The organism is Streptomyces sp. NPDC034103 (genome assembly GCF_055575395.1).
Genome location: NZ_JBVISS010000003.1, coordinates 113,039 through 168,454, shown reverse-complemented (window position 1 = coordinate 168,454; position 55,416 = coordinate 113,039). Strand labels below are relative to the sequence as shown.

Below are 55,416 nucleotides of genomic sequence, written 5' to 3'. Positions count from 1 at the left end.
GACGGTCAAGCCAGCAAGATGATGTTCCTCGGACGCGTACCTGTCCCAGAACTCCTGCGCACTTATATCCGCGGGAAGAGCAGTAGCCAGGAGAAGAGCTCGAAGGAGAGCTGGCGGTCGACGAGCCCACCATCGGTGAGCAGCGTAAGCTGGGTCACGTACGCGCCGGTCCTTAGCAATCAGTTGCGAGAGCTCCCTAGCTGGGAACCACTTCTCAATCAGGGAAGTCCGTGATGCAGGAAGGGCCGAGAGGTCTGTGAAATAGTCTGGGTCCGGGATCCGTAGCTGTGTGCCCGCCGCGACATCGAGAGTCATTGTTCTCCATGGTGTAGTACTGGCTGATGGAGACTCCAGGTGCCGTCAGGGTCTTCCGGGTCGCACAGCATCGTCATGATATAGGCTAGCTGGTCTTGATCTACTCTTGGAAGTGATCTGCAGGACTCGCCGCTCGGTTGGAATGGAGCGTCGATGATGCGAGCGCTTGATGGATCCCGGCGTGATCGTTGCCAGCGGACGCTGCGTCTGGTCCCGCCTGTTCGTTCGCCGGACGAACGAGTGCCGCGGCTGATACATCGCCTGGGATGCCAAGGGGCGGGGCGCCATGCCTGACCTGAGGTCTCTGGGCCTGATCAGCGGGTACGCGGCGGGGGAGGTGCCCTAGTGAGCCAAGGAGATGAGGGGGGGCGCAAGATGCTCCCGGCAAGTACAAGACGAGATGTTGAGGCTATAGAACTGCCGGGGCGGACATTGAGTGCCTGACCAGGTTAAGGCGCGCACTCGGTCGGCGGAGCGACTTTGGCCGGGAGCTGCTTTGGCGCGAGTGATCATGGCCCCGTAAGCTCATGGCGAGTCGGGCAGTCTGTGGACCTGCCCGTTAAAGCACGACGTTGGGGCCATGATCTTCGAGGCTCGCGCCAAAGTGGCTGGCTAAAGTCGTGGAGCCGACCGCCCCAGCCACGGGGCAACGGCCACGGTAGCGAGGTAGCCCGCGGGGAACCGTCGCCGCGATCCGGCCTTTTCGGTAACACAAAGCGTCTTTGGCCTGCTGTGCGGCAATCCCCTGTACCTCATGGCACGGTGCTTGGTTCTTGGCCGCTGAGGGCGGCGACGGACGGACGGCGACGCGCAGCCGGTGACGGAGGCATGGAGGCAGCGGGGCGGCGGCCGGCCGCCGCCGCCCCGTGTGTGCGGCCCTCGGTACTTGGATCGATCCCGACTTCGTTGGGCTGCCCGGGTCTAATGGTCTTGATGGGGTGTCTCGTGTCCGTGCGCTGTGCAGCCCTACGGATGCTGAAGAGTTCTCCCCTCCCAGGCCGGATCGCGGCGGCGGTTCCCCGCGGGCGTACCCGCGTCACCGGGTCCAGGGCCCAAGGCAGGGGCGGTCGGCGTCCGCAGCTGAGGATGGCCGGCCGCGAGCGCAGCGAGCCTTGATGAAGTAGGGAAAGTTCTACCGCACCGCGATCAGCGCTAGTGCGCGCGGCTGAGCACGTTCAGGTGGTCAAGGTAGTCCCGCCCTGTGGTCGCGTTGGAGAAGTCACGGTTCACGATCGACGCCAACTCCCGGCTGACCAGGAGAAGCGACGGTAGGGACTTCCGTTCTCCTTTGAGGGCCCACTCCCCATAGTTCACAGCCTGTTCGAGGTCACCTTGCCGTGCGGCGACCACTCCCAGCGTGACCCTCGCCTCCGCCATACGCATGGGTGCCTTCTCCCCACCATCGAAGTCGGTCCCCACCCGAATCACTTCGTTGGCCAGCGTCTCGGCAAGCGCGTCTTCGCCAAGCAGCCGGTAGCAGTCCATCGCGTAGAAGTCGAACTTGGCTGGGTCCACCACAAAGTGGTGATCAAGGTTGTCCGGGTAGGGCATACCCTCCAACAGCTTGCGCCCGCGATCTAGAGCTACCTCAGTCTTACGGCGATCTCCGAGACGTGCCCAGCCCTTGGCTTCGTGCGCCGCAAGCTGAACGGCGACGCCATGGCTCGGAGCGATCTCGGTCCCGGCCTGCGAGGCAGCGATGATCCCGTGGTAGTCCCCTGTGGTGAGGGCAAACCATGCGCGCATCTCGTGAGCCCAGCCGGCTACTTCGGTGTTCTCGGCCTCGTTCGCGAGTGACAGAACGGCGCGGCGTGTGCTCTCCGCTGCCGCACGATCGCCCATGTCGTACTCGACGCACCCGACGAGCAGCGCGAGCCACGCTGAGATCGCCAACACCTCTCGGTGCTGGGCCAGCGTGAGGCGCTGGGACTGAAGGCCGGCTACGCGCCTGAGCCACTCGCGCCCTTCCAGGACGAGCTGATCGCTAGGAAGGTACGGGTACTCCGAGCACAGGCGATCAGCCGTGATCCGTAGAGCGTCCAATGTGGCGTTGTCGACGTCGGAAGCCTGCATGCGGCTGATGATGTCGAGAGTTGCCATGCCAGTTGCCGTCGCGATCTCGGCGTCTCCATCACGACGTCCGGCAACGGGGAAGATCGCGTGCGTCACGGTGCCGAAGGCAGACGCGATGATCGGCTTGTAGAAGTCGCTTGGAGTGACCTCGCCAGCCTCCCATCGCTTCCACTGTCGGATCATGCTCGCCCCTGCTGGGAGCTCTTGGGGAGCATGCGCTCGAAGAACCGCAACAGCCTCGGTTTGTGACCAGCCCCGCGCTACCCGCTCGGCCGCAATGCGTCGCGCCCATGCGGGTCGTTCGTCGCTCATGTGCTGCCCTCCCGTCGGGATGTCTCCTTCGAGTCTGGCACCTCAGAAGCGGGTGACACGGCGGGTGACAGGCGGGTGACACCAAAGCTGTCCCCTCGTGACACCGCCGCTGTCACTAGCTGGGTCCTCACTCTGCGCGCACGGTGGAACACACATCAGGAGCTGCCCGCGCTGTCTGATTGCTTCTCCAACTCGGCTACGCGGGCGGCAAGTTGCCGAAGCTCGGAGTGGATAGCGTTGATCTCTTTTCGGCTCACAGGGTCAGCTTTTTCGTCTTCGTCGTTACCGACCGTTGACGACTGGACGAAGTACCCGCGCGTGGGAACTGCCTTGATCAGTCCCTCATCGATGAGGATCTGCAGCGCGCTGTTAACGGTGACGCTCGTGACGTCGAACCGGCTGGCCATCTCTCGGAGAGATGCCAGCCGGTGTCCGCTCGGGAGCGTCGAGATCTCCCGGCGCAGCTTGTCAGCGATCTGGACCTTCTTCGGGCGCGGGTCGTGGTCGGCAACGGTCATGCGCCAAGCGTATCCACTAGGGCGAAATAGTGCGTCCTATTGCGCACGCCCCTTGCGCTCTAGTTTGTACTAGAGCAAGCTATGTCACGTGGCTGGTTGGCCACACAGCTTGGAGGGCGGCCCTTCTACCGCCAAGCAGACTGCCGCCCTCCTCGTCCCCGAAGGGAAGTTCAATCATGCGTCAGATTCCCGTCGACACGTCCGCGATGACGGTCATGCTGATCCAGGTTCCGGAGAAGAAGGTCAAGAACCGGGAGACCGGCGAGATCGCCGTGGACAAGCAGTCGGGCAAGGTGCTCTACAACGTCAACGTCGCTGTGATCGTGGACGGCCGTCCGGACGCGGTGACGATCGTGGTGACCGAGGACGGCATCCAGACCGACCTCATGCCGGGTATGCCGGTTGAGCTGCCGGGACTGGTGGCCCGCCCGTGGGAGAACGACTTCGGGCACGGCATCTCCTACCGTGCGATCGCGGTCGCCGCGAAGACGCTCACCCCAGCCGGCTCGAACGGCAAGGGCTGATCGCCGTGACCAAGCTGCTGATCGCGTTAGCGGTCCTGGTCGCGCTGGCGCTGGTGCTGAAGTGGCGTCGCCCGGTCTGGTACTGGCTGAGCTTCGGCATTGTCCTCGCCGTGGTGCGGGTGCGCTGGCGGTACGCCTCGGTCATGGAGGCCTGCCATCTGACCATGCCCGCCTCGCGGATGCGTCGGGCGCTGGCTCGCTGGATGAAGAAGCCGGTTCCGCCGCAGCGGGTGCCGCGGCTGCTGTGGATCCGCCCGACCCGCACCGGTCTGCGGCTACGGATCAGGCTGTGGCCCGGTCAGGATGCGTTCGAGTTCGCCGCCGCCTCCGACCGTCTGCGGCACTCCTTCGGCGTCCATCAGGTCAGCTCCCGTGAGATCAAGCCGGGTGTCATCGAGGTCACGCTGACCGGCTATGACGTCCTCAAGCGGGTGCAGATGCCCGCGACGACTGAGCGTGGTCTGTTGAAGATCCCGCTTGCGCTGGTCGAGGACGGCAGCGTGCACTACCGCGACTACCGCCAAGTGCCGCACTCGATCACGGTCGGTGCGATCGGCACCGGCAAGTCCGTCACCCAACGCACCCTGATCAAGGAACTCGCCCCGCAACCGGTCGCGTTGGTCGGTATCGACTGCAAGAAGGGTGTCGAACTGGGCCCGCTCGCACGCCGGTTCTCCGCTCTCGTCGATAACCCCGACGATGCCGCCGATCTCCTCGAGGCTCTCATCGCCCGGATGGAAGTCATCTACGACGTCATCCGCCGCGAGCAGCGCATCAGCGCGGACACCCCGGATGCGGACATCGCCGCGAACATCTGGGACCTGCCCGAAGACCTGCGGCCGGTGCCGATCGTGGTCACCATCGACGAGATCGCCGAACTCGCGCTGAGCACGAAGAAGAACGACCCGCGCCGCGACCGCATCGTCAAGGCCCTGGTCCGCCTCGCCCAACTGGGCCGTGCGGCCGGCATCTTCCTCGACATCTACGGTCAGCGCTTCGGCTCCGAGCTCGGCGACGGCATCACCATGCTCCGTGCCCAGCTCACCGGCCGGATGGTGCACCGCGTCAACGACGAGTCCACCGCCAAGATGGCGTTCGGGGACATCTCCCCGCACGCCGTGTTCGCTGCGATCCAGATCCCCAACGAACGCCGGGGTATGGCCGTGGTCGGCTACTCGACCGGCGAGTGGGTGCGCATCCGTACCCCGCACACGACCATGCGGCAAGCCGTGTCTGCCTGCAACAAGTACGCGCATCTGGTCCCGGATCTGCCGGAGTTGGCCCGCTTCCGCCCGCTGCTCGACCTCGCGCCCGTCGAGGCGCCCGCGGTGGCCGAAGCCGCCTGACACCCCTCTGTTCCACGGTCGGCGCGACCGCCCTCGCGCCAGATCCCTACCCGAGCCATGCCTGAAGGAGGGAGAGCCTGCCATGTGCCCTCGCTGCGATGACTTCGCCCGCACCGTGCGGATGCTCGGCTCCCTGGCCCTGTACGCCGACGCCGGCGGCGACCTGCTGTTCGTGGAACTCGTCGGCCCGTCGCTGGCCGCGTCCCTGCCGGAGCCGCCGCCCGGCTTCCTGCCGCCCGGATATGACCCGAACGAGGGCCCCGAGTACCCCGGCGAGGGGTGGAGGCCGTGACCGCCGCGAAGAAGACGCCCACCCGCCGCAAGACCACCGCCCGGAAGCCGGACCCCGCCCCGTGCGGGACCTGCAAGGGCACCGGAGAGGTCTCCCGCACGGTCCGCGTGGGGCGAAAGCAACGCCTGGTTGGCAAGCAGACCGGCCTGTGCCTGGCCTGCCTCGGCTCCGGCGAAGCCGCCACCGACTGAACCCGCCAGGACGGGGCGGCCGGACCTGATCCCCGCCCCGCCTTGGCCCAACTCCTTGAAGGAGGTGAAGACCATGACTCGCTCGATCCGCCCGGACGCTGTGCTCGTACAGGCCGTGATCGCCGGTGCCTTGTCCTTCGCTCACCTGCACGACCTCGCCGCCGCTGCCGGCCAGACCGGCTGGAAAGCCTGGGCCTACCCCGTCTCCGTCGACCTGCTCTTGGTGGCTGCATGGCGGCGGCTGCGTGCGGACGGCCCGTCCCGGCTGGCCTGGTGCTGGTTCCTGATCGCCCTCATCGCCTCGCTCGGCGCCAACGTCGCCACCGCCGGCTTCCTCGACCTTGCCCACCCGCCCGCCTGGCTGCGCTTCGGCGTCGCCGGCTGGCCCGCCCTCGCCTTCCTCGGCGGCACCCTCCTCGCCCACGCCCCCGACCGCACCACCACCGACACGACCAACACCACTTCGCCTGCCGCCCCAGAGGTCCTCGACATCGAGCGCGAACCCATCCCTGCTCCGGCCCCGACAACGGTGCCGGTGACCGAGGAACCTCCGGCTCTGCCCGCCGCCGACTCGGCACCCGCTACCGCCATGCCGGTTCCGGCCGCTCTGGTCGACCACGCCCGCAAGGTCGCCGCCGACCACGCGGCCCGCACCGGTGCCCCGATCGACACCGACACCCTGCGCGCCCGCCTCGGCGTCCCCGCCCCCATGGCCGACGCCATCGCCGCCCAACTCATCTGAGAAGAAAGGAAGTTCACCCATGGGCTTGTACCAGATCTGGAACGAGCTGCACCGGGTCGGCACCACCCACATCGGCGGCGGACCCGACCGACGCACCGGCGAGATGAAGTACGTCGCCGCCTGCGAGTCCGAGGACTGCGGCTGGTCCTCCGCCTACGACTCCTTCGAGGCCGCCTCCGTCGCCGCGCGCGGCCACGTCTGCCCCGTCCGCTGAAAGGAGATCGCGCGATGTCCGTGCCGCTGTGGTTCTTCCTCTTCTGCCTGGGCGTGGTCGGCGTCAAGCTCATCCGCCCGCCCTGGTGGCTCGTCCTGGTCCTGCTGCTCGGCGGCTACCTCCTCGCCGACAGCTTCCTCGCCCCCGCCATCGACACCGCAACCAAGTAGGGAGACCCCGCCATGATCCGACCCAAGGTCCCGGTCAACCCGACCCCGACCGGGCTGAGTACGCCGCCCGCCGTCATCCAGCCGACCAGCATCACCCCCGGCACCCCGACCCCGACGCCCGTCCCGGCGGCTCCGGTCCCCTCGCGACCCACGGTCCAGCTCACCCCCGGCGCCGTCGTCGCCGTGGCCGGAGCCGGTACCGCCGTCGTGCTCGTCGTCGGCGCCGTGCTGGTCTCGATGCTGCTCGCGGTCGCCATCACCGGCGCCTCGCTCGCCATCTGCGCCCTGGTCATCCGCTCGATCCTCGCGAGCGACACCCGACGCTGACCGGCCCCCGGAGCGGCCTCAACCGCCAAGTCTCGTCCGCTCCGGGCGCCGTCCCTGTCCGATCTCTCAACCGGAAGGAACCTCCATCATGCCCGGTCCCAACCCGATCACGCGCGTGCGGATCTGCCCGGACTGCGACGGCTTCGCCACCGCCGCCATACCCTCCGGCATCCGCCACCGCGACGGCTCCCGCGTCCTGCTCCACGTCGACTGCGGCACCTGCCACGGCAGCGGCACCGTGCCCCTGCGCCCCCGGCTCACCGCTGCGGATGTGGAGGTGGCGGCATGAAGACTGTCACCACCTCGGCCCACATCGAGCCGGACACCCGCTGCCGCGTCACCCCCTTTGCGGACCGCACGAACCCCTTCGTCAGCCTTCGCATCGAGGGTGACTCCGTCGAGATCGCACTGATCGCCCGCCCCGGCACCTCCGAGGCCCTGCGCAGGCTGGCTGCGGCAGCGACCGAAGCCGCCGGATCCCTGGACTCCCTGGCGGGTGCGCGATGACCCGGCTGTCCGCGACTTCCCGCCCGACGTCTATCCATCTGTTCTGCGGAGCCGGGGGAGACTCCGACGGCTTCCGCCGGGCCGGCTTCGACGTGGTTCTGGGCGCCAACCACTGGAACCGCGCGGTGGAGACCCACGCCGCGAACTTCCCCGAGGCCGAACACCTCTGCGTGGATCTCGACCACTACGACATGCGGCGCCTGCCCAAAGCCCGCGTCCTGGTCGGCTCCCCGATCTGCACCGAAGGAAGCCCCGCCGACGGGGTGTCCCGTCCCAAGCCCGCCCCAACCGCGGGGCAGTTGGACCTGTTCGAAGAGGGGCCGATCGCCGATGCGGCCTGGGAGCGTACTCGAGCAACGGCGTACGACATCCTCCGCGCGGCTGAGGTGCACCACTTCGACGCGGTGGTGTGTGAGAACGTGCCCCGCTTCGCCACCGCCTGGCCGCTGTTCTCCTGGTGGCTGCACGGCATGGAGATCCTCGGCTTCCGCCACCAGATCGTCTCCGTCACCGCCGCTCACATCGGCGACGACGGCAACGACCATGCTCCGCAGTGGCGGGACCGCATCTTCATCGTCTTCACCCGCCGCGAGATGCGCGCCCCCAACCTCGACGTACGGCCGCCGGCCTGGTGCCCGAGCTGCGAGGCCGATGTCTTAGCCGTGCAGTCCTGGCGGATCAACCGCAAGACCAAGCGCCCGCACACGATCGGCAAGTACCGCCAGCAGTACGACTTCCGCTGCCCCAACCAGGCCTGCCGCCACCAGGTCATCGAACCGTACGTCCGCCCCGCCGCGACCGCGATCAACTGGGCCGACCCCGGCACCCGCATCGGCGACCGCGACACCCTCGGCATGCGCCCGCTCGCCGCGTCCACGCTGCGGAAGATCCGTCTCGGGCTGGCCAAGCACCGGGTTCCGACCATGGTCACGGTCAACCACTCCGACCAGCACGACGGCCGCGCCTACCCCGCCCATGCCTCCCCGCTCCCGACTCGTACGGTCCGCATCGGTGACGGGCTTGCGGTACCTCCCATGCTCGTTCCGGTGGGCGGGAGCTGGAACACGACAGCGGCCACTGTCACTGCACCGATGCGTACCCGCACGACGCGCGAGAGCGAAGCACTGTTGGTGCCCGGCCCGTTCATCACCGAACATCGCGGCGGCGGCTCCACCACCCGCGCCATCCACGACCCCCTGGCCTCGATCACCGCCGGGGGCAACCACCACGGCCTGGTGATCCCCTACCGCAAGGGCGGACCGACCACCACCGTCGCGCCGCTGCACACCATCGCCACCCGCGAATCCGCCGGACTCGTCCTCGGCACCGACATCATCCCGTCGGAACTCGCGGTCGAGGACTGCTACTTCCGGATGCTCTCCCCGCGCGAACACCTGCGCGCCCAACGCTTCACCGACGACTACACCGTCCTCGGCCACGGGGGCGAGCAGACCAAACAGGCAGGCAACGCCGTGCCCGCGAACGTCGCCCAGTGGATCGCCTCCGCCCTCCTGGAGGTGCTGTGACGACCACCACCCCTGAGCGTCCCGAGGTACGGGCTCTGACCCTGTGGCAGCCATGGGCGTCCTGCATCGCGTACGGCACCAAGCGGATCGAAAACCGCCGCTGGGCCACCGACTACCGGGGCTGGATCCTCCTCCACGCCGGCACCACCACCGACCCCGCCGCCAAGTACGCGGTCATGGCCCGCCCCTTCCTCAACCGCCCGCAACCCATCGGCGCCGTCCTGGGCTGGGCCCGCCTGGACGACTGCCATGCCGACGACGGCATGTGCACTCTGTGGTCCGCGCCCGGACAGTGGCACTGGCACCTCGCCGACGTCCACCGCCTGACCCGCCCGGTCTCCTGGCCCGGCGCGCGCGGCCTGTGGACCCCCGCCCCCGCCCTGCTCGACCTGGTGCGGGAGGCCGCCCGTGCCTGACTTCCAGATGGACCCGGTCACCCTCAATGATCTGTTGCGGGTGGCCTCGGCCCCCGACTTCGAGCGCTGGCAACACCAGATTCAGCGCACTGGTGGCTGTGCCGACCCCATCCACCTACAGGGCTGGACCACCCACACCGACAAGCACACCGGTCAGGTCCTGCACCACTACAGCACCGCCACAGAGCCCGGGAAGCGGCTGCGCGTCGCCTGCGGCAACCGGCGTGCCTCCCGCTGTCCCTCGTGCGCCTGGACCTACGCCGGCGACACCTACCACCTCATCCGCGCCGGACTCGCCGGAGCACCCGACCGCAACATCCCCAGCACCGTCCGCGACCACCCCCGGGTCTTCGCCACCCTCACCGCCCCCTCGTTCGGGCCCGTCCACAATCAGCCCGATCACGCGCGCTGCCGCTGCGGACGCCACCACCACGACGACGATCCCGCCCTCGGTACCCCGCTGGATCCGGACCGCTACGACTACGCGGGCGCCGTGCTGTTCAACAATCACGCGGGCGAGTTGTGGCAGCGCTTCACCAACCGGCTGCGCCGCGAGATCGCCGCCCGCGCCGGCCTCTCCCAGCGCGAACTCAAAGAGGCCTGCCGCCTCTCCTACGGCAAGGTCGCAGAGTTCCAGAAACGCGGCGCGATCCACTTCCACGCGGTGATCCGCCTCGACGGACCCGACGGCCCCGAAGACACCTCGCCCTCCTGGGCGAGCGTGGACCTGCTGACCGATGCCATCCGCGCCGCCGCCCGGCACTCCTACACGGCCGTCAGCCTCCCCTCGGCCGGTGACCAACCCGCCCGCGCCTTCCAGTGGGGCCGACAGCTCGATATCCGCCCAGTCAAGGCCTTCGGTGACGACTCCGAGCTGACCGAACAGGCCGTCGCCTCCTACGTCGCCAAGTACGCCACCAAAGCCGCCGAAAACACCGGCACCCTCGACCGCCGCATTGGCGAACTCGCCGAACTCGACCGCCACCACGTGCCCGACCACGCCCGCCGCCTGATCACCGCCTGCCGCGACCTCGACAAGCTGTATCCCGACCGCCGACTCTGGGCCTGGGCCCACATGCTCGGCTTCCGCGGCCACTTCAGCTCCAAATCCCGCCGCTACTCCACCACCCTCGGCGCACTGCGCCAGACCCGAGCCGACTACCGCGCCACCCAAGAACGCGCCGCCCTCGGCCTCGACGAGATCGAGCCGGACACCGTCCTCGTCCTCGCCGACTGGCACTACGCCGGCCACGGCCACACCCCCGGCGAATCCGCCCTCGCCGCCACCATCGCCCACGACCTCGCACTCAACCGCGAAACCGCCCGTGAAGCTCTCCGAGATCACTTCGTATTGGAAGGAGCCGCAGCATGACCACAGCAAGTGCCGTACTACTGACCGTTCCTGAGGTCATGGCGCGGCTCAAGCTCAGCCGGACCAAGGTCTACGACCTCATCCGTACGAGGCGCCTGGTCTCAATCACGGAGGGGCGTGCACGGCGCATCCCAGAGAGCGCGGTCCAGGACTACATCCGTGCGCGGATTGCGGAAGCGGCCTGATGACGAAGCGCCGTAGCCGCGGTGACGGCGGTCTGCACTGGGATGAGAAGAGACAGCGTTGGATCGCCACGGCGAACCTCGGCTTCGACCCCAGCGGCAAGCGAATCGTGAAGCGGGGGAGTGGCAAGACCAAGACGGAAGCGAAGAACAAGCTCAAGGAGGTGTTGCGGGACCACGAAGACGGTCTCGCCATCGCGCCCACCAACTACACGGTCAAGGACGCGGTGACGGACTGGCTCACGTACGGCCTGGCCGGCCTCGACCCCAGCACCGTCGAGACCGCAACCCTTATGAGCCAGAAGCACGTCCTCCCCGCGCTCGGCGCTCGCAAGCTCCGTGACCTAAGTGCGGAGGGCGTAGACCGCTGGCTGGCCACCAAGGCAAAGAGCCTGAGCACGCGCACACTCCAGGGCCTCCACTCCTGCCTGAACCGCTCGGTCAAGCGGGCCATGGCGCGAGACAAGGTGAAGCGCAACGTCGTCGAGCTCTGCTCGGTACCCCAGGGGCAGGCTGGGCGCCCGTCCAAGGCGCTCACCTTCGCCCAGGCGGAGGCAGTCCTCAAAGGGGCCGAAGGAACCTCGATGTACTCGTACATCGTCGTCGCGCTGTTGACTGGGGCCCGTACCGAAGAACTGCGTGCCCTCACCTGGGATCACGTGTTCCTGAAGGGCCGTCCCGAGTTCGACCCGCCCCAGCCTCCGCACATCGCCGTCTGGCGGTCTGTCAGGCGGAGCGGGGACACCAAGACCCGCAAATCCCGGCGCACGCTCGCCCTGCCGGCGCGCTGCGTCGAAGCTCTGGCAGCAGTTCGAAGACCAGGGATGGGATCGGCTCGCCGCCGGTGACGACTGGGAGCAACACGGCCTCGTCTTCTCCTCGGCCGTCGGCAAGCCGCTCGACGCCGCCAACGTCCGCCGCGCCTTCCGTCAGGCGCTCAAGGATGTCGACGGGGTCGACGCTTCCGAGTGGACGCCTCGGGAGCTCCGGCACAGCTTCGTGTCGCTGCTGTCCGACCGGGGCGTCCCGCTGGAGGAGATCTCCCGGCTCGTCGGACACTCCGGGACGGCGGTCACTGAGGAGGTCTACCGGAAGCAGATCCGGCCCGTGATCCAGACAGGCGCGGTGGTCATGGACGGCATCTTCAACCGGGGCCCAAAGGGATAGTCACGCAGATATACACGCACGCAGAAACAGGTGAGGCACCTACGGAAATCCGTAGGTGCCTCACCTGCTGTTTTGGCTGTCGGGGTGGCGGGATTTGAACCCACGACCTCTTCGTCCCGAACGAAGCGCGCTGCCAAGCTGCGCTACACCCCGATGTCGCTGCTTGTCCTGCTTGTCGCGGCGACGACGTTTACTTTAGCCCACTGGTGGCTGGAGACGAAATCCGGTTTTGGGGAGGTGGTGGGCGCGGTGGCGGATCGGGTTGGGGCGGGCGTGGTCGAGGGCGACGAGGAGGACGGCGAGGGCGTAGAAGGCGAGGCCGAGGAGGAGGGCGTTGCCGAGGATGGTCTTGTAGCCGTGCAGGTCCACGTCCAGGAAGGGGTAGAGATAGCGGCCCGGAGTCCCGGGCAGGAGCAGTTCGCCTCGGGTGAAGGAGAAGGCCAGGTAGGCCATGGGGTACAGGAGCCAGGTCGCCGCCTGGCGGAGGTGGAGGCGGCCGGGGGCGGTCAGGAGCAGCCAGTCCACGACCGCCGCGATGGGGACCGCCGTGTGCAGGACGTGGTTCGCCAGGGACTGCCAGCCCGTGGGGGCCGTCGCGCCGCCTGTCATCGAGAACGGGTTCGCCGCGTCGGCCAGCAGCAGGTGGTACACCGAGCCGGTGATCAGGACGTACAGCAGCGTCGCGCCCGTCAGCGCCGCCGGCAGCGGGCGGCGTGCCGACCACGCCCGTTTCGCCGACGCGACGAAGACCAGCGCCAGCAGGACGGTGCTCTGGATCGTGAAGTAGCTCAGCACTCGGGTCGGGCTGCCGAGGATCAGGTCGATCGTCACGGCCGCAGCGGCCACGAGGGCGACCAGCAGGCGGTACGTCGCCGTCAGGGGGCGGCGCACCGGGGCCACCACCGCCGTGGCGGGGACGGGGGAGGGCAGCAGTGCGGGCATGCCCGGGATCGCGGGAAGGTCCGGGATGTCCCTGGGTATCGGGGCGGTCATGCCCTCACGCTAAGCAGATCGGGCAAATAGGGCGATACGGGCGAGCCGTGCGGGTTAACCCACCCGCCGAAGTCCACAGTGCCCATCAACACCCACGGCGCCCGCCGACATCCTCAACGCTCCGCCGACGCCACCCGGAGCCTCGCCCGACGTCCCGGCAGCCGCCCCGACACCGCCACCCGGAGCCTCGCCCGACGCCCCGGCAGCCGCCCCGACACCGCCACCCGAAGCCGCGCCCGACGTCCCGGCAGCCGTCCCGACACCGCCATCCCTACTACTCCCGCCCCACCAGCGTCAGCAGCGTCGCCTCCGGCGGGCAAGCGAACCGTACCGGTGTGTACCGGTTCGTCCCGCACCCCGCCGACACATGCAGGTACGACGTCCGGCCCTCCGCCGTGTGCGTGGACAGCCCCTTCACCCGCTCCGTGTCCAGGTCGCAGTTGGTGACCAGCGCCCCGTAGAAGGGGATGCACAGCTGCCCGCCGTGCGTGTGGCCGGCGAGGAGAAGCGGGTAGCCGTCGGCCGTGTAGGAGTCGAGGACGCGCAGGTACGGCGCGTGCACCACGCCCATCGAGAAGTCCACCGCGGACGACGGCCCGCCGGCCACCTCCACGTACCGGTCCCGCTTGATGTGCGGGTCGTCCAGGCCGGTCAGCTCGACCGACACACCCTCGACCTTCAACACCCCGCGGGTGTTGGTCAGGTTGAGCCAGCCCGCCGCGTCGAAACCGTCCCGCAGGTCCTCCCACGGGTTGTGGACCACGCCCACGGCGGGCGGGTTGCCGTTCAGTCCGTGGCGGCCGCTCATCTTCTCCAGCAGATAGCGCGCAGGGTTGCGCAGCCTCGGTCCGTAGTAGTCGTTCGAGCCGAAGACGTACGCCCCCGGGAACTCCATCAGCGGGCCCAGCGCGTCCAGGACCTCCGGCACGCCCTCCGGGTCGGACAGGTTGTCGCCGGTGTTGATCACGAAGTCGGGGCGCAGGCCCGCCAGCGAGCGCAGCCAGCGCTGCTTCTTGCGCTGCCCGCCGACCATGTGGATGTCGGAGACCTGAAGGACGCGCAACGGTCGCATCCCGGTGGGCAGGACGGGGACCGTCACCCGCCGGAGGCGGAAGGAGCGGGCCTCGAAGCCCGCCGCGTACACCAGACCGGCGGCGCCAGCCGCCGCGACCGACAGAGGTACTCCGTATCGCGCGCGCATGGGTCCCATCGTGTCAGATCCGGCAAGTACCCCGTCGCCCGCCGTCCCTTGAAGCACCTTGAAGCAGGCCCCCTGAAATCGACGGGCGTCCGGCCTCGCGCACCTGCGAGAATCAGTCACATGACCACCACGCTCAAGTCGAAGCTCCAGGAAGACCTCAGCGCCGCGATCAAGGAGCGCGATGAGCTCCGCTCCTCGACGCTGCGCATGACGCTGGCCGCGATCACCAAGGAGGAGGTCGCCGGCAAGGAGAAGCGCGAGCTCTCCGACGACGAGGTCCTCAAGGTGATCACCAAGGAGGCGAAGAAGCGCCGGGAGGCCGCGGACGCCTTCGCGCAGGGTGGTCGGGCCGAGAGCGCCGAGCGGGAGAAGGCCGAGGGCGAGGTGCTCGCCGAGTACCTGCCCAAGCAGCTGTCCGACGACGAGCTGAACGACATCGTCGCCCAGGCCGTCGAGGAGGCCAAGGCCGCCGGCGCGGAGGGCCCGCGGGCCATGGGTGCCGTCATGAAGATCGTGAACCCGAAGGTCGCCGGCCTCGCCGAGGGCGGCCGTGTCGCCGCCGTGGTGAAGAAGCGGCTGGCCGGCTGACCCACCGCGCCCCGCCCCAATACGGCACGGCCACAGCACAGCAAACGGCCCCTTCACCCCCGTACAGAGTCATCCGTACGTCGGTGAAGGGGCCGTCGCCATGAGAGATCAGCCTCTCCAGAGCTCAGCCTCTCCAGAGATCCGCCACTACGCGCTCCGCTCAAGCTCAGCCATTCCGGCCGCCATTCCCGTTGTTCCCCTGGAACAGCCCCTCCGGGATCGAGAAGGTCGGGTCCGGGAAGGCTCCGCCGTCCGTGCCGCCGCTGTCCGAGCCGCCGCCGCCGTCGTGGTCGCCGTTGTCCCCGTCCCCGTCTCCGTTCCCGTTCCCGTTGCCGTTTCCGTTGCCGTCCCCGTCCTCGTTCCCGTCCCCGTTGCCGTCACCGTTCCCGTCGCCGCGGTCCGGGTTGTCGTTGGGGAGCTGGACGAAGTTGAACTGCGGGGAGTCCTTGCCCGCGAGGGCGCCGGTCATGGCGTCCTTCCAGATCGGGCCCGGGACCCTGCCGCCGTAGACGAGGTCGTTGTACTCGCCGCCGATGTAGATGTTCTTCATCTCCACCTTCTGGGAGGCGCTGCCCACCCAGACGGCGCCCGACAGGTTCGGCGTGTAGCCGACGAACCAGGCGTTCTTGCGGGAGTCCGTCGTACCCGTCTTACCGGCGTTGTCGCGGTCGGAGAGGCCCGCCGCCGTGCCGGTACCGGAGTCGACCACGCCCTTGAGAAGCTGGTTGATGGTGTCCGCCGTCGTCTCGGACATGGCGCGCGAGCAGGTCGACTTGGGCACCTCCATCGACTTCTCCTGCTGGCCGACCTTCTGCGTGATCGACTCGATGGCGACCGGCGTGCAGTACATGCCGCGGGCGGCGAAGGCGGCGTACGCGGTCGCCATCGTCAGCGGGGAGATGCCCTTGGAGCCCAGCGCGATCGCGGGCACCTCGGGCAGCTTGTCACCGTTGCCCTGCACGACCTGGAGCTTGTTGGTCATGTTGACCACGGGGCACAGGCCGATGTCGGAGATCATCTGCACGAAGTAGGTGTTGACCGACAGCTCCATCGCCTTGCGCAGGCGGTAGGGGCCCTTCTCCGACTCCGACTCGTTCTCCAGCTTCTCGCCGTTGGTGTTGACCCACGGCTTGCTCTCACAGGTCTGGACGGGGCTCGGGTACTCCATCTGGTACGGCGACGAGTACTCCTGGTTGGCCGGGCGGCCCTCCTCCAGCGCGGCCGCCGCGACGAACGGCTTGAACGTCGAACCGGTCGGGAAGCCGTAGTTGGAGCCGCCCATGCCGTAGCCGACCGAGTAGTTGATCACCGTCTCGTGCTGCTCGGCGTTGGTGCCGTACGGCTTCGACTGGCCCATCGCCACGATCTTGCCGGTGCCGGGCTCGACGAGGGTGGCCGCGGCGGCGACCTTGTCGTTCTTGTAGACGTGGTCCTTCAGCGACTGCTTGACGGAATCCTGGGCCTGCGGGTCGAGCGTCGTGCGGACGGTCAGGCCGCCCTGGTTCCAGACCTTGGCCCGGGCCTCCTTGGTCTTGCCGAAGACCGGGTCGCTCAGGAAGACGTTGCGCACGTAGTCACAGAAGAAGCCGGCGTTGTCGACCGCGGTGATGCAGCCGTTCTTGGGCCGGCTGACCTTCAGGTCGAGCTTCTCCTCCTGGGCCTTGGCGGCCTCCGCGCGGGAGATGTCGCCGACCTCGGCCATGCGCTGGAGCACGGTGTTGCGCCGCTTGGTGGCCTCGGCCTCGTCGTTGATCGGGTCGTAGCGGCTCGGCGACTGGACGATGCCGGCGAGCAGCGCGGACTGGGCGAGGGTGAGGTCCTTGGCGGACTTGGAGAAGTAGCGCTGGGCGGCGGCCTCGACGCCGTAGGCCTGCTGGCCGAAGAACGTGATGTTCAGGTAGTTCTCGAGGATCTTCTTCTTGCCGAGCTCCTCCTCGACCTGGATCGCGTACTTCAGCTCCTTGATCTTGCGGCCGAGGGTCTGCTGGGTGGCCTGCGCGACCTTCGTCGGGTCGTCGCCCGCCTCCTCGACGAAGACGTTCTTCACGTACTGCTGGGTGAGGGTGGAGGCGCCCTCGGCGACTCCGCCGCTCTGCGCGTTCTTGTTGAGCGCGCGCAGCACGCCCTTGAGGTCCACCGCGCCGTGCTGATAGAAGCGCGAGTCCTCGATCGCGACGATCGCCTTCTGCATGTACGGCGAGATGTCCTTGAGCGCGACCACTGTACGGTCGCGCGAGTACACCGTGGCGATGGTGCCGCCCTTGGCGTCCAGGATCGTGGTGCGCTGGCTCAGCGGCGGCGTCTTGAGGTTGGCCGGGAGCTCGTCGAAGCTCTCCACCGATCCCTTGGCGGCGAGTCCGAGCGCACCGAAGGCCGGCAGCGCGATGCCTGCCAGCACCGCACCCGCGAGCACGCTGACACCGAGGAACTTGGCGGCCTGCTGGGTGGGGGACAGGCCTCCACCGGAGCGCTTCTTCGACATGGGGGCAGCCTAATCCGTACTCATGAACGTTCGACGGGTCCCGGGGCCGTTTCGAGCGCATGGCGAAGTGAGCGCCTACCTTCTCATTCGCCGGACACGCGCGCAGGCCTTGGCCTAAGCTGCTCTCAACTGTCACAGCAGTGCGGCTACGTATCAATACGTCCGGCGACCCCGAATCGTTCCGGAGCTTCCCCGATTTTCTGGTGGGGGCGTGCCCGAATCCGCCTTGTGTGTCACCAGGTGCCCGTTGTGACTCAACTGAACTGTCCCGCTTTGCCGGGATGATCACGTATGTCGCGGGCTCACTCCCCCGGGTGATCTGCCGCTTACGCATAGTCCGTTCGGGCCATTCAAGATTGGGCCCGAAGGGGGTGTTGCGCTGTGCCCACCTTCCGTAACGTCCTCAACTGGCGGCGGTGAATATGCCGCTGCCGCCGTGGGGGAGCCTCGATTCGGGAGAGGACGGCGCCGGTATGGGCTGGGTAGTCGACTGGAGTGCGCAGGCGGCCTGCCGCACTACCGATCCGGATGAACTGTTCGTTCAAGGAGCAGCGCAGAACAGGGCCAAGGCGGTGTGCACCGGATGCCCGGTGCGCACGGAGTGCCTCGCCGACGCGCTCGACAACCGCGTCGAGTTCGGCGTGTGGGGAGGAATGACCGAGCGGGAGCGCCGCGCACTGCTCCGCAGGCGGCCCACCGTGACATCCTGGCGCCGGCTTTTGGAGACCGCGCGTACGGAGTACGAGCGAGGGGTCGGCATCCTGCCTCTCGACGATGACGAGGTGTACGAGAACTACGCGGCGGTGAGCTGAGGGCGAGGCCCCTCCGGGCCCCTCCCTCTCGGCTCGACCACCACGGGCTTCAGCGCGATCGCGGTCGAGGCGCCCTTCTGGCGCCCCGGTCTCGGCGTTCGTAGTCGCGGGTGTGCGTAGTGTCAGGCGCCAGTGGTGCCAGGCGCCCGTGGTGTCAGGCTGGCGCAGCGTCACGCGTCCGCAGTGTCAGGCGCTCGGTGCCAGGTGGGCGCACTGTCACGCGTCCGCAGTCTCACGCGCCCGCAGTGTCACGCGTCCGTGGTCTCGGGCAGCTCCGGGCGGCCGGCTGCGAGCCGGGTTCCGATGTCCCGCAGCCCCGCGAGGTCGTGGACGTCGCCGGGCAGCGCGGCCACCTCTGCCACCGCCACCTCGGGGTGGAGCGCGGTGAAGCGGTCACGCGTGCGCTGCTCGCGGGAGAGCAGCCGCATACGCTCGGCATGCAGCCTCAGCAGGCCTGCGGTGAGTTGTTCGACGGTCGGGTCCGAAGCGGAGGCTGCGACGGCGGGGGAGCCTGCGGCGGAAGCCGGATCGGACGAGGGGGGACCTGAACTGCCGTCTGGATCGGGAGAGTTACGAACTCCAGCTTTCCCGCCCTCCTGATCGACAATGCGGGGCTCCTCAAGATTTTCCGCGGCGGCGAGGGCCCGCTCGGCCGACAACCGGGCGGCGCCGCTGCCGTGGACCCGGTTGAGCACCAGCCCCGCGAGCGGCATCTCCTCCGCGGCCAGCCGCTTCACGAAGTACGCGGCCTCCCGCAGCGCGTCCCGCTCCGGCGCCGCGACCACCAGGAACGCTGTGCCGGGCGCCTGGAGCAGCTTGTACGTCGCGTCCGCGCGGGTGCGGAAACCGCCGAACATCGAGTCCATGGCCGACACGAACGTCTGGACGTCCTTCAGGAGCTGACCGCCGAGCAGCTTGCCGAGCGTGCCCGTCATCATCGACATCCCGACGTTCAGGAACTTCATCCCCGCGCGCCCGCCGAGCTTGGCCGGGGCGGTGAGCAGCCGGATCAACTTGCCGTCGAGGAAGGACCCCAGCCGCTTGGGCGCGTCCAGGAAGTCCAGCGCCGACCGGGACGGCGGGGTGTCGACGACGATGAGGTCCCACTCGTCGCGGGCCCGCAGCTGGCCCAGCTTCTCCATCGCCATGTACTCCTGCGTGCCCGCGAAGCCCGCCGAAAGCGACTGGTAGAAGGGGTTGTTGAGGATCGCGGAGGCCCGCTCGGGGTCCGCGTGCGCCTCGACGATCTCGTCGAAGGTGCGCTTCATGTCGAGCATCATCGCGTGCAGCTCGCCGTCGCCCTCGACGCCCTTCACCCGGCGCGGGGTGTTGTCCAGGGAGTCGATGCCCATGGACTGGGCGAGCCGGCGGGCCGGGTCGATGGTGAGCACGACCACCTTGCGGCCGCGCTCCGCCGCCCTGAGTCCCAGCGCCGCCGCGGTCGTGGTCTTGCCGACGCCGCCCGAGCCGCAGCACACCACGATGCGGGTCGCCGGATCGTCGAGCAGCGGATCGAGTTCGAGCACGCGCGCGGGGGAGAGGCGGTGGGGCGGCCGTTCCTGGTCCGCGCTCATGAGACTCCCTGCTTCCGCAGTTCCGTGGCCAGTTCGTACAGACCCGCCAGGTCCATGCCCTCGGCGAGCAGCGGCAGTTCGTGCAGCGGCAGGTCCAGCTCGCCGAGGACCGCGCGCTGTTCGTGCTCCAGCTCGAACCGCTCGGCGTACTCCTCGGCCTGCGCCAGGAGCGGGTCCACCAGCCGCTCGGCATGCCCCCCACGCCGCGCCCCGCCGAGCCCGGCGGCCGACAGCGCCTGCGCGAAGGAGGAACGTGTGGTGCCCCGTACGAGTTCCAGCTCGGCCGCGTCCAACACCTCCGGGCGCACCATGTTCACGATGACCCGCCCCACCGGCAGCTTCGCCGCCCGCAGCTCGGCGATGCCGTCCGCGGTCTCCTGGACGGGCATCTCCTCCAGCAGGGTCACCAGGTGCACGGCCGTCTCCGACGACTTCAGCACCCGCATGACGGCCTGCGCCTGATTGTGTATCGGCCCGATCTTCGCCAGGCCCGCCACCTCGTCGTTGACGTTCAGGAAGCGGGTGATGCGTCCGGTGGGGGGTGCGTCCATCACGACGTAGTCGTAGGCGAACCGCCCCGACTTCTCCTTGCGGCGCACCGCCTCGCACGCCTTGCCGGTCAGCAGGACGTCCCGGAGACCCGGCGCGATGGTGGTGGCGAAGTCGATGGCGCCGAGCTTCTTCAGGGCGCGGCCGGCTCCACCGAGTTTGTAGAACATCTGGAGGTAGTCCAGAAGGGCCAGTTCGGGGTCGATGGCGAGGGCGTACACCTCCCCGCCGCCGGGAGCGACCGCGATCTTGCGTTCCTCATAGGGCAATGCCTCCGTCTCGAAGAGCTGTGCGATGCCCTGGCGGCCCTCGACCTCGACGAGAAGCGCGCGCTTCCCCTCGGTGGCCAGAGCCAGCGCGAGGGCCGCGGCCACCGTCGTCTTACCGGTTCCGCCCTTGCCACTGACGACCTGGAGCCTGCTCACGTATTCGAGCGTAACCAGTCGGTGCGTCCCGCAAGCGTCAGGCTGTGGATAACGCGCTTTTCCCAACGGGGTGGCCCCCGGACCCCCAGGGGCGGGGCCGGGGCGCGGCCAGCGGCTAAAGTCGGCCGCATGACCAAGTGGGAATACGCAACCGTGCCGCTGCTCGTCCATGCCACGAAGCAGATTCTGGACACCTGGGGCGAGGACGGCTGGGAGCTCGTCCAGGTCGTGCCCGGGCCGAACAACCCCGAGCAGCTGGTGGCCTACCTCAAGCGGGAGAAGGCGTGAGCGCGGTCGAGGCGAAGCTCGCCGAGCTCGGTCTGACGCTGCCGGAGGTCGTGCCGCCGCTGGCCGCGTACCAGCCGGCCGTGCGGTCGGGCGTGTACGTGTACACCTCCGGCCAGCTGCCGATGGTCGAGGGCAAGCTCCCGGTCACCGGCAAGGTGGGCGCGGAGGTCACCCCGGAGGAGGCCAAGGAGCTGGCACGCACGTGTGCCCTGAACGCGCTGGCGGCCGTCAAGTCGGTCGCCGGTGACCTGGACCGCGTCAAGCGCGTGGTGAAGGTCGTGGGCTTCGTGGCGTCGGCGTCGGACTTCACCGGCCAGCCGGGTGTCATCAACGGCGCGAGTGAGCTGCTCGGCGAGGTCCTCGGCGACAAGGGCGTCCACGCGCGCAGCGCGGTCGGCGTGGCGGTGCTGCCGCTGGACGCGCCGGTGGAGGTCGAGGTCCAGGTGGAGCTGACCGGCGAGTAGCCGATGGGTGGCCCCACCACCGGTCACCTCTCGAACATTCGCGCACCACGGGATAGCCTCCGCCCATGGCGAATGGGCAGTGGTTTCCGCAGGACTGGCCGGAACGCATCCGGGCGCTCGCCGACGGCACGCTCACCCCGGTCGTCCCCAAGCGCGCGGCGACCGTGATGCTCCTGAAGGACACCGACGCCGGTCCCGTCGTGCACATGCTGCGCAGACGCGCCTCCATGGCCTTCGCCGGAGGCGCGTACGCGTACCCGGGCGGCGGGGTGGACCCCCGTGACGACGACCACCAGATCCGCTGGGCGGGACCCACGCGCGCGTGGTGGGCCGAGCGGCTCGGCGTCGACGAGGCGGCGGCCCAGGCGATCGTCTGCGCGGCCGTACGCGAGACGTACGAGGAGGCGGGCGTGCTGCTCGCCGGGCCCACCCCCGACTCGGTGGTCGGCGACACCACGGGCGCGGAGTGGGAGGCGGACCGCGAGGCCCTGGTGGCCCGGGAGCTGTCCTTCGCCGAGTTCCTGGACCGCCGCGGTCTGGTCCTGCGCTCGGACCTGCTCGGCGCCTGGACCCGCTGGATCACCCCCGAGTTCGAGTCCCGCCGTTACGACACCTGGTTCTTCGTCGCCGCCCTCCCCGAGGGCCAGCGCACCCGCAACGCCTCCACGGAGGCCGACCGCACGGTGTGGATCCGACCGGCGGACGCGGCGTCCTCGTACGACAAGGGTGAGCTGCTGATGATGCCGCCCACCATCGCGACCCTGCGCCAGCTGACGACGTACGGCACGGCCGGCGCCGCGCTCACCGCGGCCCCCGACCGCGACCTCACCCCCGTGCTGGCCCGGGCCCATCTCGACGGGGACCGGATCGAGCTGTCCTGGCCGGGGCACGACGAGTTCACCAAGCACATCCCGACCGGTGGAGCCCCCGCATGACGGCCCGGTCGACGCTGGAAGGAATCCCCGCATGACCGACGCAGCGGCCCTTCCCGGCCGGCCACGCGGCGAGGTCGTCTCGGGCCCCGCCACCGCGCGGGCCGTCAACGTCCTCGCGCCCAACGCGTCCGCGATGACCCTGGACGGCACCAACACCTGGATCCTCGCCGAGCCCGACTCCGAGCTGGCCGTCGTGGTCGACCCGGGGCCCCTGGACGAGGGGCACCTGCGCACCGTGGTCGACACCGCCGAGCGGGCGGGCCGGCGGGTCGCCCTGACGCTGCTGACGCACGGTCACCCGGACCACGCCGAGGGCGCCGCCCGCTTCGCCGAGCTGACCGGCACGAAGGTGCGGGCCCTGGACCCGGCGCTGCGGCTCGGCGACGAGGGGCTGGCCGCCGGGGACGTGATCCGGGTGGGCGGCCTGGAGCTGAGGGTCGTGCCGACGCCCGGGCACACCTCGGACTCCCTGTGCTTCCATCTCCCGGCCGATCAGGCGGTCCTGACGGGCGACACGGTCCTGGGGCGGGGTACGACGGTCGTGGCGCACCCCGACGGCCGCCTGGGCGACTATCTGGACTCCCTGCGGCGTCTGCGGTCCCTCTCGGTCGACGACGGCGTCCACACGGTCCTGCCGGGCCACGGGCCGGTCCTGGAGGACGCCCAGGGGGTGGTGGAGTTCTACCTCGCCCACCGCGCGCACCGGCTGGCCCAGGTGGAGACGGCCGTGGAGGACGGCTTCCGGACGCCGGGCGAGGTCGTCGCCCACGTGTACGCGGACGTGGACCGTTCTCTGTGGCCGGCGGCGGAACTGTCGGTACGGGCCCAGCTGGAGTACCTGGAGGAGCACGGGCTGATCTAGGCCCTGTCCTGACCTTCCCGCCGGGCACGCGTGTCTGGGAGGGCGGGCTGCCTTGATGCCGGCCAAGGGTGTCCGCGCGGGCGGGATGCCCCGATGCCGTGCACGCGCGCCTGTGCGCGGCGGGGCGCTTGTGCGACCACGCGCACAGGGCCCCCTCTCGGGGAGAGGGGGCCCTGAATGTCGTGCGGACGGGATCGGGCGTCAGCGGGACCGCTTGGCCAGCCGCTCCACGTCCAGCAGGATCACCGCACGCGCCTCCAGGCGGAGCCAGCCGCGCTGGGCGAAGTCGGCGAGGGCCTTGTTGACCGTCTCGCGGGAGGCGCCGACCAGCTGGGCCAGCTCCTCCTGCGTGAGGTCGTGGACGACGTGGATGCCCTCCTCGGACTGCACGCCGAAGCGGCGGGAGAGGTCGAGCAGCGCGCGGGCGACACGGCCGGGGACGTCCGAGAAGACGAGGTCGGACATCTGGTCGTTGGTCTTGCGCAGCCGGCGCGCGACGGCGCGCAGCAGGGCGCCGGCGACCTCGGGGCGGACGTTCAGCCAGGGCTGGAGGTCGCCGTGGCCGAGGCCGAGCAGCTTGACCTCGGTCAGCGCGGTGGCGGTCGCCGTGCGCGGGCCCGGGTCGAACAGGGACAGCTCGCCGATGAGTTCCCCGGGGCCGACGACGGCGAGCATGTTCTCGCGGCCGTCGGGGGAGGTGCGGTGGAGCTTGACCTTGCCCTCGGTGACGACGTAGAGCCGGTCGCCGGGGTCGCCCTCGTGGAAGAGGGAGTCGCCACGCGCGAGGGTCACCTCACTCATGGAGGCGCGCAGCTCCGCGGCCTGCTCGTCGTCGAGAGCCGCGAAGAGCGGGTTGCGCCGGAGGACGTCGTCCACGAGTTCTCTCCTTGTCGACCTGCTCAGGGGATCTTGTTCCCCCTTGGTACCAGGGGACCGTGTTCCCCGTTTTGCCGGACGGTCCAAACAGTGTGATCTGTCACAAGGATGCCGCACACCTGTCCCGGGGTAAGCGGCAGGGGTCCAATCGGGGGCCGATCTTCGGGGCCCGGGGCGATTGTCGGTGCCGGGCTCTAGGCTGGCCGGGTGTCCAAATCGCCGGTGAGAGCACAGGCCGAGGGGGCTGGGCGGGTGGTTGTACGTCGCGATTCCGCTGTGGGCGAACAGGACCCCGGTGGCGGAAAGAAAACGGCAAAAGTGACAAAGAAGGCTGCGGTGAAAAAGGCTCCTGCGGTGGTGAAGCGGGCTGCCGAGAAGAAGGTCCCCGTGAAAAAGACGGTGGCGAGAAAGGGCCCGGCCGAGAACGCCGACGCCGCGAAACCTGTGAAGGCCGTGCAGCCCGCGAAGGCCCGGACGCCTGAGAAGCCCGTGAAGGCCGAGTCGCCCACCGCTCTGGTCCGGCGTGCCCGACGAATCAACCGTGAGCTCGCGGAGGTGTATCCGTACGCCCACCCCGAGCTGGACTTCGACAACCCCTTCCAACTCGTGGTCGCCACGGTGCTGTCCGCCCAGACCACCGACCTGAGGGTCAATCAGACGACCCCCCAGCTCTTCGCCAGGTACCCGACCCCCGAGGACCTGGCCGCGGCCAACCCGGAGGAGGTCGAGGAGATCCTGCGCCCGACCGGGTTCTTCCGGGCCAAGACCAAGTCGGTCATAGGGCTGTCGAAGGCTTTGGTGGAGGAGTTCGGCGGCGAGGTCCCCGGCCGGCTCGAAGACCTCGTGAAGCTGCCCGGCGTCGGCCGCAAGACCGCGTTCGTCGTCCTCGGCAACGCCTTCGGGCGGCCCGGCATCACCGTGGACACGCACTTCCAGCGGCTGGTGCGCCGCTGGCGGTGGACCGCCGAGACCGACCCCGACAAGATCGAGGCCGCGATCGGCGCGCTGTTCCCGAAGAGCGACTGGACGGACCTCTCGCACCACGTCATCTTCCACGGCCGCCGCATCTGCCACGCCCGCAAGCCCGCCTGCGGCGCCTGTCCCATCGCCCCGCTCTGCCCGGCGTACGGCGAGGGCGAGACGGATCCGGAGAAGGCGGCGAAGCTCCTCAAGTACGAGAAGGGCGGTTTCCCGGGGCAGCGGCTCAACCCGCCGCAGGCGTATCTGGACGCGGGCGGGAAACCCGCGCCGCCGCTGGGGGCCGCATGACACGCCGTGGGGCAGGGGCCCAGGAACGATCTCGGGGCCGCGGGGCGTTGGACTCGCGAGGACGGGGGTGGCGATGACGCGCGCGAGCGACACGCAGGGCGTGGACTTGAGCACAGAGGGCCTGCCGCAGTGGCTGGACCCGGTGGTGCGGGCCGTCGAGACGGTCGAGCCGGTGCAGTTGAGCAGGTTCCTGCCGCCGGCGGACGGGGCGGGGCGGAAGTCGGCCGTGCTGATCCTGTTCGGCGAGGGCGAGCGGGGCCCCGAGTTGCTGCTCATGGAGCGGGCCAGCTCGCTGCGGTCCCACGCCGGGCAGCCCTCCTTCCCCGGCGGTGCCCTCGACCCGGAGGACGGCGACCCCGAGGGTGACGGGCCGCTCAGGGCCGCCCTGCGGGAGGCCGAGGAGGAGACCGGCCTCGACCCGGCGGGCGTCCAGCTCTTCGGGGTGCTGCCCAAGCTGTACATCCCGGTCAGCGGCTTCGTCGTGACCTCGGTCCTCGGCTGGTGGCGGGAGCCGAGCCCGGTCGGGGTGGTCGACCCCAACGAGACGGCGAGGGTCTTCACGGTCCCCGTGGTGGATCTCACGAATCCCGACAACCGGGCCACCGCCGTGCACCCCAGCGGTCACCGAGGTCCGGCATTCCTGGTCGAATCGGCCCTGGTCTGGGGTTTCACGGCCGGCATCATCGACCGTCTGCTGCACTACTCGGGCTGGGAGCGCCCCTGGGACCGGGAGAAGCAGGTCCCGCTCGACTGGCGGTCATGACAGGGTGTCTGCCGTGTTGTGTCGTGTGATGAGGCGAGGCCTGAACCGGTGAACGTGCTGGACATCCTGTTGCTGGTCGCCGCCGTGTGGTTCGCGATCGTCGGCTACCGCCAGGGCTTCGTCGTCGGCATCCTGTCGGTGATCGGCTTCATGGGGGGCGGCCTGGTCGCGGTCTACCTGCTGCCCGTCGCCTGGGACCTGCTGACCGACAACGCGGAGGTCAGCACGACCGCCGCGGTCGTCGCGGTCGTCGTCGTCATCGTCTGCGCCTCCGTCGGCCAGGCCCTGACCACCCATCTCGGCAACAAGCTCCGCCGGTACATCACCTGGTCCCCGGCCCGCGCCCTGGACGCCACCGGCGGCGCCCTCGTCAACGTCGTCGCGATGCTCCTGGTGGCATGGCTGATCGGCTCCGCCCTCGCCGGCACCACCCTGCCCACGGTGGGCAAGGAGGTCCGTAGCTCCAAGGTGCTCCTCGGCGTCGCGCGGGCCCTGCCCGAGCAGGCGAACACCTGGTTCGCGGACTTCTCCTCGATCCTCGCGCAGAACGGCTTCCCGCAGGTCTTCAGCCCGTTCTCCAACGAGCCGATCAACGAGGTCCAGCCGCCCGACCCGGCCCTGGCGAACAGCCCGGTCGCCGGCCGCGCCAAGCGATCCATCGTCAAGGTCATGGGCACCGCCCAGAGTTGCGGCAAGGTCCTCGAAGGCACCGGCTTCGTCTTCGGCGAGCGCCGCGTCATGACCAACGCGCATGTCGTGGGCGGCGTCGACGAACCCACCGTCCAGATCGGCGGCGAGGGCCGGAAGTACGACGCGACGGTCGTCCTGTACGACTGGCAGCGCGACATCGCCGTCCTCGACGTCCCCGACCTGGACGCGCCGGCGCTCAAGTTCACGCCCACGGACGCCAGGAGCGGCGACGGCGCGATCATCGCGGGGTTCCCGGAGAACGGCGCGTACGACGTCCGGGCCGCGCGTGTGCGCAGCCGCATCCCGGCCAACGGCCCGGACATCTACCACCGCGGCACCGTGCACCGTGATGTGTACTCCCTCTACGCGACCGTCCGCCAGGGCAACTCCGGCGGCCCGCTGCTCACCCCCGAGGGGAAGGTGTACGGCGTGGTCTTCGCGAAGTCCCTGGACAACGCCGAGACCGGGTACGCGCTGACCGCGGACGAGATCCAGGAGGACATCGACAAGGGCCGTACCGCGAACCAGCAGGTGGACAGCGACAGCTGCGCGCTGTGAGGGCGCGAGGGGCGTCAGCCTCGGGGGTGACGCAGGCGCACCGAGACCCAGCGGGCCCGACGACGCAGGATGTGCGGGATGCCCACTCGGAGGACCGTCCCCGGCTGGTGCGGGGCCCCTCCTCGCAGGTGGGGGCTCAGGCCGTTGCCCGAGCGGCGGTTGCGTACCACGTCACTGTAGTCGTGCGTCCAGCCCATACCCGGACGTGTGCCCCTGCCCCAAGGTCGATAATCGCCCCCAGGGCCCCCAATTGGCCTATGCGCCGGGCAATTGGCTGTTCGTAGGACAGGTGTTCAGTCCGGGGGTGCCGGGCGCGCCCGCGCGGTCACCGATCGGGTTCGGGGTCCTTCAGCCAGTTGATGAGTTCGGTGCTGAAAGCGACCGGATCCTCTTCATGGGGGAAGTGCCCGAGCCCGTCGAACAGCCGCCAGCGGTACGGCGCTTCGACGTACTCGCCGGAGCCGGCCGCGCTCCGCGTGCGCAACACCGGGTCGAGCGAGCCGTGCAGATGCAGCGTCGGCACCCGCACCGGCCGCTTCATGCGCCGGTTGAACTGGATGCCGTCCGGGCGGGCCAGCGAGCGCACCATCCACCGGTACGGCTCGATCGAACAGTGCGCGGTCGACGGGATGCACATCGCGCGGCGGTACGTCTCCACCGCGTCGTCGTCCGGCAGCACCGGGCCGGACCAGTCCCGCATCAGCCGGGCGACCAGCGCGCCGTCGTCTGCGGTGAGCTGCCGCTCCGGGACCCAGGGGCGCTGGAACCCCCAGATGTAGGAACCGGCGCGCGTCTGCTTGACGTCGGAGAGCATCGCCGAGCGCCAGCGCCGAGGATGGGGCATCGACGCCACCGCGAGCCGTCGTACGAGCTTCGGGCGCATCGCGGCCGCCGTCCACGCCAGGTATCCGCCCAGGTCGTGGCCGACCAGCGCGGCGTCCGGCTCGCCGAGCGAGCGGATCACGCCGGTGACGTCGAGGGCGAGGTTGGCCGGGTCGTAGCCGCGCGGGGTCCGGTCGCTGCCGCCGACGCCCCTGAGGTCCATGGCGACGGCCCGGAACCCGGCGTCGGAGAGCGCGGGCAGCTGGTGCCGCCACGTCCACCAGAACTGCGGAAAGCCGTGCAGCAGCAGGACCAGCGGCCCGTCGCCCATCTCGGCGATGTGGAAGCGCGCGCCGTTGGCGGCCACCTCGCGATGGGTCCAGGGCCCGTCCGGTCGTACTACTGAGGCGGGCGTGGCGGGGTCGGTCATGACGATGAGCGTGCCACAGCCTCGATGGCCTCCGGCACACGGTTCTGGGCCAGCTCGGGCCGCGGGTGCGGCTTGGCGTTCTGCAGGACGCCCGCCGTCTTCTTCATCGACGCGGCCGTCTTCTGCGCACCGCCACCCTTCTTCGCCTTCTTCGCGAAGACCACGCCGATCAGCGCGAGCACGCCCGCGACGAGGACGTTGGCGGCGAAGGACAGCAGGAAGCAGACCGCGAGGTTCCAGTCGCTCCAGGTCCGGATGGCGTACGCGAGGGCGAAGTTCAGCATCGGCAGCGAGAACACCAGCACGGCGCCGGCCACCATGAACGCGCCGCCGCTCGTGGCGCCGCGCTTCACGTCCCGCTTGAGCTGGGCTTTCGCCAGCGCGATCTCGTCGTGCACCAGCGCGGACATCTCGGTCGTCGCCGAGGCGAACAGCTGGCCGATGCTGCGTTCGGCGCCGACCGGGCTGCCGTCGGGTGCGCTCATCGCGTTCTCCCTGAATCTGCCGTGTGCCTGACTGGGGTTCTCCGGGTACGGAGAAGACTTTTGTACCGTCCCGTCAGATCATGCCCGACGGTCGTCCTCCTCGCCTGCCCCGCCCGTCACTTCGGCAAGCCGTGCCCGCTCGGCGGCCTTCAGTTCGGCGATCCGGCGGTGCTCGGCGGCCTTGTTCTCGTGGATCTCGGCCATCCGGAGGTGGTACGCCGGGTCGTCCTCCTCGTAGATGTCCGGGATGCCGTCGCGGTCCTCGTCGCGCTCCTCGTACTCGACCATCCGCCGGTACTTGGCGTTGCGGACCTTCAGCAGCACGGTCGCGAGGGTCGCGGCGATGAGCGAGCCCAGCAGGACGGCCGCCTTGGCGTCGTCGGTGAGGGCCGTGTCGCCGTCGAAGGCCAGCTCGCCGATGAGCAGGGACACGGTGAACCCGATGCCGGCGAGGGTCGCCACGGCGAAGACGTCCGCCCATGCGAGGTCGTCGCTGAGCGAGGCGCGGGTGAAGCGGGCGGTCAGCCAGGTCCCGCCGAAGATGCCGAGCGTCTTGCCGACGACCAGACCGAGGACCACGCCGAGCGTCTCGGGCTGGGTGAAGACCTCGCCGAGCGCGCCCCCGGAGACCGGGACACCGGCGCTGAACAGGGCGAACAGCGGGACGGCCAGCCCCGCCGAGAGGGGACGTACGAGATGCTCGACGCGCCCGCCCGGAGAGTGCTTCTCGCCCTCCCGGGTGGTGCAGCGCAGCATCAGGCCCATCGCGACGCCCGCGATGGTGGCGTGGACGCCGCTGTTGTACATCAGGCCCCAGACGACGAGCGCGAGCGGCACGTACACGTACCAGCCGCGTACGCCCGTGCGCAGCAGCAGCCAGAAGACGGCCAGGCCGACCACCGCGCCCCCGAGGGCGACGAAGTCGATCTCGGCCGTGAAGAAGACGGCGATGATCAGGATCGCGAAGAGGTCGTCGACCACCGCGAGGGTGAGCAGGAAGGCGCGCAGGGCGCTCGGCAGGGAGGTGCCGATGACGGCGAGCACGGCCAGCGCGAAGGCGATGTCGGTGGCCGTGGGGACCGCCCAGCCGGCGAGCGAGCCGCCGCCGGTGAGGTTGGTGAGGGTGTAGACGAGGGCCGGTACGGCCATCCCGCACAGGGCCGCGACCACGGGCAGCGCGGCCGCCCTGGGGTCCTTCAGGTCACCGGCGACCAGTTCGCGCTTGAGTTCGACGCCGGCGACGAAGAAGAAGATCGCGAGGAGGCCGTCGGCCGCCCAGTGGGCGAGGGAGAGGTTCAGGCCGAGGGATCCGGGGCCGAGGTGGAAGTGGCTGACGCTCTCGTAACTGTCGCGCAGCGGGGGCACGTTCGCCCAGATCAGCGCCGCGATCGCGGCCACGAGGAGCAGCACGCCGCCCACGGTCTCCGTGCGCAGGGCGTCCGTGACGAAGGTCCGCTCGGGCAGGGAGAGCCGACCGAAGGCCTTGCGGGGGAGGGGAGTGCGGGGCGCGGCCATCGGGGGGACCTCCGGTCGGGGGTAGGGCGGAGCTGCTCGCCGACCAGACTTCCCGGCACACCTATGGGGTCACGCTAGTTTTCCTTAGTTTACCTAATTTCCATGGTGCGCCCAAAAGAGGCGCCCGGCGCTGTGTCGCGCCGGGCGCCCCCTTGCTGCCTAGTCCTCGCTGGGCGCGGCCGGGAGCTTCGCCTGGATGAGGTCCATGACCGTGGAGTCGGTCAGGGTGGTGACATCACCCAGCTGGCGGTTCTCGGCGACGTCCCGCAGCAGGCGGCGCATGATCTTGCCGGAGCGGGTCTTCGGCAGCTCGGCCACCGGCAGGATCCGCTGGGGCTTGGCGATCGGGCCGAGGGTGGTGCCGACGTGGTTGCGCAGGTCGGCGACGAGGCCCTCGTCCTCGGCGTTCGCCGTGCCGCGCAGGATCACGAAGGCGACGATCGCCTGCCCGGTGGTCGCGTCCGCGGCGCCGACGACGGCCGCCTCGGCGACGGAGGGGTGCGAGACGAGCGCGGACTCGACCTCGGTGGTGGAGATGTTGTGGCCGGAGACGAGCATGACGTCGTCCACCCGCCCGAGGAGCCAGATGTCGCCGTCGTCGTCCTTCTTCGCGCCGTCGCCGGCGAAGTACCTGCCCTCGAAGCGCGACCAGTACGTGTCGAGGAACCGCTGGTCGTCACCCCAGATGGTGCGCAGCATCGACGGCCACGGCTTGGTGAGGACCAGGTAGCCGCCACCGCCGTCGGGAACCTCGTTGGCCTCGTCGTCGACGACCGTCGCGGAGATGCCGGGCAGCGCGGTCTGGGCCGAGCCCGGCTTGGTCTCGGTGACGCCCGGCAGCGGGGAGATCATCATCGCGCCGGTCTCGGTCTGCCACCAGGTGTCCACGATCGGGGTGCGGTCGGCGCCGATGTGCTTGCGGTACCAGATCCAGGCCTCGGGGTTGATCGGCTCGCCCACGGACCCCAGCACGCGCAGGCTGCTGAGGTCGAACTTCGCGGGGATGTCGTCGCCCCACTTCATGAACGTCCGGATGGCGGTGGGTGCCGTGTAGAGGATCGTCACCCCGTACTTCTGGACGATCTCCCAGAAGCGGCCCTGGTGCGGGGTGTCCGGCGTGCCCTCGTACATGACCTGGGTGGCGCCGTTGGCGAGCGGCCCGTAGACGATGTACGAGTGCCCGGTGACCCAGCCGACGTCGGCCGTGCACCAGTAGACGTCGGTCTCCGGCTTGAGGTCGAAGACGGCGTGGTGGGTGTAGGCGGCCTGGGTGAGGTAGCCGCCGGAGGTGTGGAGGATGCCCTTGGGCTTCCCCGTGGTCCCCGAGGTGTAGAGGATGAAGAGCGGCTGCTCGGCCTCGAAGGCCTCGGGGGTGTGCTCGGCCGACTGCCGGTCGACGATCTCGTGCCACCAGACGTCGTGGCTGTCGTCCCAGGCGACCTCCTGGCCGGTCCGGCGGACGACGAGCACGTGCTGGACGTTGTCGACCTTGGTGAGGGCCTCGTCGACGGCCGGCTTGAGCGCGGACGGCTTGCCGCGCCGGTAGCCGCCGTCGGAGGTGATGACGACCTTGGCGTCGGCGTCCTGGATGCGGGTGGCGAGCGCGTCCGCGGAGAAGCCGCCGAAGACCACCGAGTGCGCGGCGCCGATGCGGGCGCAGGCCAGCATCGCGATCGCCGTCTCGGGGATCATCGGCATGTAGACGGCGACCCGGTCGCCGTTCCGGACACCCAGTTCCAGCAGTGCGTTCGCGGCCTTGGAGACCTCGTCCTTGAGCTCGGCGTAGGTGATCGCGCGGCTGTCGCCGGGCTCCCCCTCGAAGTGGATGGCGACCCGGTCGCCGTTGCCCGCCTCGACATGCCGGTCGACGCAGTTGTACGCGACGTTCAGCTCGCCGTCCGCGAACCACTTGGCGAACGGCGGATTCGACCAGTCCAGCGTCTCGGTCGGCTCCTTGGCCCAGGTCAGCCGACGGGCCTGCGTGGCCCAGAAGCCGAGCCTGTCAGCCTTGGCCTCCTCGTACGCCTCGGCCGTGACGTTGGCGTTCGCGGCCAGGTCAGCGGGCGGCGCGAAGCGTCGCTCCTCCTTCAAGAGGTTGGCCAGGCTTTCGTTGCTCACGACATCTCCCTTTACGGTGCTTTGCCGGGGCGACCGTTGTGTCCCAGGCCACAGCTCATCAGACCGGGGGGTGCGCTGACAAGGGCGGTTCGAAAATTGGTTTAGACCTGTGAGGGTCTGTTTCTTCGTCGAGGTCAGACGCCGAGGTCGACGGCCGGGCCCACTCGTACCCACGTACGCCGACCAGGCACAGTTCACCCCTCGTCACGTCTTTCGCGCCCGCGATCCCCGAGCACGGTCACGGAAGTGGTGGGCGGGAGGCTGGGCGGCCTCGTGAGCCGGGCCGCCCACCCCCCTCTCCTCACGCCGGCACGTCCGCCGCCTCCACGTGGTCGAACACGCCGTCCCCGCTCGTCCCGGTGAGCAGATACGCCTGCGCCTCGCCCACGTGGAAGTACATCCCGTGCAGCTCCAGCTCCTCTTCCCGCAGCGCCCGGGCGACCGACTCGTGCGCCCGCAGGTGCTCCAACTGCTGGACCACGTTGGTCAGACAGAGCTGCTCGATGGCGTCGGCGGGTGCCCGTCCGGCGAGCCGGGCCCAGGGCCTGTTGTCGTCGGCCATCCGCTCCAGGCTCGGCTGCCCGTGCCGCAGCCACCGCTTGAGGGGCGTCCGGGCGACCCCCGGCTCGGAGGTGAGCAGCGCCTGCATGGCCCCGCACCCGGAGTGCCCGCACACCGTGATGGACCGCACCTTCAGCACGTCCACCGCGTACTCGATCGCGGCCGCCACCGAGTCGTCGCCGCTCTCCTCGCCGGGCGGCGGGACGAGGTTGCCCACATTGCGCACCACGAACAGATCGCCCGGACCACTGGAGGTGATCATCGAGGTGACCAGCCGTGAGTCGGCACAGGTGAGGAAGAGCTGCGCCGGCCGCTGCCCTTCCCGGGCCAGCCGGGCCAGCTCGCCCCGGATCAGGGGAGCGGTGTTGCGCTGGAACGCGCTGATGCCGCGCGTCAGTTCGTGCCTGCTGGGACCGATGGGACCGGACCCGTCGCGACCTGCCTCGAGCGGTCCGTCGGACGGCCCGGGGTCCCGGCCGGACGTCGGCGTGGACCGTGGGTCCTCGCACTGGTGGTTCCGCCAGGGCGTCCAGGGGCGACAGCGGCAACCGGCGGCCGCACCACGGTTGGTGGAGCCGGGCGCGAGCATGCTCCCGGTCTCCGTCCCCTCGGTGGTGGCGTAGGCGACCTCACCGGGCTCCGCGATCCGGACCCCGTTCCGGCGGCCGGTCAGTTCGACGGTGCCGCCCTGCGCGGTGTGCGTGTTCTGCCAGTCCTGAAGTGCCTCGTACGCCGCGTGGTCCATGAAGGAGCCGTCCAACTCCACGACGACCGACGTGCCCTGGGGCACCAGATGCAGGATCCGGCTGAGCCGGGGCACCGCGAGGAAGGTCAACTGCCCCCGTACGTGTACGTGATGGACTCCGTTGCGTTCGTCGTGGGTGATGCGGGTGCGGGTGAGGCGGTGCAGGGCGACGCCGACGGCCACGGCGATGCCGAGCGTGACGCCCTCCAGGACGCCGAAGACCACCACGCCGAGGGTGGTGACGGCGTAGACCAGGACCTCTCGGTGGCGGGTCACCGTGCGGATGTGGTGCAGGGACACCATCTGGATGCCGACGGCCATCACCAGGGCGGCGAGCGAGCCGAGCGGGATGAGCTCGAGCACCGGGGCCATCAGCAGCGCGGCGATCACTACGAGAACGCCGTGCAGCATCGTGGAGTTCCGGCTCAGGGCACCCGCGTGCACATTCGCGGTGCTGCGCACGGCGACCCCGGCGACGGGGAGTCCGCCGAGCGAGCCGGAGACGATGTTGGCGGCGCCCTGGCCGAGCAGCTCGCGGTCCAGGTCCGAGCGCCGGACACGGCCGGCCGGTCCGGGCCGCCCGGCCGCCATCTTGTCGACGGCGACCGCGCCGAGCAGCGACTGCACGCTGCACACCAGCGTGGTCGTCAGCACGGCGGCGACCAGGCCGAGCACCGGACCCTCGGGGAGCCCGGCCAGGGCGTGGCTGCTCCAGGAGGGCAGGTCGACCATGGGCAGCGTCAGCCCGGCGAGCGCGGCAGCGGCGCTGGCCCCGGTGACCGCGACGAGTGCGGCCGGGATCTTCCGCAGCAGGGCGCCCGCCCGGCCGGGGATGCGCGGCCAGAGCAGCAGCAGGGCCAGGGTCAGGGCGCTCACCGACACGGCGGCGGGACGCACCTCGGCCAACTGCGCGGGCAGCGCCCGGAGGTTGGCCAGCACGGAGCTCTGTGGGGTGCCGCCGAGGACGATGTGCACCTGGGCGACCGCGATGGTGACGCCGATGCCGGCGAGCATGCCGTGCACGATGGCGGGGCTGACGGCGAGCGCGCTGCGCGCCACGCGCAGGCAGCCCAGGCCCAGTTGGGCGAGGCCGGCCAGGACCGTGATGGCACAGGTCGTGCGCCAGCCGTAGCGGTGGATCAGGTCGGCGGTGACGACCGTGAGGCCGGCCGCGGGGCCGCTGACCTGGAGCGGGGAACCGCCGAGCCGGCCGGCCACGATTCCTCCGACGGCGGCGGCGACCAGGCCGGCCTGGAGGGGCGCGCCGGTGGCGAGGGCGATGCCCAGGGACAGGGGCAGGGCGATCAGGAAGACCGCGATCGAGGCCGACACGTCGGCGCCCGCGACACGGAAGCGGCGGGGCCCGGACGGCGGTGGGCTGTGGGGTCGGTGAGTGCGCTGGGTCCGACTCGGGTCGGCGGTGCGGGTGGGGACACATGCGGACATAGTTCCCGTCTCCTCCGGGGCGGCGCGGTCGCGGAACAGGTGGTCCCCCGGCGGTGCCGGGGGGTCGGGTCGCGGCCGTGGGTCACGGCGTGCAGCGGCGGGATGCATCTACGCTCGGTAAACGAATCGTAATTCAGAGTAAAGGACAGGCATAGACTTTCCTGGCAAATGGGTTAATAACCCACTCATCCGAGTGAGGCGCATATGTGATCGGCTTGTCGTACAAACTCCTTCCGGGTCCCGTGCGAGCTTGGCGGCGCTGTCGTTGGCCCCGAGAGAAGGAAGTAGGTGGGCGGAACATGGCCGCCACCCAGAGGATCGCCGCCGGCGCCGTGGTCGCCGCGGTCTGTGCCGCATCGCTCGCCGGTTGCGCGTTCGGCACCGACGGTGCCGATGAAGGGGCCCCGGGCCCGCAGAAGGCGAAGCCCGTCCAGGCGCCGCCCAAGAGCGCGGTCCGCCTGATCGGCGACGGCTCCACCGCGTACACCGGGGCGCAGCCCCACCTGCCGAGGCCGCAGCGGATGAAGCCCGGTCAGAAGCCCCCGCAGTTCGTGGTGTTCTCCTGGGACGGCGCGGGCGAGGACGGCCAGAAGCTGTTCTCCCACTTCCGCAAGGTCGCCAAGGCGAACAACGCGACGATGACGTACTTCCTCAGCGGCGTGTACATGCTCCCCGAGGAGCAGCGCGACCTCTACAAGCCCCCGCAGCACTCCCCGGGCCGCTCCGACATCGGCTTCAACGACAAGAAGGGCATCGCCGAGACCGTGAAACAGCTGCGCGGCGCGTGGCTGGAGGGCAGCGAGATCGGCACCCACTTCAACGGCCACTTCTGCGGCAGCGGCGGCGGCGTCGGCCAATGGTCGGTCGAGGAGTGGAAGGACGAGATCGCCCAGGCCAAGCAGTTCGTGAAGTCCTGGAAGACCACCACCGGCATGCGGAACGCGGCGCCCCTGCCCTTCGACTACGACAAGGAGCTCGTCGGCGCCCGCACCCCCTGCCTGGAGGGCCAGAAGAACTTCATGAAGGCCGCCCGCGAGCTGGGCTTCCGCTACGACACCAGCGGCGTCAACAACCAGGTCTGGCCGGAGAAGAAGGAAGGCCTGTGGGACCTGTCGATGCAGCTCGTGCCGTTCGTCGGGCACTCCTTCGAGCAGCTCACCATGGACTACAACTTCGCCGTGAACCAGTCGGGCACGATGTACGGCGACCCGAGCAGGCACGCGTTCTGGGGCGACCAGATGCGTGACAGCCTGCTCAAGGGCTTCCAGCGGGCCTACGACGGCAACCGCGCGCCCCTGATCATCGGCAACCACTTCGAGTCCTGGAACGGCGGCACGTACATGCGAGCCGTCGAGGAGACCATCGAGGCCGTCTGCAACAAGCCCGACGTGCGCTGTGTCTCCTTCCGGCAGCTCGCCGACTGGCTGGACGCCCAGGACCCGAAGGCCCTGGAGAAGCTGCGGGCCCTCGGCGTCGGCCAGGCCCCGAAGGAGGGCTGGGCGTCCTTCCTCTCGGGCCGCCCGGCCCCGGCCCCGAAGGGGGTGCCGGGGGCGCCGGCGGCCAAGCGGTGAGCCACCGGCACCGAGCCGGTGGGCACCGCGCCGTCACGCGTTGAGGGCGACGCTCTCGCTCAGCACGAACCCGGGGTCGACCTGCGCCGCCAGGTCGGCCCCGGTGCGCTCGTTGCCCCAGGACCGGGCGTTCTTCAGGTGGAAGTGGACCATCTGGCGCGTGTAGCGCTCCCAGTCACGCAGGTCGTACGCCGCGTCGACGGCGGTCCGCAGCTGGTGCAGGGCGCGGCGGTTGACGTCCTCCAGGAGCTCGAACCGGGGCGGCCGGCCCTTCTCCATGGCGCGCACCCAGTCCGAGTGCCCGACCGTCACCAGCAGGTCGTCCCCGACCTCGGAGCGCAGGAAGTCGAGGTCGTCCTGGCCCTGCACCTTGTTGCCGACGACCTTCAGGGCGACGCCGAAGTCGTGGGCGTACTCCTTGTACTGGCGATAGACGGAGACCCCCTTCCGGGTCGGCTCGGCGACGAGGAACGTGATGTCGAAGCGGGTGAACATCCCGGAGGCGAAGGAGTCCGAGCCGGCGGTCATGTCCACCACGACGTACTCGTCCCGCCCGTCCACCAGGTGGTTCAGGCACAGCTCCACCGCTCCCGTCTTGGAGTGGTAGCAGGCGACCCCCAGGTCGGCTTCCGTGAAGGGGCCGGTGACCATCAAACGGACGCTGCCGCCGTCGAGTTCCACCGGCCGGGCGCAGGCGTCGTAGACCGGATTGTCCTCGTGCACCCGCAGCAGCCGGGAGCCCTCGCCCGGCGGGGTCGTCTTGATCATGGTCTCGGCGGAGGCGATACGCGGGTTGCCGCCGCGCAGATAGTCCTTGATCAACGGCAGTCGCTCGCCCATCGCCGGCAGCGCCGCCGCCTCCGCGTCGTCGAGGCCGAGCGCGGCGCCCAGGTGCTGGTTGATGTCGGCGTCGACGGCCACGACCGGCGCGCCGGTGGTGGCGAGATGGCGGATGAACAGGGAGGACAGCGTGGTCTTGCCGCTGCCGCCCTTCCCGACGAAAGCAATTTTCATGTTCACGAAGCGTAGTGGGGTGATCGCTGTGCGTGGCAGATGTGCGTGAAGAAGACCACTCCTTCGTGGGGTGCGGGCCTGGGGTGCGTAATGTCGTACTCATGAGTACGACAGGCGCGACCGCCGATCCGCTCGCGGCCCTGGGCTCGCTGCCCGGTGTGGCCGACTCCGTGGAGTCCGTGCGCAAGGCCGTGGACCGGGTCTACGGGCACCGGATCATGCGGCGCCGCAGCACCGCGGTCACCTCCGAGGCGGCCCTGCGCGGCGCCCGTGGCTCGGCGGCGCTGGCCGGCGCCGACTGGGCGCTCGAAGAGGTGCGCCGCCGCTCGGACTTCAGCGGCGACGACGAGGCTCGCGTGGTGGGCGCGGCCCTGCGGCTGACCGCCGAGGCGGGTCAACTGCTGTCCATCTGGCGTCAGTCGCCCCTGCGTGTCCTGGCCCGGCTGCACCTGGTGGCGGCCGCGACCAACGGTGACGAGGTGGGGCGCCCGCGGCAGGCGGGTGAGCCGGTCGAGGAGCCGCTGATCGAGCTCGCGCTGCCCGACAGCGCGGAGGTGCACGGTCGGCTGGACGGCCTGTCCGAGCTGATCATCGCGGGCAGCTCCGCCCCCGCCCTGGTGACGGCGGCCGTGGTGCACGGCGAGATCCTCGCCCTGCGGCCCTTCACCTCCCACAACGGCCTCGTCGCCCGCACGGCCGAACGCATCGTCCTGATCGGCAGCGGCCTCGACCCGAAGTCCATCTGTCCCGCCGAGGTCGGCCACGCCGAGCTGGGCCGGGCGGCCTATCTGGCGGCGCTCGACGGCTACGCGTCCGGGACCCCGGAGGGCATGGCCGCCTGGATCGCGCACTGCGGCAAGGCGGTCGAACTCGGGGTGCGCGAATCGACGGCGGTGTGCGAGGCGCTTCAGCGCGGGGCGGCGTAACTGTGGTTACAGAGTCGCGTAACCGTAGGTGCGGGGCGGTGTCATCGCGGTTCGGGGCGGTGTAACCGTGGTTCGTCGTGGTGTAACCGTGCTTACGGAAAAGGCCCTCCCGTAGGAGGGCCTGAACAGGGTTGCGGCGGTACGAGGACTCGTACCGCCGCTGGCATGTTCACCGAGTTACCAAGCGTCCTCGATATGTTGCCCATCAGGTCGGGAACTTTGCCCGTCACCTGGTGCGGCTGGCCCGTAATCGACGGGTCGACGTCGCGTGGGTGCCCGATGCTCATGCGCGGTCCGTGGGGCCAGATGCGTTCTTAAGGTGATCCTCTCGGATGTCCTTGGTCTCGCGGGCCGTTGAGTCCTTTGTACTCCAGGACCCGGGCAAGCGGAACCCCTGCCAGCAGTTCTTTACTTTTACTCGCAAACAACCATCAAACGGGCGCGTGAGCGTCAGATCGCCGTCGCCCGGCGCCGGCTGGTGTACCAGACGAGCCCCGCGGTGGCGGCCGCCGCTCCTATGGCCGCCGCCGCGACGAGCGCCGGACGGGACGGCGCGGAGAACGCGGGCAGCCGCTGCTTGAGCCGCACGGGCCGGTGGAAATCGAGAATCGGCCAGCCGCGCGCGATCGCCTCACGGCGCAGTGCCCGGTCGGGGTTCACGGCGTGGGGGTGGCCGACCTCCTGGAGCATCGGCAGGTCGGTCGCCGAGTCGCTGTAGGCGTAGCAGCGTTCCAGGTCGTACCCCTCGGACTCGGCCAGCTCCTTGATCGCCTCGGCCTTCGTCGGGCCGTAGGCGTAGTACTCGACCTCGCCCGTGTAGCAACCGTCCTCGCCCACGACCATCCGGGTCGCCACCACCCGGTCCGCGCCCAGCAGTTCACCGATCGGCTCGACCACCTCGGAGCCCGACGTGGACACGATCACGACGTCACGTCCCGCGATGTGGTGCTCCTCGATCAGGGAGGCCGCCTCGTCGTAGATGATCGGGTCGATCAGGTCGTGCAGGGTCTCGGCCACGATCTCCTTGACGTACTGGACGTTCCAGCCGCGCACGAGTGCCGAGAGGTACTCACGGGTCCGTTCCATCTGGTCGTGGTCCATACCGCCCACGAGGAAGACGAACTGGGCATACGCGGTCCGCAAGGCGGCCCTGCGGTTGATCAGTCCGCCTTGGTAGAACGACTTGCTGAAGGTGAGCGTGCTCGACTTCGCAATGACCGTCTTGTCCAGGTCAAAGAAGGCCGCTGTGCGGGGCAGGGGGTGGTTTTCCACGCCCCCGAGCATAGGGGCAGCCCATTCGGCGTAAGGTGGGGCGCGTGGGTTTGCCTGAGAGGGCTCTCGGGTACACCATGGAAGTCACGGATCGTTCGCGACCGTGCTAACCCGGCCCGGCTCCTCCCCCCCCCCCGAGTCGGCCGTGGAGACGACCCCCACTCTCCCCCCCGGTGGGGGTCGTCGCATGTCCGGGTGGGTTTTTCCTCTTCTGAGCGCGGCTCTGCGGCCGTGTCGAGGCGGCTGCGGCCGCCTCTTTCGCATGCCCCTGATCCGTCACTGTGCGTAACTGTCGCACTGCTCTGCGGAACTCGCACAGGTACCGGTGCCGGGTGCGCCTGTAGGTCCGCGCATAGGTGCGCCCATAGGTGCGCCCATAGGTGCACCTGTGTGGGTGACGGCGATATTCACAACAGCCGAGTTGTCCACAGTTTTTGATCAAGATCCACTTGATTTCCCGCATCGCTGCACGGTGATTCCAGCGCGGCCCGCCGACGCCGACTTGATGGCCGGCTCCGGTTAGCCGGCCGTGTTTGGCCGGTTCCAATCGGGCCGCCATTGGGGCCGCTCGCCGGTTCTTCACACGTTTGGGAATCGCGGGGCCCCAGAGGCCCGCGCGAGAAGCAGCGAAGGGGGATGGAAATCGTGACCGCAGCCGTCACACACGATCCGCCGCACGGCGCCCACGGGCGCCAGGGCGAGCCGCTGATCGTCACCGACGACCCGTTGATCCTGGACGACCTGCTGCGCCTGTGCGCCGCGGCCGGTGCCACACCGGAGGTCCATCCGGGGATGCCGGAACCGCGGGGCCGCTGGGAGGCCGCGCCGCTCGTCCTGGTCGGCGACGACGCCGCGCGGCGCGTGCGCGGAGCCACCCGCCGAGGCGGGGTGGTGCTCGTCGGACGGGACCAGGACGACTCCGGGGTCTGGCGCCGGGCCGTCGAGATCGGTGCCGACCACGTCCTGATGCTGCCCGACGGGGAGCAGTGGCTGGTCGACCGGATCGCCGACGTCGCCGAAGGCGTCGGCCGGCCCGCCCTCACCGTCGGTGTCATCGGCGGCCGGGGCGGAGCCGGAGCGTCCACGCTCGCGTGCGCCCTCGCCGTCACCTCGGCGCGGGAGGGACTGCGCACCCTGCTCGTGGACGCCGATCCGCTGGGCGGCGGACTCGACGTACTGCTCGGCGGTGAGACCGCCGAAGGACTGCGCTGGCCCGCCTTCGCCGCCTCGCGCGGCCGGGTCGGGGGCGGCGCCCTGGAGGAGTCGCTGCCGGAACTGCACTCCCTGCGCGTGCTGAGCTGGGACCGCGGTGACTGCGTCGCCGTTCCGCCGCAGGCCGTCCGCGCGGTCCTCGCCGCGGCCCGCCGCCGGGGCGGCACGGTCGTCGTCGACCTGCCGCGCCGCATCGACGACGGCGTCGCCGAGACCCTCGCCCAGCTCGACCTCGGCATCCTCGTGGTCCCCGCCGAACTCAGAGCCGTCGCGGCGGCCGGGCGGATCGCCTCCGCGGTCGGGATGGTCGTACGCGACCTGCGGGTGGCCGTGCGCGGGCCGCGCGCGCCCGGGCTCGACGACCGTGAGGTGGCACGGCTGCTCGGCCTGCCGCTGGTCGGCGAGGTGCCCCTGGAGACGGGGCTGCTGCGGCCGCACGACAGCAGGACCCCACCGGGCGCCGGACGGGGACCGCTGGCCCGGTTCTGCAAGCAGTTCTGGGAGCGAGCCCTGGCGGAGACGGCATGAGCGCGTACTCCGGGACGGGGCGAGCGGGCGGTGTGGCGGCCGGGGTGCCTGGGGGGTCGCCGGCGGCTGGGGTGCCTGAGGGGTCGGTGGCGGCCGGGTTCCCGGGTGCGGCTTCCTCAGGGTGGAGGTCGGAGCGTGCCGCGCGGGTTGCGGGGCGGGTGGACGGCGTGGGGGCCGGGGCGCCCGAGGGGCCGGTTGCGGCCGGGCTTCCCGGGGCGGCTTCCCCGGGGTGGAGGTCGGAGCGTGCCGCGCGGGTGGTGGGGCGGGCGGGCGACGTGGCTTCTGCGGCGGGATGGGCCGGCGGGATGCCTGTTGCGGCGGGGTGGGCCGCTGGCATGGCTGGTGGGGCCGGTGGCCTGGCTGGTGGGGTCGGGCGGGTCGGTGGGGTGGATCTGTCGGCGGGGTTGCTTGACGGTGTGCGGCAGTGGCTGGCCGAGAGCGGGGCCGAGCCGACGCCCGCGCGGGTGGCGCAGGCGCTGCGGGAGCAGGGGCGGGTGCTGGGGGACGCCGAGGTCCTCGGGGCGGCCGAGCGGTTGCGGTCCGAGCTGGTCGGCAGCGGGCCGTTGGAGCCGCTGCTCGCCGATCCGTCCGTGACCGACGTACTGGTGTCGGCTCCGGACCGGGTCTGGGTGGACCGGGGCGGTGGGCTCGAGCTCACCACGGTCGCCTTTCCCGACGCCGCCGCCGTACGACGACTCGCGCAGCGCCTGGCCGCGGTGGCGGGACGCCGGCTCGACGACGCGCGGCCCTGGGTGGACGCCCGACTGCCCGACGGGACCCGGTTGCACGCCGTGCTGCCGCCGGTGGCCGTCGACTGCACCTGTCTGGCGCTGCGGGTCGTCCGGCCCCGCGCGTTCACGCTCGACGAGCTGATGGCGGCGGGAACAGTGCCGCCGGGCGGGGACCGGGTGCTCCGGGCGCTGGTCGAGGCACGGCTGTCCTTCCTCATCAGCGGCGGTACGGGCAGCGGCAAGACGACGTTGCTGAGTGCGCTGCTGGGGCTTGTCGGACCTGGCGAGCGGATCGTGCTGGCCGAGGACTCCGCGGAGCTGCGACCGGACCATCCGCACGTCGTACGGCTGGAGAGCAGACCCGCCAACCAGGAGGGCGCGGGACTGGTCACGCTCCAGGACCTGGTGCGGCAGGCGCTGCGGATGCGGCCGGACCGGCTGGTGGTGGGGGAGGTGCGCGGACCCGAAGTGGTGCATCTGCTGGCGGCGTTGAACACGGGCCACGAGGGCGGCTGCGGAACGGTCCACGCGAACGCCGCCGCGGACGTACCGGCACGGCTGGAGGCGCTCGGCACGGCCGCCGGGCTGGACCGGGCCGCGCTGCACAGCCAGGTGGCGGCGGCGTTGGCGGTGGTGTTGCACCTCGCCCGCGACCGGAACGGACGGCGGCGGATCGCCGAGGTGCATGTGCTGGAGCGGGATCCGTCGGGGCTGGTGAGGACCGTGCCGGCGCTGCGATGGGGCGCGGAGGCGTTCGTGTACGAGCGCGGATGGGAGCGGCTGCGGGGGCTGCTCGGCACCGCGGAGGCGGCAGGAGACGAGCGGACATGACTGGCCGAGGTGACGAAGAACGGGGGACGGGACGGTGAGCGGTGTGATTGCGGTACCGGCGGGGGCGGCCCTGGTCTGTGCCGGGGCGGCGGTCTGGATCTCGGCCGGGCGGCGGTCCGGGGCGCGGCGGGCGGAGTTGCTGCTCGCGGGCGCCGGCGGGGTGGTCGGGCAGGGGGCGCCGCCGCCCGTCTGGCGCCGACTGACCGGTGGGCAACGGCGGTTGGGGAGCGAGTGGTGGGCGGTGGCGGCCGGACTGGTGGTGGCCGTGCTGGGCGCCTCGGTGCTGCCGCTCGTCGTGGGGGCGGCCGGAGTGCCGCTGCTGCGGAGGCTGCGACTGGCCCGGGAGGCGCGGCAGGACCAGGAGCGCCGAGGGAACGCGGTCATCGCGTTGTGCGGGGCGCTCGCCGGGGAGGTCCGGGCCGGACGGCAACCGGGTGAGGCACTGCTGCGTGCCGCGCGGGACGGTGACGGGCTCGGGGAGGCGCAGACGGCCGTACTGGCGGCGGCGCGGTTCGGCGGCGACGTACCGGATGCGCTCGCCGGGGCCGCACGGCAACCGGGCGCCGCCGGGCTGCTGGGGCTCGCGGCGTGCTGGCGGGTCGCTGTGGACCGGGGCGCCGGGCTGGCCGCCGGACTGGACCGGCTCGAGGCGGCGTTGCGCGCGGAGCGGGACCAACGTGCCGATCTGCGCGCCCAGTTGGCCGGCGCGCGGTCCACGACCGTGATGCTCGCCGGACTGCCGGCCCTCGGACTGCTCCTCGGCACGGCCCTCGGCTCCGACCCTCTCCACGTCCTGCTGCACACCGCACCCGGCCTGGGCTGTCTGGTGATCGGAGGCCTGCTGGAGGGGCTGGGGATGTGGTGGGCGACGCGGATCGTGCGCGGGGCGGAGGCGGTGTGAGGGCGGGACGGGCATGGGGTGCGGCGGAGAAGAGGGTGGCGTGAGGACGTGGGTGTGGGGCTGGGCGAGGAGGGTGCGATGAGTGCGGAAGTTGTCCACAGGCTGGGGGTGATCCTGGGGGCCGGGCTGGTCCTCGGGTGGCTGGTCCGGTGGGTGGCGGGGACGCGGCGGGAGCGGCGGCTTCGGCGACGGCTGGCCCGGCTGGCGGCCCAGGAGGCGGTGTCCGCCGGCTCGTGGGGTGAGGCGCGGAAGTCCGTGCGGCGATGGCTGCCGTCGGTGGGTGTGGTGTCCGGCGGGTGGGCGCTGGTCGGTGGCGTGAGCGGCCTCGTGGTGGGGCTGGTCGTCGCCGCCGGACTGTGGTGGTGGCACAGGAAGCGGGCCACCGTGGACCCGGCGGAGGCGTACGACACCGCGGAGGCGGCACGCCAACTCCCGCTCGCCGCCGATCTGCTGGCCGCCTGTATCGCGGCCGGCGCGGGTCCGGTGATCGCGGCACGCGCGGTGGGCGAGGCGCTGGGCGGCCCGGTCGGGGACGCGCTCGCGAGGGGAGCCGCGGAGGTACGGCTGGGCGGACCGCCCGGCGAGGCGTGGCGGCGGCTGGCCGCGCTGCCGGGCGCCGGTCCGCTGGCGCGGCTGCTGGAACGGGCCGACGAGTCCGGCCTGCCCGCGGCGGCACCGGTGGCACGACTCGCCGTGGAGGCCCGCGCCGACTGGGGGCGTGCCGCGACGGCACGGGCCCGGCGGGCGGCGGTGACGGTGACCGCGCCGGTAGGGCTGTGCTTCCTGCCCGCGTTCATCACGGTCGGCGTGCTGCCCGTGGTGATCGGGCTGGCGCACGGGGCCCTGGGCGGGGGTGGTGGATGACCGCGGGGTGCGCGGGAGGGCGGCCGGTGCTCGAGGAGCAGCGGATGACCGGTCCTCGGGAAGCGGTGGAAGCCGGTGGTGGCGAAGAGGTGAAGACCAGTGACCCAGACGTAGCAGACGACCAGTGATGGCGAAGCGGCAGAAGAGCAGTCACCGAGACGCAGCAGAAGAGCAGTGACCGAGACGTAGCAGTCGACCGGTGATCGAGACATGGCGGTCGACACGACTGACCTTTACGGGGGTTGAGATGGGCAAGGCGGTATGGGCACGGGTGCGTGTCCTGATGTGGCGGGCGCGTGCGGCGCGGCGGGACGTGGGGATGGTCACCTCGGAGTACGCGATGGGGATCATCGCGGCGGTGGCGTTCGCGGCCGTTCTCTACAAGGTGGTGACCAGTGGAGCCGTCAGCGCGGAGCTCCAGGGCATCGTGAAGCAGGCGCTCGATGCGCGGATGTGAGCGGGGAGCGGACCGGGGGTTCGTGACGGCGGAGTCGGCCGTGGTGCTGCCGGTGCTGGTGATGTTCGCGACGGCGCTGGTGTGGGGGCTGCTGGTGGTGGCCGCGCAGATCCAGTGCGTGGACGCGGCGCGTACCGGGGCCCGGGCGGCGGCTCGGCAGGACGCGGCCGACACGGTCGTCGAGGTGGCCCGGGCGGCGGCACCGCGGGATGCGCGGATCACGGTCAGCCGGGAGGGGGACCAGGTCCGAGTGGCGGTCGTGGCGAGGCCACCGGTCCTGCACGGGCTCCCCTTCGACGTACGGGAAGAGGCGGTGGCGTCGGTGGAGGGGGTGGGGCCATGAGAAGCGGGTCTCTGGGGCGCCGGGGTGCGGATTCACGCTGGGGCGCCGGGAAGGAGGGCAGCACGCGGCGCCCGGCTCGCGGCGCCGACCGCGGTTCCGCCACCGTCTGGAGCCTCGGTGCCATCGCCGTGCTGTGTGTGGTGTTCGGCGTCGTGCTCGCGATGGGGCACGCCGTCGTCACCCGGCACCGCGCGGCGGGCGGAGCGGACCTGGCCGCCCTCGCGGCGGCGGACCACTGGGCGGAGGGCGCCGCGGGAGCCTGTGGCCGGGCCGAACGGGTGGCCCGGGCCCAGGGGACCCGGCTCGTGCGGTGCGCGCTGGCGGGCGAGGTCTCGGACGTGACGGCGACGGCGGGACGGGGTCCGTTCGCGGCGGAGGTCAGGGCACGGGCGGGGCCGGCGGAGTTGCCTGTTCCGGCACCGGCGGGGGCGGCGGGGGCACGGCTTCCGGCGTCGACGGAGGCGGCGGAGGCGCGGCTTCCGGTACCGGCGGGGGCGGCGGGGGCACGGCTTCGGGTACCGGCGGGGATGACGGAGGCGTGGCTTCCGGTACCGGCGGGGATGACGGAGGCGTGGCTTCCGGTACCGGCGGGGATGACGGAGGCGTGGCTTCCGGTACCGGCGGGGATGACGGAGGCACGGCTTCCCGTACCGATGGCGGCGACGGAACCGACGGACCCGACCGCACCGGCGGAGCAGGCGGACTTGCCGCCTCCGCCCCAGGCTCCCCTCCCACCGGCCTTCCCTCAGCGGGCTCTCCCTGAGCCGGCTCCTCCTCAGTCGGCCCTCCCTCAGCCGGCTCCCCCTCCGAACCGCCCTCCTCCTCCGGCGCCCCCCTCAACAGCACCGTGAGCAACCGCACCGCCCCCCGCTTGTGCAACGGGTCGTTGCCGTTGCCGCACTTGGGGGACTGGATGCAGGACGGGCAGCCGGCGTCGCACTCGCAGGCGGAGATGGCCTGGCGGGTGGCAGTGAGCCAGGCGCGGGCGGTGTGGAAGGCGCGCTCGGCGAAGCCCGCGCCGCCGGGGTGTCCGTCGTAGACGAAGACCGTGGGGAGCAGGGTGTCGGGGTGCAGGGGGATCGACACCCCGCCGATGTCCCAGCGGTCGCAGGTCGCGAACAGGGGCAGCATGCCGATCGAGGCGTGTTCCGCCGCGTGCAGGGCGCCGCCGAGGATCTCCGGATTGATGCGGGCCTCGTCCAGCTGGTCCTCGGTGACCGTCCACCAGACCGCGCGGGTGCGGAGGGTACGCGGGGGGAGGTCGAGCTTGGTCTCGCCGAGGACCTCGCCGGTGATGAGGCGGCGGCGCAGGAAGGAGACGACCTGGTTGGTGACCTCGACGGAGCCGTAGCACAACCGGCCCTCACCCCAGGGGACTTCGACGTCCGTCTCCAGGACGGTGACGGAGGTCGTGTCGCGGGCCACCGTCGAGTACGGCGGGTTCGCCTCCTCGACCAGGGCCACCGAGTCCTCCAGGTCCAGGGACCGGACGACGTAGGTGCGCCCCTGGTGGAGGTGGACCGCGCCCTCGTGGACGGTCGTGTGGGCGGCCCCCGCGTCGACCGTGCCCAGGAGACGGCCCGTGCCGGACTCGACGATCTGCACCGGGGTGCCGCCCCCGCCGCGGATGTCGGTGAGGTCGGCGGCGCGTTCCCGGCGGGTCCAGTGCCAGGCCTTCGTCCGGCGGCGCAGCAGCTTCGCGGCCTCCAGCTGCGGCAGCAGGGCCTCGGTCTCCGGGCCGAACAGCGCCAGGTCCTCCTCGGTCAGCGGCAGTTCCGCCGCGGCCGCGCACAGGTGCGGGGCGAGGACGTACGGGTTGTCGGGGTCCAGGACCGTCGACTCCACCGGTCGGTCGAAGAGGGCCTCGGGGTGGTGGACGAGGAAGGTGTCCAGGGGGTCGTCGCGGGCGACCAGGATCGCCAGGGCGCCCTGGCCGGCGCGGCCCGCGCGGCCCGCCTGCTGCCACAGGGACGCGCGCGTGCCGGGGTAGCCGGCGATCACCACGGCGTCCAACCCCGAGACGTCGATGCCGAGTTCCAGGGCCGTCGTCGCGGCGAGGCCCAGCAACTCGCCCGAGTGGAGGGCTTGTTCCAGGGCGCGGCGTTCCTCGGGGAGGTAGCCGCCGCGATACGCCGCCACTCGGCGGGCCAGCGAGCGGTCGACCTCGGCCAGGCGCTCCTGGGCGATGACCGCGATGAGCTCGGCGCCTCGCCGGGAGCGGACGAAGGCGACCGAGCGGACACCCTGCACGGTGAGGTCGGTCAGGAGGTCCGCGGTCTCGGCCGTCGCCGTTCGGCGGACCGGGGCGCCCTTCTCGCCCTGCATCTCGGTGAGCGGAGGCTCCCAGAGGGCGAACACCAGTTCACCGCGGGGTGAGGCGTCGTCGGCCACCTCGACCACCGGGAGGCCGGTGAGGCGGCGGGCGGCGACCGCGGGCTCGGCGGCGGTCGCGGAGGCCAGCAGGAAGACCGGGGAGGCGCCGTACCGGGCGCACAGGCGGCGCAGCCGGCGCAGGACCTGGGCGACATGGGAGCCGAACACGCCGCGGTAGGTGTGGACCTCGTCGATGACGACGTACTTGAGCGCCTTCAGGAAGGAGGACCAGCGGGGGTGGGAGGGGAGTATGCCCCGGTGGAGCATGTCCGGGTTGGTCAGCACGTAGTTGGCGTACTGGCGGATCCACTCGCGTTCCTCGAAGGGGGTGTCGCCGTCGTAGACCGCGGGTCGAACAGAATTGCCCAGCGGTTGTGAAAGTTTCTTCACAGATCGGCACTGATCTGCCGCGAGCGCCTTCGTGGGGGCGAGGTAGAGAGCCGTGGCGCCACGGCCGTTCGGAGCCTCGGAGCCGTCCAGGAGGGCCGACAGGACGGGCGTGAGGTACGCCAGGGACTTCCCGGAGGCCGTGCCGGTGGCGACGACCACCGAGTCGCCGTCGAGGGCGTGCTCGGCAGCCTGGGCCTGATGGGCCCAGGGGTGCTCCACGCCCGTCGCCCGCACGGCCGCGAGGACCTCTGAGCGAATCCGGTCAGGCCAGACGGCATGGCGGCCCGCACGTGGGGGCAAGTGCTCCGTATGAGTGATGCGCGCAGCCCGGCTCGGGCCCGAGGCGAGCCGGTCCAGGACCGCGCCCGGTCCCGGCCGGGAGACGGGGTCCGCCGAGGGTCGATCGGTTCGGTGATTCTTGGCCATCGGCACCGAGTGTGTCACTGGCGTGACGGACAATGGGACCAAGGCGTCGTGCACGCCTGCCGTAAGTGATTGAATGCCATCGCGGCTGGCGAACCGTCCTGGGGGCTTCAAGCCGAGGTGTCCCGCGGGACGACCGCTCGAGTAGCAAGGTGCTGGAGGATCCGTGGACCTGTCCCTGTCGACCCGTACCGTCGGCGATCGCACGGTCGTCGAGGTCGGTGGCGAAATCGACGTATATACCGCGCCCAAGCTGCGCGAGCAGCTGGTCGAGCTGGTGAACGACGGGAGTTTCCACCTCGTCGTCGACATGGAGGGCGTGGACTTCCTCGACTCCACCGGGCTCGGCGTACTGGTCGGCGGACTGAAGCGGGTGCGTGCCCATGAGGGCTCGCTGCGCCTGGTCTGCAACCAGGAGCGCATTCTGAAGATCTTCCGCATCACCGGTCTGACCAAGGTGTTCCCGATCCACACCTCGGTCGACGAAGCGGTGGCGGCCACCGACTGACCGATCCGCCCTGGGCGCGGAACAAGGTCCGAACCCGGGGCGGCCGTTGTACAGGGGGGTCCGGGCTTCGGCAGCCCCGGTCCCCCGACAGCACGCCCGTAGTTCCGAGGGGGATGCATGGCCACCGTTGACCTCCGCTTCAGCGCGCTGCCCGAGCACGTCCGGACCGCCCGTCTGGTGGCGGCAGCGGTGGCGCGCAGGGCCGGAGTGGACGAGGCCGTTCTCGACGAGGTCAGGCTCGCTGTCGGCGAGGCCTGCTCCCGTGCCGTCGGACTGCACCAGAACAGTGGCATCACCGCACCCGTGAAGGTGCTGCTGATCGAGGAGGAGAAGCAGTTCTCCATCGAGGTCGGCGACGAGGCGCCGCGCTCGGCCCCGGGTGACCGGGCGCCCGGCGGGGCCGCCGAGAGCCCGGACGTGGAGACCGACGAGGACGAGATGGGCCTCGCGGTCATCAGCGGCCTGGTCGACGACGTGGAGGTCACCGCAGGGGAGCAGGGCGGGTCGATCCGTATGACCTGGCCGACCACTCCGCTGGCCGCGGCGCTGCCCTGACCGACACCCCGTTCTGCCCCGAAGGGCCCTACCGAGTAGGGCCCTTCGGCATGTCCGGGGGCATCCGCGCGCCCGTGGAATGATCGCGCCCGGGAATTCGTGAAAGAATTCACGATCAATCACGCGATAATTCGATCAAGCGTCAATGCTTTTGAGGCGTTACCTCTTTCGGGTCTCCTGGCGTGACCTCGATCTTTTGCTGTAGAGCATGTGAAGGCTAATTCCGTTTACCGCGCACTGTTTTGATCAGGTTCCGCTACCTACAATCCGTCCACATCTTGAGCTCAGCCCAAGCGTCAAGGAGGACGAATGGCGGGGCTTTCTACCCCTCATCAGTTGGACCATCCCACTTCCCTCGCGGCCGCGGTCCTGACCGACGACAACCGGATCATCATCTGGGTGATCGCCGCTGTCGCACTGGCCGCGCTCGTGGTCGCGGGCGTCCTGGTACGCCAGGTGCTCGCGGCCGGCGAGGGAACCGACAGCATGAAAGAGATCGCGGCGGCGGTGCAGGAAGGCGCGAACGCCTATCTGGCCCGGCAGCTGCGCACGCTCGGCGTATTCGCCGTGGTCGTGTTCTTCCTGCTCATGCTGCTGCCCGCGGACGACTGGAATCAGCGCGCCGGTCGATCCGTCTTCTTCTTGATCGGCGCGGCGTTCTCGGCGGCCACCGGCTATATCGGCATGTGGCTCGCCGTGCGCAGCAATGTGCGCGTTGCCGCGGCGGCACGGGAAGCGACACCTGCGGAAGGTGAGCCGGAAAAGGATCTCACCGCCGTCTCGCACAAAGCAATGAAGATCGCTTTCCGCACGGGCGGCGTCGTCGGCATGTTCACGGTGGGGCTCGGTCTGCTGGGCGCCTCCTGCGTGGTGCTGGTGTACGCGGCCGACGCGCCGAAGGTGCTCGAGGGCTTCGGCCTCGGGGCCGCCCTGATCGCCATGTTCATGCGTGTCGGCGGCGGCATCTTCACCAAGGCCGCCGACGTCGGCGCCGACCTGGTCGGCAAGGTCGAGCAGGGCATCCCGGAGGACGACCCGCGCAATGCCGCGACCATCGCCGACAACGTGGGCGACAACGTCGGTGACTGCGCGGGCATGGCGGCCGACCTCTTCGAGTCGTACGCCGTGACGCTGGTCGCCGCGCTGATCCTCGGCATGGCCGCCTTCGGCGACGCCGGACTCGCCTTCCCGCTGCTCGTCCCGGCGATCGGTGTGCTCACGGCCATGATCGGCATCTTCGCGGTGGCACCGCGGCGGTCCGACCGCAGCGGCATGACGGCGATCAACCGCGGGTTCTTCATCTCCGCGGTGATCTCGCTCGTGCTGGTCGCGATCGCCGTGTTCCTGTACCTGCCCTCGTCGTACGCCGACCTCGACGGCGTCACCGACTCGGCCATCGCGGCCAAGAACGGCGACCCGCGGATCCTCGCGCTCGTCGCGGTGGGCATCGGCATCCTGCTGGCCGCCGTCATCCAGCAGCTGACCGGCTACTTCACCGAGACCAACCGCCGCCCCGTCCGGGACATCGGGAAGTCCTCGCTCACCGGTCCGGCCACCGTCGTCCTCGCCGGCATCTCCGTCGGTCTGGAGTCGGCCGTCTACACCGCGCTGTTGATCGCCCTCAGCGTCTACGGGGCGTTCCTGCTCGGCGGTACGTCGATCATGCTCGCGCTGTTCGCGGTGGCGCTGGCCGGCACCGGTCTGCTCACGACGGTCGGTGTGATCGTCGCGATGGACACCTTCGGGCCGGTCTCCGACAACGCGCAGGGCATCGCCGAGATGTCCGGCGACGTCGAGGGCGCGGGCGCACAGGTGCTCACCAACCTGGACGCGGTCGGCAACACCACCAAGGCCATCACCAAGGGCATCGCCATCGCCACCGCCGTCCTGGCCGCGTCGGCGCTCTTCGGGTCGTACCGCGACGCCATCTTCACGGGCGCGCGGGACGTCGGCGAGAAGCTGTCCGGCGAGGGGGCGCCGATGAGCCTGATGATGGACATCTCGCAGCCCAACAACCTCGTCGGTCTCATCGCGGGCGCGGCGGTCGTCTTCCTCTTCTCCGGACTCGCCATCAACGCCGTGTCCCGGTCGGCGGGTGCCGTGGTCTACGAGGTGCGGCGGCAGTTCCGCGAGCACCCCGGGATCATGGACTACACGGAGAAGCCGGAGTACGGCAAGGTCGTGGACATCTGCACCCGGGACGCCCTGCGTGAGCTGGCCACACCGGGTCTGTTGGCGGTCATGGCGCCGATCTTCATCGGGTTCACGCTCGGCGTCGGGGCGCTCGGCTCGTTCCTCGCGGGCGCGATCGGCGCGGGCACGCTCATGGCGGTGTTCCTCGCCAACTCCGGCGGCGCCTGGGACAACGCCAAGAAGCTCGTCGAGGACGGTCATCACGGCGGCAAGGGCAGCGAGGCCCACGCCGCGACCGTGATCGGCGACACGGTCGGTGACCCCTTCAAGGACACCGCCGGACCCGCGATCAACCCGCTGCTGAAGGTGATGAACCTCGTCGCGCTGCTCATCGCGCCCGCGGTCATCAAGTTCAGCTACGGCGAGGACAAGAGCATCGGCGTGCGGATCACCATCTCCGTCCTGTCGCTCCTCGTGATCGTCGGCGCGGTCTATGTCTCCAAGCGGCGCGGGATCACCATGGGGGACGAGGACGGGGCGACGAAAAGGGTGGCCAACTCGGCCGACGCCGCGGTGGTCTCGTAGGCGGTCCTAGCGGCAGCCTGCTCACGGGGCGGGCGGGGGCGCGTTTCGACGCGGCTCCGCCCGCCCTTTGTGTGCGCGCCCTCTTCGTGAGCCTTCTCTCACTTGGTGCAAATGGCCCTAATAGGTGATGTAATGGACGTCCGATCTGTGGATCTCCTCCATCTGCCGTGTATGTTCCGGGGCCGAGGAGCCATGGAAGGGACCAATCCGGTGAACAAGAAGCTCGCGGCCGCGCTGTCCGGCGGTGCGGTACTGGCGATGGCACTGTCGGCATGCAGCAGCGGCGACGACAACAGCGAGAAGCTGGACGCGTGGGCCAAGCAGGTCTGCACCGCTGTGCAGCCGCAGGCCAAGAAGATCGAGGCCGCCAACACGGCGATCCAGAAGGAGACCTCGGACAACAGCACGCCCAAGGACGTCCAGGAGACGGACTCCCAGGCCTTCCAGGACATGGCCGAGGCCTACAAGGCGATCGGGGCCGCCGTCCAGAAGGCGGGCGCGCCGGAGACCGGCGACGCCAAGAACGCCGAGACGAAGCAGCAGGACGCCGTCAAGGAGCTCAACAGCCTGGCCTCGTCCTACGCCTCCCTGCAGAAGCAGGTCGACGAGCTCGACACCAAGGACCAGGCGGAGTTCGCCGACGGTCTCAAGGACATCGCGACCGAGCTCGACAAGCTGAGCACGAGCGGCAGCGACGCACTGAAGACCCTCGAGGAGGGCGAGGTCGGCCAGGCGATGGCGCAGCAGGAGAGCTGCAAGAGCGCCTCCGCCGCGCCGTCGGCCACCACCGGCTGACAACCACCCTCGCGTGGTCCCGGCGCCGTAGGCATCGCCCGCGGCGCCGGTTCACAATGGGGGCGTGAGTAACGCCGGCCTTGCCCCCTTGCCCTCCGCCGACCGCCCCGACGTCGCCGCGCGCCTGAGGGACGCCCTGCTGGGCGCCTCCTTCACCGCCGACGGGCTGCTCGAACTGCTCGGTGCGCCCGCGTACGCGGCGCTCGCCCGCAGCGAGACCGTGCCCGCACTGCGCGCGACCCGCGGGGACACCCCGCTGGAGGTGCTCGTACGCCTCTTCCTGCTGCAGCAGCCCGTGCCGCACGCGCGCGTGGCGGACGTACTGCCCGTGGACGCCTGTCTGGAGAGCGGGTGGCTCACGCGGGCCGGCGGGCCGTCCGGTGACGAGGTCGCCGCGACCGTCGACGTACGCCCGTACGGCGGGCCCGGCGGCGAGGACTGGTTCATCGTGTCCGACCTCGGATGCGCGGTCGGCGGCGCCGGCGGCATCGGCAGCCGCGACGAGGGCGTCGTCCTCGGTGTCGGCGGCGCCTCCACGACCCTCGCCGGCATCACCGTCCGCACGCCCGTCACCTCCGCCCTCGACCTCGGCGCCGGCTCCGGCATCCAGGCGCTGCACGCCGCGCAGCACGCCACGCGCGTGACGGCGACCGACCTCAACCCGCGCGCGCTGCACATCACCGGGCTCACCCTGGCGCTGTCCGGCGCCCCCGCGGCGGACCTGCGCGAGGGCTCGCTGTTCGAGCCGGTCAGGGACGGGGAGACGTACGACCTGATCGTCTCCAACCCGCCGTTCGTGATCTCGCCGGGCGCGCGGCTGACCTACCGGGACGGCGGGATGGGCGGGGACGATCTGTGCCGTTCGCTCGTTCAGCAGGCGGGGGAGCGGTTGAACGAGGGCGGGTTCGCGCAGTTCCTCGCCAACTGGCAGCACGTGGAGGGGGAGGACTGGCAGGACCGGCTGCGGTCCTGGGTGCCGCGTGGCTGCGACGCCTGGATCGTGCAGCGCGAGGTCCAGGACGTCACGCAGTACGCCGAACTGTGGCTCAGGGACGCCGGGGACCACCGCGGGGACCCGGCCGAGTACCGGGCGCTGTACGACGCCTGGCTGGACGAGTTCGAGGCGCGCAAGGTCAAGGGTGTCGGCTTCGGCTGGATCACCCTGCGCAGGACTCGGGCCGCCGAGCCGTCGGTGGTCGCCGAGGAGTGGCCGCACCCCGTCGAGCAGCCGCTCGGCGACACGGTCAGGGCGTATTTCCAGCGCCTGGACCACCTGCGCGAGCACGACGACGCGGCGCTGCTCGCGGGCCACTTCAAGCTCGCTCCCGAGATCGTCCAGGAGCAGGTCGGGCTGCCCGG

Annotated in this window: 53 protein-coding genes, 1 tRNA gene and 3 pseudogenes (1 of these 57 running past the window's edge); 38 read left to right on the top strand and 19 right to left on the bottom strand. The window is 70.5% G+C overall.

Features of this window, described 5'->3' with window-relative positions:
• Window positions 1-117 precede the first annotated feature (117 nt).
• The 3 genes and pseudogenes from ACZ56U_RS06925 to ACZ56U_RS06915 form a co-directional block, all read right to left on the bottom strand.
• Window positions 118-315 (bottom strand): annotated as a pseudogene (locus ACZ56U_RS06925) (hypothetical protein); the annotation flags it as partial.
• Between the two features lie 1,152 nt (window positions 316-1,467).
• Window positions 1,468-2,571 carry an XRE family transcriptional regulator gene (locus ACZ56U_RS06920; RefSeq protein ID WP_469082992.1) on the bottom strand — a complete coding sequence of 368 codons (1,104 nt, stop codon included), beginning with the start codon at window positions 2,569-2,571 and terminating at the stop codon, window positions 1,468-1,470.
• A 284-nt stretch (window positions 2,572-2,855) separates the two neighbouring features.
• Window positions 2,856-3,218, bottom strand: coding sequence for a GntR family transcriptional regulator (locus ACZ56U_RS06915; protein ID WP_469082991.1), 363 nt, complete (start codon window positions 3,216-3,218; stop codon window positions 2,856-2,858).
• Window positions 3,219-3,394: 176 nt separating this feature from the next.
• Between ACZ56U_RS06915 and ACZ56U_RS06910 the strand changes: the two genes are divergently transcribed.
• From ACZ56U_RS06910 to ACZ56U_RS06840, 15 genes and pseudogenes are all read left to right on the top strand, one after another.
• Entirely contained in the window at window positions 3,395-3,742 is a 348-nt protein-coding gene (locus ACZ56U_RS06910) for an SCO3933 family regulatory protein (protein ID WP_361553008.1), read from the top strand.
• 5 nt (window positions 3,743-3,747) lie between these two features.
• The gene (locus ACZ56U_RS06905) at window positions 3,748-5,088 is read left to right on the top strand and encodes an FtsK/SpoIIIE domain-containing protein (protein ID WP_469082990.1); all 1,341 of its coding nucleotides are present in this window, start codon (window positions 3,748-3,750) and stop codon (window positions 5,086-5,088) included.
• A gap of 82 nt (window positions 5,089-5,170) precedes the next feature.
• Window positions 5,171-5,380, top strand: a complete 210-nt coding sequence (locus ACZ56U_RS06900; RefSeq protein ID WP_469082989.1) for a hypothetical protein — start codon at window positions 5,171-5,173, stop codon at window positions 5,378-5,380.
• Window positions 5,377-5,571: a hypothetical protein gene (locus tag ACZ56U_RS06895; protein WP_469082988.1), complete on the top strand. Its 195-nt coding sequence runs from the start codon at window positions 5,377-5,379 to the stop codon at window positions 5,569-5,571. Before ACZ56U_RS06900 ends, ACZ56U_RS06895 begins: the two co-directional genes overlap by 4 nt.
• Window positions 5,572-5,644: 73 nt before the next feature.
• Window positions 5,645-6,313, top strand: a complete 669-nt coding sequence (locus ACZ56U_RS06890; protein WP_469082987.1) for a DUF2637 domain-containing protein — start codon at window positions 5,645-5,647, stop codon at window positions 6,311-6,313.
• A 19-nt stretch (window positions 6,314-6,332) separates the two neighbouring features.
• Window positions 6,333-6,527: a mobile element transfer protein gene (locus tag ACZ56U_RS06885; protein WP_307028664.1), complete on the top strand. Its 195-nt coding sequence runs from the start codon at window positions 6,333-6,335 to the stop codon at window positions 6,525-6,527.
• A gap of 14 nt (window positions 6,528-6,541) precedes the next feature.
• Window positions 6,542-6,697, top strand: a complete 156-nt coding sequence (locus ACZ56U_RS06880) for a hypothetical protein (protein ID WP_469082986.1) — start codon at window positions 6,542-6,544, stop codon at window positions 6,695-6,697.
• A 12-nt stretch (window positions 6,698-6,709) separates the two neighbouring features.
• The gene (locus ACZ56U_RS06875) at window positions 6,710-7,024 is read left to right on the top strand and encodes a SpdD-like protein (RefSeq protein WP_469082985.1); all 315 of its coding nucleotides are present in this window, start codon (window positions 6,710-6,712) and stop codon (window positions 7,022-7,024) included.
• 88 nt (window positions 7,025-7,112) lie between these two features.
• Window positions 7,113-7,313, top strand: a complete 201-nt coding sequence (locus ACZ56U_RS06870; protein WP_469082984.1) for a hypothetical protein — start codon at window positions 7,113-7,115, stop codon at window positions 7,311-7,313.
• Window positions 7,310-7,531 (top strand): hypothetical protein, encoded by a 222-nt coding sequence (locus ACZ56U_RS06865; RefSeq protein ID WP_469082983.1) that lies wholly within the window; start codon window positions 7,310-7,312, stop codon window positions 7,529-7,531. Before ACZ56U_RS06870 ends, ACZ56U_RS06865 begins: the two co-directional genes overlap by 4 nt.
• Window positions 7,528-9,057, top strand: coding sequence for a DNA cytosine methyltransferase (locus ACZ56U_RS06860; RefSeq protein ID WP_469082982.1), 1,530 nt, complete (start codon window positions 7,528-7,530; stop codon window positions 9,055-9,057). Before ACZ56U_RS06865 ends, ACZ56U_RS06860 begins: the two co-directional genes overlap by 4 nt.
• Window positions 9,054-9,473, top strand: coding sequence for an ASCH domain-containing protein (locus ACZ56U_RS06855; protein WP_469082981.1), 420 nt, complete (start codon window positions 9,054-9,056; stop codon window positions 9,471-9,473). Before ACZ56U_RS06860 ends, ACZ56U_RS06855 begins: the two co-directional genes overlap by 4 nt.
• A gap of 7 nt (window positions 9,474-9,480) precedes the next feature.
• Window positions 9,481-10,845 carry a replication initiator protein RepSA gene (repSA, locus tag ACZ56U_RS06850; RefSeq protein WP_469083399.1) on the top strand — a complete coding sequence of 455 codons (1,365 nt, stop codon included), beginning with the start codon at window positions 9,481-9,483 and terminating at the stop codon, window positions 10,843-10,845.
• Window positions 10,842-11,030 (top strand): helix-turn-helix domain-containing protein, encoded by a 189-nt coding sequence (locus tag ACZ56U_RS06845; RefSeq protein WP_469082980.1) that lies wholly within the window; start codon window positions 10,842-10,844, stop codon window positions 11,028-11,030. Before repSA ends, ACZ56U_RS06845 begins: the two co-directional genes overlap by 4 nt.
• Window positions 11,030-12,194, top strand: a pseudogene (locus ACZ56U_RS06840) (site-specific integrase). The gene ACZ56U_RS06845 and the pseudogene ACZ56U_RS06840 overlap by 1 nt, the downstream one beginning before the upstream one ends.
• Window positions 12,195-12,273: 79 nt before the next feature.
• Here the strand turns inward: ACZ56U_RS06840 and ACZ56U_RS06835 are convergent.
• The 3 genes from ACZ56U_RS06835 to ACZ56U_RS06825 form a co-directional block, all read right to left on the bottom strand.
• Window positions 12,274-12,347, bottom strand: a tRNA-Pro gene (locus tag ACZ56U_RS06835).
• A gap of 42 nt (window positions 12,348-12,389) precedes the next feature.
• Window positions 12,390-13,187 (bottom strand): Pr6Pr family membrane protein, encoded by a 798-nt coding sequence (locus tag ACZ56U_RS06830; protein WP_469082979.1) that lies wholly within the window; start codon window positions 13,185-13,187, stop codon window positions 12,390-12,392.
• Between the two features lie 274 nt (window positions 13,188-13,461).
• Window positions 13,462-14,388, bottom strand: coding sequence for a metallophosphoesterase (locus tag ACZ56U_RS06825; protein WP_469082978.1), 927 nt, complete (start codon window positions 14,386-14,388; stop codon window positions 13,462-13,464).
• Between the two features lie 120 nt (window positions 14,389-14,508).
• Between ACZ56U_RS06825 and ACZ56U_RS06820 the strand changes: the two genes are divergently transcribed.
• Window positions 14,509-14,976: a GatB/YqeY domain-containing protein gene (locus ACZ56U_RS06820; RefSeq protein WP_469082977.1), complete on the top strand. Its 468-nt coding sequence runs from the start codon at window positions 14,509-14,511 to the stop codon at window positions 14,974-14,976.
• A 166-nt stretch (window positions 14,977-15,142) separates the two neighbouring features.
• Here ACZ56U_RS06820 and ACZ56U_RS06815 read toward each other — a convergent pair whose 3' ends face one another.
• Window positions 15,143-17,458: a transglycosylase domain-containing protein gene (locus ACZ56U_RS06815; protein WP_469082976.1), complete on the bottom strand. Its 2,316-nt coding sequence runs from the start codon at window positions 17,456-17,458 to the stop codon at window positions 15,143-15,145.
• 473 nt (window positions 17,459-17,931) lie between these two features.
• On the opposite strand from ACZ56U_RS06815, the gene wblA reads away from it, so the two are divergent.
• Entirely contained in the window at window positions 17,932-18,270 is a 339-nt protein-coding gene (gene wblA / locus ACZ56U_RS06810; protein WP_391241848.1) for a transcriptional regulator WblA, read from the top strand.
• Window positions 18,271-18,518: 248 nt separating this feature from the next.
• On the opposite strand, the gene bagB is transcribed toward wblA, so the two are convergent.
• On the bottom strand, window positions 18,519-19,844 hold the full coding sequence (bagB, locus tag ACZ56U_RS06805) for an ATPase BagB (RefSeq protein WP_469082975.1): 1,326 nt from the start codon (window positions 19,842-19,844) through the stop codon (window positions 18,519-18,521).
• Window positions 19,841-20,818 (bottom strand): ATPase BagA, encoded by a 978-nt coding sequence (gene bagA, locus ACZ56U_RS06800; protein WP_469082974.1) that lies wholly within the window; start codon window positions 20,816-20,818, stop codon window positions 19,841-19,843. Before bagA ends, bagB begins: the two co-directional genes overlap by 4 nt.
• A gap of 129 nt (window positions 20,819-20,947) precedes the next feature.
• Here bagA and ACZ56U_RS06795 point away from each other — a divergent pair, with 129 nt between their 5' ends.
• The 4 genes from ACZ56U_RS06795 to ACZ56U_RS06780 all read left to right on the top strand — a co-directional run bounded on the left by ACZ56U_RS06795 (window position 20,948) and on the right by ACZ56U_RS06780 (window position 23,367).
• Window positions 20,948-21,106 carry a DUF4177 domain-containing protein gene (locus tag ACZ56U_RS06795; RefSeq protein ID WP_003967454.1) on the top strand — a complete coding sequence of 53 codons (159 nt, stop codon included), beginning with the start codon at window positions 20,948-20,950 and terminating at the stop codon, window positions 21,104-21,106.
• Window positions 21,103-21,570, top strand: a complete 468-nt coding sequence (locus tag ACZ56U_RS06790) for a RidA family protein (protein ID WP_469082973.1) — start codon at window positions 21,103-21,105, stop codon at window positions 21,568-21,570. The genes ACZ56U_RS06795 and ACZ56U_RS06790 overlap by 4 nt, the downstream gene beginning before the upstream one ends.
• A 65-nt stretch (window positions 21,571-21,635) precedes the next feature.
• Window positions 21,636-22,505, top strand: a complete 870-nt coding sequence (locus tag ACZ56U_RS06785) for an NUDIX hydrolase (RefSeq protein ID WP_469082972.1) — start codon at window positions 21,636-21,638, stop codon at window positions 22,503-22,505.
• 31 nt (window positions 22,506-22,536) lie between these two features.
• Window positions 22,537-23,367: an MBL fold metallo-hydrolase gene (locus ACZ56U_RS06780; RefSeq protein WP_469082971.1), complete on the top strand. Its 831-nt coding sequence runs from the start codon at window positions 22,537-22,539 to the stop codon at window positions 23,365-23,367.
• A 201-nt stretch (window positions 23,368-23,568) separates the two neighbouring features.
• Here ACZ56U_RS06780 and ACZ56U_RS06775 read toward each other — a convergent pair whose 3' ends face one another.
• Entirely contained in the window at window positions 23,569-24,243 is a 675-nt protein-coding gene (locus ACZ56U_RS06775) for a Crp/Fnr family transcriptional regulator (protein ID WP_058924095.1), read from the bottom strand.
• 276 nt (window positions 24,244-24,519) lie between these two features.
• On the opposite strand from ACZ56U_RS06775, the gene nth reads away from it, so the two are divergent.
• From nth to ACZ56U_RS06760, 3 genes are all read left to right on the top strand, one after another.
• Window positions 24,520-25,512: an endonuclease III gene (gene nth / locus ACZ56U_RS06770; protein ID WP_469082970.1), complete on the top strand. Its 993-nt coding sequence runs from the start codon at window positions 24,520-24,522 to the stop codon at window positions 25,510-25,512.
• Window positions 25,513-25,585: 73 nt separating this feature from the next.
• On the top strand, window positions 25,586-26,275 hold the full coding sequence (locus tag ACZ56U_RS06765; protein WP_469082969.1) for an NUDIX hydrolase: 690 nt from the start codon (window positions 25,586-25,588) through the stop codon (window positions 26,273-26,275).
• Window positions 26,276-26,323: 48 nt separating this feature from the next.
• Window positions 26,324-27,523: a MarP family serine protease gene (locus tag ACZ56U_RS06760; protein WP_469082968.1), complete on the top strand. Its 1,200-nt coding sequence runs from the start codon at window positions 26,324-26,326 to the stop codon at window positions 27,521-27,523.
• Between the two features lie 14 nt (window positions 27,524-27,537).
• Here the strand turns inward: ACZ56U_RS06760 and ACZ56U_RS06755 are convergent, their stop codons facing one another.
• The 6 genes from ACZ56U_RS06755 to ACZ56U_RS06730 form a co-directional block, all read right to left on the bottom strand.
• Window positions 27,538-27,720 (bottom strand): hypothetical protein, encoded by a 183-nt coding sequence (locus tag ACZ56U_RS06755; protein WP_469082967.1) that lies wholly within the window; start codon window positions 27,718-27,720, stop codon window positions 27,538-27,540.
• 128 nt (window positions 27,721-27,848) lie between these two features.
• Window positions 27,849-28,775: an alpha/beta fold hydrolase gene (locus tag ACZ56U_RS06750; RefSeq protein WP_469082966.1), complete on the bottom strand. Its 927-nt coding sequence runs from the start codon at window positions 28,773-28,775 to the stop codon at window positions 27,849-27,851.
• The gene (locus ACZ56U_RS06745) at window positions 28,772-29,260 is read right to left on the bottom strand and encodes a phage holin family protein (RefSeq protein ID WP_469082965.1); all 489 of its coding nucleotides are present in this window, start codon (window positions 29,258-29,260) and stop codon (window positions 28,772-28,774) included. The genes ACZ56U_RS06750 and ACZ56U_RS06745 overlap by 4 nt, the downstream gene beginning before the upstream one ends.
• Window positions 29,261-29,338: 78 nt before the next feature.
• Entirely contained in the window at window positions 29,339-30,775 is a 1,437-nt protein-coding gene (nhaA, locus tag ACZ56U_RS06740) for a Na+/H+ antiporter NhaA (RefSeq protein ID WP_469082964.1), read from the bottom strand.
• A 159-nt stretch (window positions 30,776-30,934) separates the two neighbouring features.
• A complete protein-coding gene (gene acs, locus ACZ56U_RS06735; RefSeq protein WP_469082963.1) occupies window positions 30,935-32,893 on the bottom strand; it encodes an acetate--CoA ligase in 1,959 nt (652 codons plus the stop codon).
• Window positions 32,894-33,194: 301 nt separating this feature from the next.
• Complete coding sequence (locus tag ACZ56U_RS06730) at window positions 33,195-35,645, bottom strand: bifunctional SulP family inorganic anion transporter/carbonic anhydrase (RefSeq protein WP_469082962.1); 2,451 nt, start codon at window positions 35,643-35,645, stop codon at window positions 33,195-33,197.
• 299 nt (window positions 35,646-35,944) lie between these two features.
• Here ACZ56U_RS06730 and ACZ56U_RS06725 point away from each other — a divergent pair, with 299 nt between their 5' ends.
• A complete protein-coding gene (locus tag ACZ56U_RS06725) occupies window positions 35,945-37,216 on the top strand; it encodes a polysaccharide deacetylase family protein (RefSeq protein WP_469082961.1) in 1,272 nt (423 codons plus the stop codon).
• A 33-nt stretch (window positions 37,217-37,249) separates the two neighbouring features.
• On the opposite strand, the gene ACZ56U_RS06720 is transcribed toward ACZ56U_RS06725, so the two are convergent.
• Complete coding sequence (locus ACZ56U_RS06720) at window positions 37,250-38,230, bottom strand: ATP-binding protein (RefSeq protein ID WP_469082960.1); 981 nt, start codon at window positions 38,228-38,230, stop codon at window positions 37,250-37,252.
• A gap of 101 nt (window positions 38,231-38,331) precedes the next feature.
• Between ACZ56U_RS06720 and ACZ56U_RS06715 the strand changes: the two genes are divergently transcribed.
• Window positions 38,332-39,156, top strand: coding sequence for a Fic family protein (locus tag ACZ56U_RS06715; RefSeq protein WP_469082959.1), 825 nt, complete (start codon window positions 38,332-38,334; stop codon window positions 39,154-39,156).
• A 450-nt stretch (window positions 39,157-39,606) separates the two neighbouring features.
• Here the strand turns inward: ACZ56U_RS06715 and ACZ56U_RS06710 are convergent, their stop codons facing one another.
• On the bottom strand, window positions 39,607-40,440 hold the full coding sequence (locus tag ACZ56U_RS06710) for an HAD family hydrolase (protein WP_469082958.1): 834 nt from the start codon (window positions 40,438-40,440) through the stop codon (window positions 39,607-39,609).
• 624 nt (window positions 40,441-41,064) lie between these two features.
• On the opposite strand from ACZ56U_RS06710, the gene ssd reads away from it, so the two are divergent.
• The 7 genes and pseudogenes from ssd to ACZ56U_RS06675 all read left to right on the top strand — a co-directional run.
• Window positions 41,065-42,168, top strand: a complete 1,104-nt coding sequence (gene ssd / locus ACZ56U_RS06705; protein WP_469082957.1) for a septum site-determining protein Ssd — start codon at window positions 41,065-41,067, stop codon at window positions 42,166-42,168.
• Between the two features lie 305 nt (window positions 42,169-42,473).
• Entirely contained in the window at window positions 42,474-43,730 is a 1,257-nt protein-coding gene (locus ACZ56U_RS06700) for a TadA family conjugal transfer-associated ATPase (protein WP_469082956.1), read from the top strand.
• Between the two features lie 34 nt (window positions 43,731-43,764).
• Window positions 43,765-44,631, top strand: coding sequence for a type II secretion system F family protein (locus ACZ56U_RS06695; protein WP_469082955.1), 867 nt, complete (start codon window positions 43,765-43,767; stop codon window positions 44,629-44,631).
• A gap of 78 nt (window positions 44,632-44,709) precedes the next feature.
• Window positions 44,710-45,495: a type II secretion system F family protein gene (locus tag ACZ56U_RS06690; protein ID WP_469082954.1), complete on the top strand. Its 786-nt coding sequence runs from the start codon at window positions 44,710-44,712 to the stop codon at window positions 45,493-45,495.
• A 247-nt stretch (window positions 45,496-45,742) separates the two neighbouring features.
• Window positions 45,743-45,952: a DUF4244 domain-containing protein gene (locus ACZ56U_RS06685; RefSeq protein WP_469082953.1), complete on the top strand. Its 210-nt coding sequence runs from the start codon at window positions 45,743-45,745 to the stop codon at window positions 45,950-45,952.
• Entirely contained in the window at window positions 45,939-46,295 is a 357-nt protein-coding gene (locus ACZ56U_RS06680) for a TadE family type IV pilus minor pilin (protein WP_469082952.1), read from the top strand. The genes ACZ56U_RS06685 and ACZ56U_RS06680 overlap by 14 nt, the downstream gene beginning before the upstream one ends.
• Window positions 46,292-46,723 (top strand): annotated as a pseudogene (locus ACZ56U_RS06675) (Rv3654c family TadE-like protein); the annotation flags it as partial. The gene ACZ56U_RS06680 and the pseudogene ACZ56U_RS06675, both read left to right, overlap by 4 nt.
• Here ACZ56U_RS06675 and ACZ56U_RS06670 read toward each other — a convergent pair.
• Entirely contained in the window at window positions 46,674-49,490 is a 2,817-nt protein-coding gene (locus tag ACZ56U_RS06670) for a DEAD/DEAH box helicase (protein WP_469083398.1), read from the bottom strand. The pseudogene ACZ56U_RS06675 and the gene ACZ56U_RS06670 sit on opposite strands and share 50 nt — an antisense overlap.
• 157 nt (window positions 49,491-49,647) lie before the next feature.
• Between ACZ56U_RS06670 and bldG the strand changes: the two genes are divergently transcribed.
• From bldG to ACZ56U_RS06645, 5 genes are all read left to right on the top strand, one after another.
• Window positions 49,648-49,989: an anti-sigma factor antagonist BldG gene (gene bldG, locus ACZ56U_RS06665; RefSeq protein WP_005475923.1), complete on the top strand. Its 342-nt coding sequence runs from the start codon at window positions 49,648-49,650 to the stop codon at window positions 49,987-49,989.
• A 117-nt stretch (window positions 49,990-50,106) separates the two neighbouring features.
• A complete protein-coding gene (locus ACZ56U_RS06660; RefSeq protein ID WP_469082951.1) occupies window positions 50,107-50,544 on the top strand; it encodes an ATP-binding protein in 438 nt (145 codons plus the stop codon).
• Between the two features lie 309 nt (window positions 50,545-50,853).
• Entirely contained in the window at window positions 50,854-53,262 is a 2,409-nt protein-coding gene (locus ACZ56U_RS06655) for a sodium-translocating pyrophosphatase (RefSeq protein WP_469082950.1), read from the top strand.
• 192 nt (window positions 53,263-53,454) lie between these two features.
• Complete coding sequence (locus tag ACZ56U_RS06650; protein ID WP_469082949.1) at window positions 53,455-54,057, top strand: small secreted protein; 603 nt, start codon at window positions 53,455-53,457, stop codon at window positions 54,055-54,057.
• A gap of 64 nt (window positions 54,058-54,121) precedes the next feature.
• On the top strand, window positions 54,122-55,416 hold the 5' portion of the coding sequence (locus tag ACZ56U_RS06645; RefSeq protein WP_469082948.1) for a DUF7059 domain-containing protein. 232 nt of this gene lie beyond the right edge of the window; the window shows 1,295 of its 1,527 coding nt (coding positions 1-1,295); it begins with the start codon at window positions 54,122-54,124; its stop codon lies off the right edge, out of view.

Excerpts from the sequence above, each read along its gene's own strand:
- ACZ56U_RS06920 (WP_469082992.1), bottom strand. The coding sequence starts at position 2,571 with ATGATCCGACAGTGGAAGCGATGGGAGGCTGGCGAGGTCACTCCAAGC.
- ACZ56U_RS06915 (WP_469082991.1), bottom strand. The coding sequence starts at position 3,218 with ATGACCGTTGCCGACCACGACCCGCGCCCGAAGAAGGTCCAGATCGCT.
- ACZ56U_RS06910 (WP_361553008.1), top strand. The coding sequence starts at position 3,395 with ATGCGTCAGATTCCCGTCGACACGTCCGCGATGACGGTCATGCTGATC.
- ACZ56U_RS06900 (WP_469082989.1), top strand. The coding sequence starts at position 5,171 with ATGTGCCCTCGCTGCGATGACTTCGCCCGCACCGTGCGGATGCTCGGC.
- ACZ56U_RS06890 (WP_469082987.1), top strand. The coding sequence starts at position 5,645 with ATGACTCGCTCGATCCGCCCGGACGCTGTGCTCGTACAGGCCGTGATC.
- ACZ56U_RS06885 (WP_307028664.1), top strand. The coding sequence starts at position 6,333 with ATGGGCTTGTACCAGATCTGGAACGAGCTGCACCGGGTCGGCACCACC.
- ACZ56U_RS06880 (WP_469082986.1), top strand. The coding sequence starts at position 6,542 with ATGTCCGTGCCGCTGTGGTTCTTCCTCTTCTGCCTGGGCGTGGTCGGC.
- ACZ56U_RS06875 (WP_469082985.1), top strand. The coding sequence starts at position 6,710 with ATGATCCGACCCAAGGTCCCGGTCAACCCGACCCCGACCGGGCTGAGT.
- ACZ56U_RS06870 (WP_469082984.1), top strand. The coding sequence starts at position 7,113 with ATGCCCGGTCCCAACCCGATCACGCGCGTGCGGATCTGCCCGGACTGC.
- ACZ56U_RS06865 (WP_469082983.1), top strand. The coding sequence starts at position 7,310 with ATGAAGACTGTCACCACCTCGGCCCACATCGAGCCGGACACCCGCTGC.
- ACZ56U_RS06860 (WP_469082982.1), top strand. The coding sequence starts at position 7,528 with ATGACCCGGCTGTCCGCGACTTCCCGCCCGACGTCTATCCATCTGTTC.
- repSA (WP_469083399.1), top strand. The coding sequence starts at position 9,481 with ATGGACCCGGTCACCCTCAATGATCTGTTGCGGGTGGCCTCGGCCCCC.
- ACZ56U_RS06845 (WP_469082980.1), top strand. The coding sequence starts at position 10,842 with ATGACCACAGCAAGTGCCGTACTACTGACCGTTCCTGAGGTCATGGCG.
- ACZ56U_RS06830 (WP_469082979.1), bottom strand. The coding sequence starts at position 13,187 with ATGACCGCCCCGATACCCAGGGACATCCCGGACCTTCCCGCGATCCCG.
- ACZ56U_RS06825 (WP_469082978.1), bottom strand. The coding sequence starts at position 14,388 with ATGCGCGCGCGATACGGAGTACCTCTGTCGGTCGCGGCGGCTGGCGCC.
- ACZ56U_RS06820 (WP_469082977.1), top strand. The coding sequence starts at position 14,509 with ATGACCACCACGCTCAAGTCGAAGCTCCAGGAAGACCTCAGCGCCGCG.
- ACZ56U_RS06815 (WP_469082976.1), bottom strand. The coding sequence starts at position 17,458 with ATGTCGAAGAAGCGCTCCGGTGGAGGCCTGTCCCCCACCCAGCAGGCC.
- wblA (WP_391241848.1), top strand. The coding sequence starts at position 17,932 with ATGGGCTGGGTAGTCGACTGGAGTGCGCAGGCGGCCTGCCGCACTACC.
- bagB (WP_469082975.1), bottom strand. The coding sequence starts at position 19,844 with ATGAGCGCGGACCAGGAACGGCCGCCCCACCGCCTCTCCCCCGCGCGC.
- ACZ56U_RS06795 (WP_003967454.1), top strand. The coding sequence starts at position 20,948 with ATGACCAAGTGGGAATACGCAACCGTGCCGCTGCTCGTCCATGCCACG.
- ACZ56U_RS06785 (WP_469082972.1), top strand. The coding sequence starts at position 21,636 with ATGGCGAATGGGCAGTGGTTTCCGCAGGACTGGCCGGAACGCATCCGG.
- ACZ56U_RS06780 (WP_469082971.1), top strand. The coding sequence starts at position 22,537 with ATGACCGACGCAGCGGCCCTTCCCGGCCGGCCACGCGGCGAGGTCGTC.
- ACZ56U_RS06765 (WP_469082969.1), top strand. The coding sequence starts at position 25,586 with ATGACGCGCGCGAGCGACACGCAGGGCGTGGACTTGAGCACAGAGGGC.
- ACZ56U_RS06755 (WP_469082967.1), bottom strand. The coding sequence starts at position 27,720 with ATGGGCTGGACGCACGACTACAGTGACGTGGTACGCAACCGCCGCTCG.
- ACZ56U_RS06750 (WP_469082966.1), bottom strand. The coding sequence starts at position 28,775 with ATGACCGACCCCGCCACGCCCGCCTCAGTAGTACGACCGGACGGGCCC.
- ACZ56U_RS06745 (WP_469082965.1), bottom strand. The coding sequence starts at position 29,260 with ATGAGCGCACCCGACGGCAGCCCGGTCGGCGCCGAACGCAGCATCGGC.
- nhaA (WP_469082964.1), bottom strand. The coding sequence starts at position 30,775 with ATGGCCGCGCCCCGCACTCCCCTCCCCCGCAAGGCCTTCGGTCGGCTC.
- ACZ56U_RS06730 (WP_469082962.1), bottom strand. The coding sequence starts at position 35,645 with ATGTCCGCATGTGTCCCCACCCGCACCGCCGACCCGAGTCGGACCCAG.
- ACZ56U_RS06725 (WP_469082961.1), top strand. The coding sequence starts at position 35,945 with ATGGCCGCCACCCAGAGGATCGCCGCCGGCGCCGTGGTCGCCGCGGTC.
- ACZ56U_RS06720 (WP_469082960.1), bottom strand. The coding sequence starts at position 38,230 with ATGAAAATTGCTTTCGTCGGGAAGGGCGGCAGCGGCAAGACCACGCTG.
- ACZ56U_RS06715 (WP_469082959.1), top strand. The coding sequence starts at position 38,332 with ATGAGTACGACAGGCGCGACCGCCGATCCGCTCGCGGCCCTGGGCTCG.
- ACZ56U_RS06710 (WP_469082958.1), bottom strand. The coding sequence starts at position 40,440 with ATGCTCGGGGGCGTGGAAAACCACCCCCTGCCCCGCACAGCGGCCTTC.
- ssd (WP_469082957.1), top strand. The coding sequence starts at position 41,065 with ATGGAAATCGTGACCGCAGCCGTCACACACGATCCGCCGCACGGCGCC.
- ACZ56U_RS06700 (WP_469082956.1), top strand. The coding sequence starts at position 42,474 with ATGCCTGTTGCGGCGGGGTGGGCCGCTGGCATGGCTGGTGGGGCCGGT.
- ACZ56U_RS06690 (WP_469082954.1), top strand. The coding sequence starts at position 44,710 with ATGAGTGCGGAAGTTGTCCACAGGCTGGGGGTGATCCTGGGGGCCGGG.
- ACZ56U_RS06685 (WP_469082953.1), top strand. The coding sequence starts at position 45,743 with ATGGGCAAGGCGGTATGGGCACGGGTGCGTGTCCTGATGTGGCGGGCG.
- ACZ56U_RS06680 (WP_469082952.1), top strand. The coding sequence starts at position 45,939 with ATGCGCGGATGTGAGCGGGGAGCGGACCGGGGGTTCGTGACGGCGGAG.
- ACZ56U_RS06660 (WP_469082951.1), top strand. The coding sequence starts at position 50,107 with ATGGCCACCGTTGACCTCCGCTTCAGCGCGCTGCCCGAGCACGTCCGG.
- ACZ56U_RS06655 (WP_469082950.1), top strand. The coding sequence starts at position 50,854 with ATGGCGGGGCTTTCTACCCCTCATCAGTTGGACCATCCCACTTCCCTC.
- ACZ56U_RS06650 (WP_469082949.1), top strand. The coding sequence starts at position 53,455 with ATGGAAGGGACCAATCCGGTGAACAAGAAGCTCGCGGCCGCGCTGTCC.